The organism is Vibrio sp. D401a (genome assembly GCF_030248515.1).
Taxonomy (GTDB): domain Bacteria; phylum Pseudomonadota; class Gammaproteobacteria; order Enterobacterales; family Vibrionaceae; genus Vibrio; species Vibrio rotiferianus.
Window position 1 is genome coordinate 57,672 of sequence record NZ_JAHGAI010000018.1, and the last position, 44,924, is coordinate 102,595.

Sequence of the window (44,924 nt, forward strand, 5' to 3'; positions counted from 1 at the left end):
CTTAAATTTAAGCAATTGACCTTTTGAGCCTGTAATTTTTTGTAATTCCTTGACCTGTCGTTCAAGTTTACTTTTTGATACATCAGGACCAACAATCACACGAGTAAAGGTTTTCTCTTTTTTCACATGAGCTTGGTAGCCACGCTTCTGTAAATCCTCTACTAGTGCAACTGCATTCTCATGATTTTTCAGAGCCATCAACTGAATGATCCAGGCTGAATCTTCATATTGGTTTTTTTCTTCAATCGGTCGAACTGCGACTTCCACCTGTTCAGGCTGTTTCGTTTCTTCTGACTGCGTCCCAGTCGTTTGATTCGACTCAACTACCGCCGCTTCAACGACTTCTGAATCATTCACTGTCGCCGTCACTGGAGAGTCAGGCAGTGAAATATCATCTTCGACAGGTTTTAAAATTTCGAAGTTTTCCACATCGCTATCAAGTTCAGGCTTAATAGGAATACTGGCAAACTCTTCTTTGTAGTGGAGTTTCTTCCCATCTAGTACGTCTGGAAGGACGATAACCCCTACAGCGACTAGAATGATGGTGCCGACTAAACGACTCTGGAATTTACTTGCCATCAAATTACCTTTGATTACTCATTATTTGATTGCCAATGCTCCAACACTTCACCCACAGTATGGAAGGATCCAACCACCAGAATGACATCGTCTTGAGTCGCGTGTATTTTCGCGTCCTCAAACGCTTCTACTGGCGTTTGGAACTGAACTTGACCTTGAGGTAAGTGTTGGCATAGTTCCTCTGCTGTAGCCGCTCGTGGGCCAGTCAGCGATGACGGATACCATTGTGTAGCAATTGAGCTTAACGCTTCGATTGTTGCCTTGATGTCTTTATCGTGCAGCATCGCCACCACTACGTGGATGTTTTTATCTACGTATTGGCGCTTTACCTTCTCAACTAAGTATTCTGCTGAATGAGGGTTATGTGCAACATCAAGTACGATTTCAGGACTGTTTTGCAGAACCTGCATTCGGCCAGCTAGGCGTGCATTATTCAAGCCATTAACGATGTTAATGTCAGTGATTTGCAATTCTGAAGCACCGAGAGCCATTAAAGCAGTAGCTGCATTTGGTAAAGGCAGAGAAGGAAGCGGAAGATCATCAAGACCGAACGCGCCACTACACCACTTCCAACCATTGTCAGTCTGGTGGTAATCGAATTGAATACCAACCTGATAGAATTCCGCGCGGATATCATCAGCGTGTGCAGCAACCGATGCAGGTGGCGTTGGTTGACCACAAATCGCAGGTTTACCCGCGCGGTAAATGCCAGCTTTTTCAAAACCGATCACATTAATGTCATCACCCAGCCAGTCAACATGGTCAATGGCCAAACTAGTGATAACTGACACGTCATGGTCAACCACGTTGGTCGCGTCCAAGCGACCGCCAAGGCCAACTTCTAGCAGAACCACATCCACCTTCTCTACTTGAAAAATACGAAGAGCAGCTAACGTACCGAATTCAAACAAGCTTAGGCTGATATCGCCGCGCTGTTTTTCGATGTAGTCGAACGCTTCACAGTGTTTGCTGTCATCGGCATCAAGGCCATTGATACGAACACGCTCGTTGTAGCGAATAAGGTGTGGTGAGCTGTACACACCGACTGAGTAGCCAGCGTCCAATAGAATGGCTTCCATCAGCGCACAGGTTGAACCCTTGCCATTGGTGCCGGCAACAGTAATCACAGTAGGAGCTGGTTTAGTGAGGTTGGCTTTTTGTGCTACCGCTTGAACGCGGTCTAAGCCAAGGTCGATTGCTGAAGTGTGGAGTTTTGTTAAATAATCAAGCCACACCGCTAGAGGGGATGTGGCTTGAGGAATAGAGTTTTGGGTCATCTAACTTTAACCATTAATTTCTTTGGTTTTTATGTTAGTTGATACTTTACCCTTTTTCGTCCGCTTCTGGTACAGAATATGGCTCTTCATTTGGAGATTCGTTAACCGAAACCACCATAGGAGATTTGTGGTTAGTTAGCTTAGCCACTAGACCACCCACACGCTGACGCATTTCACGACGGTCAACGATCATATCAATCGCACCGTGCTCCAGAAGGAACTCACTACGCTGGAAGCCTTCAGGAAGATCTTCACGTACAGTCTGCTCGATAACACGACGACCAGCAAAGCCAATCAGCGCTTTAGGTTCACCAATATTGATGTCACCTAGCATCGCCAAACTTGCTGATACGCCACCCATTGTTGGATCTGTAAGTACAGAGATGAATGGCAGACCTTTCTCAGAAAGGCGTTCAAGTGCAGCACTGGTTTTCGCCATTTGCATTAGAGACATAAGCGCCTCCTGCATACGCGCACCACCACTTGCAGAGAAACAAACAAGTGCACAGTTGTTTTCAATTGCAGCATCTACCGCTTTTACAAAGCGAGCACCAACAACTGAACCCATTGAACCACCCATGAAAGAGAATTCAAACGCACACGCCACAAGCGGCATGCCTAGCAGTTCACCCTGCATCACAACCAATGCATCTTTCTCACCACTGTTCTTTTGAGCAGCAGAGATGCGCTCTTTGTAGCGCTTGGAATCTTTAAACTTCAGTTTATCTTGCGGCTCAAACTCTGTACCTAGCTCGACGCGCTCACCTTCGTCTAGGAAAGTCTCCAAACGACGACGCGCTTTCATGCGCATGTGGTGGTTACACTTAGGACAAACTTCTAGGTTACGTTCAAGTTCAGCATGGTATAGCACCTGCTCACAAGATGTACATTTAGTCCACACACCTTCAGGGATAGAAGCTTTGCGTGAACTTACAAGGTTGCTTTTCTCTAAAATCTTTTCAAGCCAACTCATGGAAGACCTTTTCTCTCAACTCTTCCGCTTCATTGCGAAAGATATAAATTCGGAATATTACGGACGGATTAAAACATATCTTGCCGCGACTGTAGATAAAAAACTGGTTGTACCTATTTTTGATACAGGTGACGCAACAATGGTTATCGCGGCGATCTCTTCTAAAGTACCGATATTTTGAATTAAGTTCGTGAATTTAGTTCAAATTATCTGGCAAAAATAAGGGGCCGATCGGCACTCTTGGTAATCCAAACTCTTCTGGATAGTCCACATCTACCAGATACAAACCTTCCGCCTTTGCTGTCGCTCCTGCTAACTTGCGGTCTTTCGCTTCTAAAAGTGACTTAATCCACTCTGGTTTTTCTTCACCGCGGCCTACTTTAATCAAGCTGCCAGTAATATTGCGAACCATATGGTGAACAAAAGCATTGGCTTTAATGTCGATAACAACATAATCACCATGACGGGTTACATTGAGATGCATCATGTTGCGGCAAGGGCTCAATGATTGACAATGCGCAGCACGAAATGAGCTGAAGTCATTTTCACCGAGTAAGTACTGCCCAGCTTCGTGCATTTTTTTCTCGTCCAAATCACCGTGGTAATGACTCACACCCGAATTTAAGATACCTGGACGCAATGCATGATTGAAGATGATGTAGCGGTAACGACGTGCAGTTGCTGAGAATCGAGCATGGAAGTCGTCAGGTACTTCTACCGCCCAACGGACAGCAATATCGCTTGGCATGTTCGCATTTGCACCCATTGTCCAAGCAACCATTTTTCGACTTACGTTGGTGTCGAAGTGAACAACTTGACCTGTGCCGTGCACACCAGCATCTGTACGACCAGCACACTGCACTTCTACAGGGTGGTTCGCGACAACAGAGAGTGCTTTTTCTAGCTCTTCTTGGACACTTTTCACTTCTCTTTGGCGTTGCCAACCAAAGTAATTTGTACCGTTATATTCGATACCTAATGCGATTCTCATTTTAACCTTCGAACTCTAAAATGGGGCGGGAAGTATATACGTAAGTCCTTCCAGATACAAAAATGGGCAGCGTTTGCTACCCATTTTTTGTTTATCGACCGTTGATGGCGTCGATGAGTCCTTTCGCTTCGCGGCGAATATCATCTTCACCGTAAACAATGGCTTCCTCTAGCAGTTTGACCGCACCTTGTGGGTCATTCATCTCTAGGTAGATTTTTGCAAGGTCAAGCTTACCTGCCGCCTCTGCGTTACTATCTACGTCGACATCACCATTATCACCAATCACATCAGGAAACTCGTTCAAACCAACATCAAGTTTGAGATCTTGCTCTTCAAATTCACCACCATCTTTATCCACTTGAGCCATCAATTCGTCAATCGTCATGAACTGATTTTTCTTTGGGTCAAAGTCGGTAAGGTCTTCTTGCTCACCCCAGTTTTCTTCGGTGATTCTTGGCTGCTCAAGTGCCTCTGATGAACTCCAAACCTCACGCTCATCTTCTGGAACTTCCTCCCCACGAGAAGGGTACTCAGTTTCAGGAGAAAGCTTGAAACCATCCCAATCATCACCAACGTCAAGCATAGCCTCAATATCCATGCCTGCGCTTGCTATGGTGTCACTGTCCAAATCAGTATCGAAGGTTTCTGAATCCATACTGTCTTCAGAAAGTAGATTCGCCATTGCAGCTTCATCAAAATCAGACACTTCCGGTTCAGATGGCGCCGAAAACTCTGGAGCTACCGTTTCGCTTGGCTGAGCAAACATGTCAAACAATGCATCCTGTTCAGATTGCTCTTCAACGTCCTGCTCTACTGGCTCTTCAGCCATTGATGCCATTGCGTCTTCTTCACCAAACTCTGGCAACTCTAGCTCATCGAAGTTGAACTCTTCATCTTCAACAACTGGTTGAGCTGCCACTTCCGGCTCTGCTGGCTCTTCAGCCATTGATGCCATCGCATCTTCTTCACCAAACTCTGGTAGCTCTAGCTCATCGAAGTCGAACTCTTCCGCTTCAGCAACTGGCTGCTCTGGTTGAGCTGCGACTTCCGGCTCTGCTGGCTCTTCAGCCATTGATGCCATCGCATCTTCTTCACCAAACTCTGGCAACTCTAGCTCGTCGAAGTTGAACTCTTCATCTTCAACAACTGGTTGCTCTGGTTGAGCTGCGACTTCCGGATCTGCTGACTCTTCAGCCATGGATGCCTTCGCATCTTCTTCACCAAACTCTGGCAACTCTAGATCATCGAAGTTGAACTCTTCCGCTTCAGCAACTGGTTGCTCTGGTTGAGCTGCGACTTCCGGATCTGCTGGCTCTTCAGCCATTGATGCCATCGCGTCTTCTTCACCAAACTCTGGTAACTCTAGCTCATCGAAGTTGAACTCTTCATCTTCAACAACTGGTTGCTCTGGTTGAGCTGCGACTTCCGGCTCTGCTGGCTCTTCAGCCATTGATGCCATCGCATCTTCTTCACTAAACTCTGGTAATTCTAGCTCATCGAAGTTGAACTCTTCATCTTCAACAACTGGTTGCTTTGGTTGAGCTGCGACTTCCGGCTCTGCTGGCTCTTCAGCCATTGATGCCATCGCATCTTCTTCACCAAACTCTGGTAGCTCTAGCTCATCGAAGTTGAACTCTTCATCTTCAACAACTGGCTGCTTTGGTTGAGCTGCCACTTCCGGCTCTGCTGGCTCTTCAGCCACCGATGCCATCGCATCTTCTTCACCAAACTCTGGTAGCTCTAGCTCATCGAAGTTGAACTCTTCATCTTCAACAACTGGCTGCTCTGGTTGAGCTGCGACTTTCGGCTCCGCTGGCTCTTCAGCCATTGATGCCATCGCATCTTCTTCACCAAACTCTGGTAGCTCTAGCTCATCGAAGTCGAACTCTTCCGCTTCAGCAACTGGCTGCTCTGGTTGAGCTGCGACTTCCGGCTCCGCTGGCTCTTCAGCCATTGATGCCATCGCATCTTCTTCACCAAACTCTGGTAATTCTAGCTCATCGAAGTCGAACTCTTCCGCTTCAGCAACTGGCTGCTCTGGTTGAGCTGCGACTTCCGGCTCCGCTGGCTCTTCAGCCATTGATGCCATCGCATCTTCTTCACCAAACTCTGGTAGCTCTAGCTCATCGAAGTTGAACTCTTCATCTTCGACAACTGGCTGCTCTGGTTGAGCTGCGGCTTCCGGCTCTGCTGGCTCTTCAGCCATAGATGCCATCGCATCTTCTTCACCAAACTCTGGCAACTCTAGCTCATCGAAGTTGAACTCTTCCGCTTCAGCAACTGGCTGCTCTGGTTGTGATGACTCTTCATCAAGTAACCAGTCTTCCTCTTGAGGAACGCCAAACTCGTTCGGAGAAGTATTTGGTGTTGGCGTTACTTTTGGCTCTTCAAACTCAGGCTCAATAACCTCCTCTACCACTGGCTCTGGTAGATCTGATGGCTCTGACTCAAGAGCTGATTCAGCTTCAAAGGCAACCACTGCATCTTCCAAAGGCTCATCTTGAGCTTCTGCTTCAGACAGCTCGTTAAGTAAAGCATCGCCTTTAGGTGAAATCTCTTCCAAATCACCAACGAACTGATTCCGGTCAAAACTGCGCTCTTCCTCAGCTTGTACTGACTGCTCATCTTCAGCTTGAGAGCCTTCTACTTGCTGCTCAGAAACTAGCGCATCAATGTCAAAGTCAGTGTCTAAAGAAGAGGAGCTCTCTTCAACCGCTGGCGACTGCTCTGCTAGAAGTTCCTCAAAGCCAAGTGATGACAATAGTTCATCTTCATCGCTCTCTGTATCGTCTTGACCGATAAGTTCATCAAATGCATCTTTATCGGACTCGGAGTCCTCTTCAAGAAATTCATCAGCATCCGAATCTAATAATTCATCGAGCAACTCTGTGCTATTTTCATCTAACTCCAATGCCTCTGAATCATTATCAAAGCCTGACAGTTGCTCTAATTCATTTAGAGGATCGAAGTCTTCACTATCATCCTCATCTAAATCAATCAGTTCATCGAGTAGGTCTGTGCTACTTTCGTCAATGTGCTCTTCATCGTAGCCTGCAAGTTCTTCAAGCTCTTCAAGTGGGTCTAACTCTGACAGTGAACCGCCATCATCTTCTCCGAGCAACTCATCGAGTAAAGCAGATGCATCGCTGTCTTCACTCAAATCAAACTCATCGTTCGCTGTTGATTTAGCCTCTTCAACCTCTTCGGCAGGTTGCTCATACTGTGCTAATAGCTGATCGATGTCATCATCAGATGCCATTCCAGCGCCAAACGCATTTTCGTTTACTTCACTTGGAGAACTGTCTTCAATCGGAGCATCATCTTCTTCTGCAAGTCCAGAGAACAAGTCATCGAGCATTGATTGATCTAATGCACCCGATTCAAGTTCTTCTGTTGGTTCATCAGCAGATAGTAGTTCTGAGAACTCATCTTCTGACATAGACAAACCAGTATCTGCCGGCTCATCAGAGAGATCGAAAGCAGAGTCATCACCTGAAGCGGTATCATCTAAATCTAGTTCTGGTGATACTTCATCTAGTGCGCGTTCCATCTCTTCAAGACCTAACGCTTTCTCTTCACCATTAACGCTGATTCCATTCGCCGACGAATCAAAGTCATCTAAACCAACATCAAGGTCGCCATCGTCACCAATACCAGCGAATGGATCTTCTCCATCTTCCCCTTCAAGATTGAAGTCAAGATCGTCATCGTCCAAACTTGCAAAGACGTCGTCATCCTCTTGACCGCTGTCATCAGAGAACAGCTCGTCATGGTCACTATCATCACCAAAGAGATCATCATCTAGACTCAACTCTTCATCAAGCTCATCAATGGAGTCACCAATAGCAAGCGGTGCAGCTGCCATTTCAGGTGTAGGCGTTTCAGTTTCCGCGGCTTCTTCTTTCGCAGCTGAACGACGTCCCAACAGCATCACGATCAATAAGGCAATCAATGCACCTGGAATCAATGCGGCGAGACCAACTAACCAGCCATTGGACAAAATTTTATCCAATGTGCTCGGCTGCATTCTTTGTTGCTCAGCAACGCGTTGACGTTCTTCAGCTAATAATTTTTCAACTTCTGAGCGAATGCGCTCTTCGTCATTTAATTCAGTTTTTAAAGAATCTACTTCGGTTTGAACTTCAGAAAGCATCAACCTCAAATGGTGATTCTTTTCTTCGAGTGATTCCAACTCGCCTTGAGACACTTGTAGCTTTTCTTTTAATGCCGATACCTGTTGCTCTCCCTGAGGAGAAGTTTCCACTTTAGGAAGCGGTTTCTCTGTAATCTGAACTTCCTCAGGTTGAACCACATTTATCTTCGGCGTAGTAGTTTGAGGCTCAGGCTTTGCTTGGACTGGGCGTACAGGTTCAGGCTTAGGTTCAACAGGTTTTGGCTGTGTCGCTTGATTGAGTTTTGCCTGATGCGCCTTCATTACAGCCGCCGCTTGAGCGGTTGTAGCAATCCGAGTTTGCTCAAGAGATGGCACTCTTAAACGGCTACCAGATTCCAAGAGATGGATATTCTGATTCTCAAACGCTTGAGGGTTGATACGATAAATGGCAAGTAGCGTTTGCTGAACAGAAACTGAGTTTGATGGCCTTAACTTAGTCGCGATAGACCATAACGTTTCATTTTGACCGGTAGGGCCGTAAAAACGTGAAGGCTGTAAATTTTCTGGAGTCGCTGGAAGCGCTCTTTCTATCTGCTCTGCATAACTCGGAGCAGCTTGCACTTCACCAGAGGGGCCGACAAGTCGAATTGCTTCAGCCTGTACCACTGACGATGTCTGAGTCGCGCCCATCAGCATTAGTGCAGCTAATAGACGCTTATAGTTTTGATGCATAAAAAGCTCAGTCTGTGTGCTAAAAATAATTTAAATGGTGATCGGTTAAATATATCGGATATAGCGAGCAAAACTATAGGTTTGAGGATAAAAAATGTGGGGCTCGCGAAATATTCGTACTAATCTCACACAATTTTTTTCAGATAGAACAAAAAAGCCTCGCACTGAGCGAGGCTTTAAGATCCTTAATCAAAGTGACCAAGTACCAATTAATAGTAGTCGCGGATTAGAACTTCTGCGATTTGAACCGCGTTAGTTGCTGCGCCTTTACGAACGTTATCCGCAACGACCCATAAGTTTACGCCGCTGTGGTGGCTGATATCGTTACGGATTCGACCAACCATAACATGGTCTTTACCGCCCGCATCGCGAACCTGTGTTGGGAAGTCTTCACCGTGGAATACTTCAATACCATCCGTTTGCTCAAGAAGGTTGATAACTTCTTGCGCATCAATTGGAGAACGAGTTTCAACGTGAAGTGCTTCTGCATGACCGTAGAACACTGGTACACGAACACACGTTGGGTTTACTGTGATCGATGAATCGTTGAAGATTTTTTGCGTCTCCCACACCATTTTCATTTCTTCTTTGGTGTAGCCGTTTTCCATCATCTGGTCGATTTGCGGAATACAGTTAAACGCGATTTGCTGAGAAAATTGCTTCTTGTCAGCTGGTAGACCGTTTAGCAGTTTCGCTGTTTGACCGGCAAGCTCATCAATACCTGACTTACCTGCACCAGAAACCGATTGGTACGTTGACACGTTAATACGCTCGATACCAACTGCATCGTGAATTGGCTTCAGCGCCACCAGCATTTGAATGGTTGAACAATTCGGGTTTGCGATGATGTTGCGGTTACGGAACTCTGCAATCGCTTCTGGGTTTACTTCTGGAACAACAAGAGGAATGTCGTATTCGTAGCGGAAGTGTGACGTATTGTCGATTACGATAACACCTTCGTCAGCTGCAATTGGTGCCCATTTAGCAGATAGTTCACCGCCAGCAGAGAACAACGCGATGTGCGCTTGAGACCAATCAAACTCTTCTACGTTTTGAACACGTACCGTTTTACCATTGAAGCGGTAAGTCTTACCTTCACTGCGCTCACTCGCTAGTAGGAAGATTTCGCCTACTGGGAATTTGCGCTCTTGAAGCACTTCCAAAATTGTTTCACCGACCGCACCGGTCGCACCTAATACGGCAACATTGTATTGCTGGCTCATTGACTTACCTCAACCTGAAAACCTAGTTCTGCTAATGGTGCAAGATTACATGTTTCATTACCCATTAGCGTGACAGCGCTGTACTCGCGGCGATCCCAGTAGTTCTTACGCATCAGGTCAAAAGAGCCTGGCTTACTGATTTCGCGGCGGAAAAGAGCGTCATCTTTACGCACATCATAGATTAACTGCGTGATGTTGTGCAGCGTCGCTTCATCCCATGCTCTGTCCAATACCATAGTAGGAACAGGCGCGGTTGGCAGTAAATCGCTGGCATGCGCACGTAATTCGTTATTTAAGAACTCACAGTAGCTGTTGAAAATCATCGTCGTACCGCGAGCTTTCCCTTCCAGACCATAGCCTGCAACGTGAGGGGTTGCGAATGCTAGCAGAGGCAGAAGCTCCATATCAACCTCTGGTTCAAATTCAAACACGTCGAGTGCCGCTGTAAAGCCGTCGTTTTTCAGTAAACGTTGCTTAAGCGCTTGGTTGTCCACGACTGGACCGCGTGCCGCATTGATAAGAATTTGATCGCTACGAAGACCATTTAGCACCTTCTCATCAATCAGATGATGCGTTGGGTATGGGCCATCTTTGGTGATTGGCGTGTGCAGCGTAATGATGTCAGAACGTTCGATCAACTCGGCTAGCGGAGTGAAGCTGCGAGAATCACCCTCTTCTTGTTTGAACGGGTCATTAATAAGCACATTAATGCCCATGCCCTTCAAACATTTTTCAAGATAGCTACCGACTTGCCCCGCGCCAATGATGCCAACGGTTTTATCGAAAACCGAGAATCCTTGCTGCTGTGCTAACACCATCATGACACTGAACACGTACTCAGCAACACCAACTTTGTTACAACCTGGTGCTGCGGTGAAGAAAATACCTTTCTCTTGCAATAGTGCTTGGTCTACATGATCCATGCCTGCTGTTGCTGTACCAACGAACTTCAGCTTGTTTGCTTTGCTGATCAGCTCTGCGTTTACTTTGGTGACTGAGCGAATCATTAACGCATCTACATCGACTAAATCATCGGCTGTCAGTGTACGACCAGGTTTTAAAATCACTTCACCGAGTTGGCTGAATAGCTCTTCAGCGTACGGCATATTTTCATCAACAATAATTTTCATAGCGCCAGCGTTTAACATCCATTTGTATGAGTTCGTTTATTCGCAAGATGCGAAGCTAAAGCGATTGTGCCCTTTTCTTGAAAAATCTCAACAATTAGAGTGAGCAAAAACAGGTTTCAGAAAAGAAAAAGCCCGGCTAAATTAGCCGGGCAAAGTTCCAGAACAAAAGGATCCTATCCCGCTCTCCTTGGGATAGAGTCTGCGTCTGTTCGACCAGTTTGACTGATCAAGCTCTGGAAACCGGTTTGTTGGTCCGTTTACGCCGTATGGGAAAGCACAGTGATATTCCGACCAACAAATTCAGTTAGCTTTGGGTCGCTTACGCTTGGTACTTTTTGATTACCAATGTCGCGTTTGTACCACCAAAACCAAAGCTGTTTGACATAACTGTCGTTAGCTCAGCGTCACGAGCTTCCGTTACGATGTCTAGACCTTGTGCTGCTTCATCCAAGTTAGAGATGTTCACACTTGGCGCAATGAAGTTGTTGTCTAGCATTAGCGTTGAGTAAATCGCTTCGTGAACGCCAGCTGCACCTAGTGCGTGACCTGTCATTGCTTTTGTTGCAGAAATAGCAGGGCTGTTGTCGCCGAATAGCTCTTGGATAGCGCCTAGCTCTTTCACGTCACCTACAGGAGTAGAAGTACCGTGTGTGTTGATGTAGTCGATAGCGTCAACATCTTGCATTGCCATCTTCATACAACGAACTGCGCCTTCACCTGATGGTGCTACCATGTCGTAGCCATCAGAAGTCGCGCCGTAACCTACGATTTCGCCGTAGATTTTCGCGCCACGTGCTAGTGCGTGCTCTAGCTCTTCGATAACCAGCATGCCGCCGCCACCAGAGATAACGAAACCGTCACGATCTGCATCGTAAGTACGAGATGCTTTTTCTGGCGTTTCGTTGTACTTAGTAGATAGTGCGCCCATTGCATCAAACATCATAGTTTGAGACCAATCTAGCTCTTCACCACCACCTGCAAAAACGATGTCTTGTTTACCAAGTTGGATAAGCTCCATCGCGTGACCGATACAGTGTGCAGACGTTGCACAAGCTGAGCTCATTGAGTAGTTCACACCACGAATCTTAAATGGTGTTGCAAGACACGCAGATACTGTTGAAGACATAGTACGTGGCACCATGTAAGGACCTACGCGTTTTACGCCTTTCGCACGCATCGTGTCAGTTGCTACTGTTTGGTTTAATGCAGAAGCACCACCAGAACCAGCAACGATACCTGTACGATCGTTTGAAACTTGTTCTTCAGATAGACCAGCGTCTTCAATTGCCTGCTGCATTGATAGGTATGCATAAGCAGCCGCATCACCCATAAAGCGCATCTGCTTACGGTCAATAAACTCTGCAGGGTTGATTTTCAGATCACCCCACACCTGCGAACGCAGACCGTTTTCTTTAAACTGCTCAGACGCAGTGATGCCAGATTTGCCCGCTTTAAGAGACGCTAGAACTTCTTCGACGTTGTTACCGATACTTGAAACAATACCCATACCGGTGATTACGACTCGTTTCATTATGACATTCCTATAATTCAAAAATCCGCTAGATAATAACTAAGATAGTCAACAAAAGTGGTCAGCTTTCCCAGAAATTCGTACAATCGCCGAATTCTAACCGCGCCAAATCACATATTTGCACCATTATGACTTCGATTAAAAACGCAGAACTTGGTTGGAACGAAGCTGGTACACCGGTTTCTGACCAATTTGATGATGTTTATTTCTCCAACGTAAACGGTCTCGAAGAGACGCGTTACGTGTTCCTCAAACAAAATCATCTACCAGAAAGATGGCAGGAATTTGACCAAAGACGTTTTGTTATTGGTGAAACCGGATTTGGCACAGGGTTGAACTTCTTAGCCGTGTGGCAATGGTTTACCGAATTTCGTCGCGAATATCCAGAGGCAACGCTAAAAGAATTGCATTTCGTTAGCTTTGAGAAGTACCCACTGAGCAAAGCTGATCTAGAAAAAGCGCACCAATCATGGCCAGAGTTGGCAGAGTTTGCTGAAAAGCTGCAACAGCACTATCCAGCCGCAGTGCCTGAGTGCCATCGCATTGTTTTAGAAGACGGCGCAATTACGCTCGACCTATGGTTTGGTGATATCAAAGACTGCATGCCGCTTGTTCCTTATGCTGAGCAAGGCTTGATTGATGCTTGGTTCTTAGACGGTTTTGCACCAAGCAAAAACCCAGAAATGTGGAACCAAAACCTATTCAACGGCATGGCAAAATTAGCGAAACAGGACTGCACGGTCGCAACCTTTACGGCAGCGGGCTTTGTGCGTCGCGGCTTAAACGAAGCGGGCTTTGCAATGAAGAAAGTCAAAGGCTTTGGCACCAAACGTGAAATGATCGCAGGTTCGATGGAGCAACGTGAAGCGCATTCAAACCACCTACCTTGGTTTAACCGCACAGCATCGACCAATCATGATTCCATCGCGATTATTGGTGGCGGCATCGCTAGCGCGGCTTTGGCTAAAACGCTGATTCGTCGCGGTCAAAATGTCACGCTTTACTGCAAAGACGCTCAACCCGCAGAAGGCGCATCAGGCAACCGCCAAGGCGCAGTGTACCCATTATTAAATGGTCCCCACAAAGGCGTTTCTCGTGTGTTTGCTCCGGGCTTTTTGTTTGCCCGTCAGTTTGTTGACCAAGCAGCGCAAGATATCCAATTTGATCACGATTGGTGCGGCATCACGCAACTCATGTGGGATAACAAATCTGCAGACAAGTTGGAAAAAATGCTTGCTGGTAATTTCACGCCAGAGTTGATTCACAAACTATCTGCTGAAGAGACGGCTGAAAAAATTGGATTGCCGATCGATATGGCATCGGTTCATTACCCTCTTGGTGGCTGGTTATGCCCTGCTGAACTGACCCGTGGTTTGATTGCTCAACTGGAGAAAACAGAGCTTTTTGCAGCGAAGTTCGAGCATCAAGTCGAGTCACTAGATTGGGATGAAGCGCGTAAGGTTTGGGTATTAAAGGCTAACGGTCAAAGCTTTGAACACTCAACCGTGGTGGTAGCGAACGGCAGTGAATTCCAAACACTAACCCAAACCGCTGCTCTACCGATGGGTCAGGTAAAAGGCCAAGTTAGCCACGCCCCTGCAACTGAAACGCTGTCTAAGCTGAAAACAGTATTGTGTTACGACGGTTACATGACTCCTGTTAACCCGAATAATCAGCACTTATGCATCGGTGCAAGCTACGACCGCAGCCACCTAGACTACGAGTTTGACGAGGAAGCACAAAAAGACAACGCCGAGAAGTTGGTGAAGTGTTTGCCAGACCAAGCTTGGACGAAAGAAGTAGATACCTCTGGTAATTTATCACGCCAAGGCATTCGCTGCGTTAGCCGTGATCACCTGCCGTTTGTAGGTAACGTAGGCGACTTTGAAACCATCAAAACGCAATATGCGGGTCTACAAAATCAACAAGAACAAGACGTTGAAGCGATTCACCAGTTCCCTAACCTATTCTGTTTCCTAGGGTTAGGTTCTCGCGGTTTGAGCTCAGCGCCCCTAATGGCAGAAGTGTTGGCATCACAAATCTGTGGCGACCCGTTACCACTGCCTGTTGATGTACTGACTGAGCTGCACCCAAGCCGTATGTGGGTTAGAAAACTGCGTAAAGGTAAGGCGATTACTGAGCTGTAACGTTTTTCAAGTGCGTAAAGAACCCCTCCTAGCCTCCCCTTAAAAAGGGGAGGAACAAGTTCTTAGCCCCACATTCGTCCTACCCCTTTCCAAGGGGGAGTTAGAGGGGGTTACCAGCTTTTAGTTCAATGCCGCCACGGCCGCTTTCACTTGCTCGGCAATTTCCGCATTACGGAACTGACCCGCTTCCAAATCAAAGTTATCGTAGAAGCTTGGAACAGATTGCGATGCTTTCACTTCAGCACCGAAGTAAGGTGCAGAGCCTGTTGCCGCTGCCAAAACCGTTTGTGCACCACCTGGGCCTGGTGACGTTGCTAAGTACACCGCAGGTTTGTTTTGGAATACATTGCGCTCGATACGTGTCGCCCAATCGAATAAATTTTTGTAAGCCGCTGGGTAAGAGCCATTGTGCTCAGCAAAAGAAACCACCAAAGCATCAGCCGTAGCGATATCTGCAAGGAACGTCTTTGCACCTTCCGCTTGACCAATTTCTTTCTCTTTGTCTTCACTGAACAAAGGAACATCGTAGCTATTGAGGTCTAACACTTGCACGTCTGCACCTTCAACAAGGTTGGCAGCGTAAGTCGCAAGGGTTTTATTGATAGAGGTGGAGCTAGTAGAAGCGCCGAATGCGATAATTTTCATGGTTGTAATCCTTTGTTCACGTTTTGTACTCACTAGGGTAAAAGGTGAGCCTAGGTGCTACAACCACAAAAATTTTAAGGAGAGATTCGAAAATTTCGAAGGAGTTTATTTCAACTCTTTTTTGTTTTGACTAGAAGCTTAGAGCAACTAACCGAGCCCTAAGCTTGCGCTTGAAGCTCTTGCCACAGATCGCTCACTATCACGCGATCCGCAGGCGTCAGTTCTGAGCGCGCTGCTTCGAGGCTATTTTCGATGCGAGATTTCAGCTCAGTCACATCGTTAATGCCTTCTTCTTCACACGCTGCAGCAGACAGAGAAATGTGACCACGCAAATAACCACCAGCAAACAATTCATCATCCGATGCCGTTTCAATGCGAGCATCAATCAGTTCTAGTAGTTTTTCTTCAAATTCAATAATCATGGAGCTTCTCTGAGGTTATTTAATGGACTCGAATCAGTAACATTACCCTGAACCCGTAACTTGAAATTACTTAGCTACAAAGTCAGTCGTTTCCAGCGGCTTGGTTTGGTAAAAGGCACGCAACGCATCCGATAGCATTTTCACGCGAGGCGGAAGACCGTTTTCTAGAATACCCATGACTTCATTGTGCACTTTGTGCATGAAACCAAGACGATCTGGTTCAAAATCGCCGTGTAGATTGTCACAACTGACGTTAAAAGGGAAGTCAGCACTTTTCGCTAGAATCCACTCATACGCTTGAGGGCGAATTTCCACTTTTTCAAACTCAGCTTGAACCTCGGCTGTGCGGCCGTCAGGTTCATACCAGTAACCAAAATCTTCCAGCAAACGACGCTCGGGTCCTGCTACGCACCAATGGGCAATTTCGTGCAGCGCTGACGCATAGAAACCACGAGCAAAAATAATCCGATGATGGGGATGCTCTTGATCTGCTGGTAAGTAAATCGGCTCATCACCACCGAGTTCTAGCTTAGTATTAAAAGACTCGAGAAATGTATTATTGAAAATGGTGATAAGGTCTTGATATTCGTGGTTCATGATCGATTCTGTACTTCAAATTGATATGCGGTGCGCATTGTCGCTGTTTTTGTTACGCAGGTAAAGCCACACAACAAGTTTGGTTATTAGCTGAATTTATCTGAAAGCGGCTTTCTCCATACAATTTCTCATTCGTCACAGATCACATTTCCCACTACACTCACGCCTTATTTTTAAGCTTAATGCTGGCGACTTCAACGCCACTTAAAGCGTGATTCTTTTTGGGTTTGAGCCCCTTCCAAGGCTTAAATCTTGTTGGTAAGTTTTGCTGCTGTTTTCCTTAATCTCAAGGATCATGACAGAGCCCTTTTATTTGAGTGTCCCCTTATGCTGCTAAGTGTGTTGTACATCATTGGTATCACGGCTGAAGCCATGACTGGAGCATTGAGCGCTGGTCGAAGAAAAATGGATTGGTTTGGCGTTATGCTGGTAGCCAGTGCAACGGCAATTGGTGGCGGTACAGTACGCGACATTCTACTAGGTCACTACCCTCTGGGTTGGGTAAAGAACCCAGAATTTCTAGCAATCACGTGCGTTGCGGGTGTACTAACGACGGGCTTAGCAAAATGGGTAATTAAGCTCAAAGGTCTGTTCATCCGTTTGGATGCGCTGGGCTTGATCGTATTTAGCATCATCGGTACCAAAGTGGCGATTGGCATGGGCTTGCACCCTGGAATCTGTATGGTATCTGCATTGGTAACTGGCGTATTTGGTGGCCTGCTACGTGATTTGATTTGTCGCCAAACGCCGCTTGTGCTGCATGAAGAGCTTTACGCCTCAGTGGCACTTATTGCATCTGGTTTATACCTAGCTCTGCTTGAGTTCAACGTACCAGATGTAACCGCGACGATTGTCACTCTGATTACTGGTTACATGCTGCGTATGGCTGCAGTACGCTTCAAATGGCGCTTACCTTCATTCCACTTGGAAACAGAAGGTTCAATTCACTAATTGAATTCGAAACCAATTGAAACACCATTAAAAAGGCAGCTCATTGAGCTGCCTTTTGTGTTTATAAGCTCAAACCTCCATCAATATCGAAAGCAGCACCTCGCAGCCCAATGGATGATTCAGATAGTAGAAACTCTATCGCAGGAACTATGTCCTTTGGCGTTAAAATTCTACCTGCTGGTGTCTCTTTCATCGCCAATTTCAACCCATTAAATGCTTCTTGAGACATTCCTGCTTTCTCTTGAATATCGGTAGCTGTTACTCCTGGCCGTACGCTGTTAATACGAATCCCTCGTTCAGCAAGTTCTAGATTCAATACTCCCACTAGACCTTCTAGCGCCATTTTACTCGACGTATAAAGTGAAGAATTCACAAAGGCCTTTTCAACAACCAAACTGGAGACCATCACGACACTGGCCGGGTTATTCATCACCGGAAGTAACGACTGCAACATAAAAAACGGCGCTTTAAAATTGGTATTTAAAGTAAGCTCAAATTCTTCAAGCGATGTAGTTCCTAATTCGTTAGGGAAGTAAACACCAGCATTAAAAACCACGCCATCCAACTTAATATTCAGCGCTTGAATCTCTTTACCAATAGCTTGTACATCATGGTGGTTTTCATTGTCACACAGTAACGTAGTGATGTTAGCGCCTAATTTTGTTTCAACATCATCTAATTTCACTTTATTTCGACCTGTTATAACAACGTGATAGCCTTCACTTGCTAACTTTCGAGCTAATTCCAACCCTATCCCAGACGTTGCTCCCGTGACCAATATTGCGTTTGACTTCATGTTTTCCTTCCTTTGAATTGAATCCAAAGTCAGGTTAATTGAAAGTATCAATAATTATTAGCTACCAAACCATCATCATTTTGTTTCTATATGAGCACCAATAGCCTCTTTGATATCCATAAATTACTCCCACACTTGGCAACCTTTCGCCTTGTCGTAGAGCGAGGAAGTTTTCAGTCTGCAGCAAATGAACTCAATTTACCGCGCTCTTCTGTAAGCAAGAAAATTCGCCAGTTAGAAGAGATTGTAGAGCAACGCCTGATCCAAAGAACCACTCGAAAGCTAACTTTAACTGAGGCGGGAGAAGCGTTACTCAATACTACTCAAGAACTTCCTTCTCTAATAGACAAGATGGAAACCTTTCTACTCGACCAACAAACGATACCGAGTGGAAAGGTGAAAATCAGTTGCTCGACACTTCTTGGGCAACACTATTTGCTACCACAAATGAAATATCTGGTAGCTTGCTTTCCACAGATCCAATTTCAACTGAGTTTTGATGACAACTGTGTCGACTTAATTGAGAGCAAAATTGATATTGCAATCCGGATAGGTGAGTTACCAGACTCACCAATGCTGGCGAGAAAGATTGGAGAAAAGCGTTGGTGCTTCGTCGCAAGTGATGACTATTTAAAAGTGAATGGCTATCCCACCCACCCGAACCAATTGGTTTTCCATCAGTGTTTAGTTTTTGCCAATCAGACTTCTACACAGAACCATTGGCAATTTGTCGATGAAAATAAAAACATTGAATCCGTATCAGTAGAGGGCGCAATACAAAGTGATGATGCAAGGGCCTTGGTAGAGTTGCTCAAACAAGGAGTAGGTATTGCGAGACTTGATCCTAATGTCATCGCATCAGAATTAGAGAGCGGCGAACTGACAACCATACTCGACAGCTATACTGTGGACTTTACCGCTCCCATTCAACTACTTTGTCTCGGGAAAGCCACTCATTCCAAAGCGAGTAGAGCGGTTTGGGATGAGCTCGCAAGAGTTCTTCCTCCGCGACTCAAAATAAAAAAATAGCGCCCATCGGCGCTATTTTTTTAAATCTTTGGAGTCTCGGTTTGTACACCATGGTTTTGACCACGATGACGTAGCAAGTGATCCATCACGACAATAGCCAGCATCGCTTCTGCGATAGGCACAGCGCGGATCCCCACACAAGGGTCATGACGACCTTTAGTGATCAACTGAGTTGGTTCACCTTCTTTAGTGATAGTCTCACCTGGCACCGTAATGCTTGAGGTTGGCTTAAGCGCGATGTTTGCAACAATCTCTTGACCAGTAGAGATACCGCCAAGAATGCCGCCCGCGTGGTTACTACCAAAGCCTTCTGGTGAAAGCGTATCACGGTGCTCGCTGCCTTTTTGGTTTACCACATCAAAACCGTCACCGATTTCCACGCCTTTCACTGCATTGATGCTCATTAACGCGTGCGCGATGTCTGCATCCAAACGATCAAATACAGGCTCACCAAGACCAACAGGCACGTTGGTTGCCACGACCTGAATTTTAGCGCCGATAGAGTCGCCTTCTTTTTTCAGATCACGGATAAGTTGATCAAACGCTTCCACTTTGTCTGCATCTGGGCAGAAGAACGCATTGTTTTCGATTTCATTCCAATCCACTTTATCGATTGAAACGTCACCCATTTGCGACAAGTAAGCGCGGATTTCTACACCGAACTCGTCTTTTAGGTATTTCTTAGCGATTGCACCAGCCGCCACACGCATTGCCGTTTCACGAGCAGACGAACGGCCGCCACCTCGATAGTCGCGCACACCGTATTTTTGGTGGTAAGTGTAATCAGCGTGTCCTGGACGGAACTTGTCTTTGATGTCTGAGTAGTCTTTAGAACGTTGGTCTGTGTTCTCGATCATCAGACCAATTGAAGTACCTGTGGTTTTACCTTCAAAAACGCCAGAAAGAATTTTTACTTCGTCCGGTTCACGACGTTGGGTAGTGTAACGTGATGTGCCAGGACGGCGACGGTCGAGATCCGTTTGCAGATCTGCCTCAGTGATTTTCAAACCTGGAGGGCATCCGTCTACGATACATCCTAGTGCGATACCGTGACTTTCTCCGAATGTCGTTACTCGGAAATGTTGTCCGATACTGTTTCCTGCCATTACTTCCTCAAGTTCTTGTCGCCACGCTCTCCATGAGCGCAACTGCTTTTCAATTCTTCGTGGAATCATAGTGGCGGTATTACGTTTTGATGTAAAGCCCGATTTGGTGGAAAAAACAAAACAGCCGAAATTTTCCAAGCTCAGTGCGAAGCGGATAAAAAAACACCGAGCACTGGGCTCGGTGTTTTCATTGTTTATTCGAATGGTTTATTTCGACAGACTTAGTCTTTGTACAGTTTGAACTCTTCTGCACACTCAACCAATTGGTCACGCGTTAGCATGAATACGCCGTGACCACCGTTCTCGAACTCAATCCAAGTGAATGGAATTTGTGGGTACTGTTCCATCATGTGAACCATTGAGTTACCTACTTCACACACAAGAATACCGTCGTCTGTTAGGTAGTCAGGTGCGTTAGCAAGAATACGGCGAACCAGTTTTAGACCGTCAGTACCAGCAGCTAGACCTAGCTCAGGCTCGTGCGTGAACTCGTCTGGTAGGCTGTTCATGTCTTCTTCGTCCACGTAAGGTGGGTTAGACACGATCAGGTTGTATTTCTCTTTTGGAAGATCGCGGAACAAGTCAGAGCGGATTGGGAACACTTGTTGCTCCATACCGTGATCTTGTACGTTTTGCTCAGCCACTTGTAGAGCGTCTGTAGAGATGTCGATCGCGTCAACTTCTGCTTCAGGGAAAGCGTGCGCACAAGCAATCGCGATACAACCAGAACCCGTACATAGGTCCATGATGCGCGTAGGCTCTTCCACCAACCAAGGTTGGAATTCCGCTTGAATCAATTCACCGATTGGAGAACGTGGCACAAGTACACGCTCATCAACGAAGAATTCAAGACCGCAGAACCATGCTTTGTTCGTTAGGTATGCAGTTGGTGTACGCTCGTTGATGCGTTTTACTACGCGCTCAACAATACGCAGACGCTCGCTTGTCGTAAGGCGAGAGTTCAATACGTGCGGAGGCACATCAATCGGCAAGTATAATGTTGGCAGGATAAGCTGAACTGCTTCATCCCACGCATTATCAGTGCCATGACCGTAAAACAGGTTAGCTGCGTTAAAGCGGCTTACCGTCCAACGAATCATATCTTGAAGGGTATGGAGCTCCGATACCGCCTCTTCTACAAAAATCTTATCCAAAATTGCCTCCGAAAAGCGCTACAATACTGCCATAAATTGTAAAAATGAAATTGTTTACCTAATGAGCAAAAAAGACACCGAACACGATGACGATTTCGCCTTGTTTAAGGATGCAGTACAGGGCGTAAAAAAGTTGCGACAGGATACCATAATCCAGCAACCAAAAAAAAATTCTAAACAAAAAGAAATCAAACGCTCAAACCGTGAAGCGAGTGATTCTGAGTTTTACTTTTCTGATGAGTTTGTTCCACTTCTTAATGAAGAGGGACCAACTCGTTATGCACGTGACGATGTGTCCACTTATGAAGTGAAACGTCTTCGTCGTGGCGTGTACGTGCCTGACGTCTTCCTAGACATGCACGGCATGACACAGCAAGAAGCCAAGCGAGAACTCGGTGCGATGATCGCGTACTGCGTGAAAAACGAAATCCACTGTGCGTGTGTACAACACGGCATCGGTAAGCACATTCTGAAGCAGAAAGCGCCGCTTTGGTTAGCTCAACATCCAGACGTAATGGCATTCCACCAAGCGCCTCTAGAGTTTGGCGGCGATGGTGCCCTACTGGTGCTACTGTCTATTCCAGAAAAATAACTCACCGACTTCGAGAAGTACTTCTCGGACGAGCAAGAACGACAAAGGCAGGTTAACCCTGCCTTTTTGTTTTTCTCGAGCCATCATCCCGAGAGGTGGTGCTCTATGGCGTGATATGCCAAAGCACTTCACCGCGTTGTGTTTGCGGATCAAATTCGATGCACACCAAGCCAGATGTCGGGAACATTGGCGGCGTCATGTCTTTCACAAATTCCGAGGTAAGGTAGCCCACCAGCGGCAAGTGCGACACAAGCAAAAGAGATTCAAGCTTCTCAACTTCAATCAACGCATTAGCGAAATCAAACACTTGGTCGGATTGACCGTAAGGCGTGATGTCTTCACACGTTTCGATGCTCTTAGCCGAAAAGTGTGCGCTGATTTCTTGCCAAGTTTGCTGCGCTCGAATGTACGGGCTCACCAGTACTTTGTCGAATTGAGCAAAACCTTGCTCTTTACATGCTCGGGCAACTGCTTCCGATTCAGTTCTGCCTCTTGGGGTCAGTTGTCTTTCCGCGTCGGTGTTCGCAAAATGCTCTGCTTCACCGTGACGCAAGATAAATATTTTCATGTTATTTCCTAGGGATAGCTAACGCTACCAAAAGGTTGACTGCTATCTTTATACGGATAGCGGGCTAACTTTAATAATGTCGAAACAAAAATACTGATATAATTATCGGTTCATTATACCAATTCGCTTGCTAAAGATAGCGACTTTCTTAACAATCTATTAAAAAGAATATACTCAGTTCATCACATTCTACGATGAAGTTATGAACTCAGTGCATTCCTTCAAATAGCTCGAACCCCATAGCAATTTGCTGATGGGCTTATGCAGTACTCTTACGAATAACAAAAATGCGGCAAGCAGTATTTGTCGAAGCGCAAACTTTGCGCCTCCCCGCTCGGGGATCATAATTACTGTAATGCGAAATCTGGAGACGCATCGTGCACCTAAGTCCAAACGATTCAAATCAATACCGCTACATTACATTGAGTAATGCCCTGCGCGTGTTGCTGATTCATTCTGACACGGCTCAACAGTCGGCAGCAGCCCTAGCAGTTAACGTTGGACACTTTGATGACCCAATGGATCGTCAAGGTCTGGCACACTACCTAGAACACATGCTTTTTTTGGGTACGGAAAAATACCCTAAAGTTGGCGAGTTTCAAAGTTATATTAGTCAACATGGTGGCACCAACAATGCTTGGACGGGTACTGAGCACACTTGTTTCTTCTTCGATGTGACACCAACTGCATTTGAAACGGCACTCGACCGCTTTAGTCAATTTTTTACCGCGCCACTGTTTAACGAAGAAGCGCTAGACAAAGAGCGCCAAGCAGTCGACTCCGAATACAAGCTCAAACTCAATGATGACTCTCGCCGTCTGTATCAAGTAAACAAAGAAGTCATTAACCCTGAACATCCATTCGCTAAATTCTCCGTCGGCAACGCAGGTACACTAGGCGATCGCGATGGCAAATCCATTCGCGATGAGATTGTTGAGTTTCACCATTCACAGTATTCCGCAGATTTGATGACGCTGACTTTGTTTGGTCCGCAATCTCTGGATGAACAGCAAGCGTGGGTGGAAACCATGTTTGCTGATATTCCAAACCACCAGCTGCGCGGTAAGTCGATCGATGTGCCTATCGGCACTGAAGACAGCACAAGCATTTTGGTCCAAGTCGAACCTATCAAAGAATTCCGCAAACTGATCCTGACTTTCCCAATGCCAGGAATGGATGAGCACTATAGCGTGAAGCCCCTCTCCTACTTTGCCCACCTGTTAGGCTATGAAGGCGAAGGCAGTCTGATGATCCAATTGAAAGAGAAAGGCTGGATCACTTCCCTCTCTGCAGGGGGTGGCGCGAGTGGCAGCAACTATCGAGACTTTACGGTGAGCTGCACACTGACGCCAAGTGGCTTAGATCATGTCGATGACATCGTTCAAGCTGTATTCCAGTACCTTTCCATGATCAAACAAAATGGCATGGATGAGTGGCGCTACTTGGAAAAACAAGCGGTGTTGGAATCGGCTTTCCGCTTCCAAGAGCCATCTCGTCCAATGGATTTGGTCAGCCATCTAGTGATCAACATGCAGCACTATCAACCGGAAGACACGGTTTATGGTGACTACAAAATGGCAGGCTACGATGAAAAGCTTCAACGTTCATTGTTGCAATATCTTTCGGTTGAAAATGTTCGCGTCACGTTGATTGCAAAAGGTTTGGAATACAACCAAACCGCAGAGTGGTACTTCACGCCTTACTCGGTCACCCCATTCAGCGAAGACCAACGTCGTTTCTATAAACAAATCGATCCTAGCTGGCACTTCGTGCTACCAGAAAAGAACCCATACATTTGTTATGACCTAGACCCGAGGCCATTCGAAAATGGAGGGTCGCTACCAGAATTGGTTGAAGATCTCGAAGGCTTCCGACTCTGGCATCTGCAAGATGACGAATTCCGCGTGCCAAAAGGCGTCGTGTATGTCGCTATTGATAGTTCTCACGCGGTAGCATCTCCGAAAAACATCGTGAAAACCCGGCTATGTGTTGAGATGTTCCTCGATTCTCTGGCGCAAGAAACCTACCAAGCGGAAATTGCAGGCATGGGCTACAACATGTACGCTCACCAAGGCGGAGTTACTCTCACGCTGTCGGGCTTTAGCCAAAAACTGCCTCAACTGCTAGAGATGATTCTGCATCGTTTTGCGGCGCGTGAATTTAGTCCTGCTCGATTTGAAACCATCAAACAGCAACTGCTACGTAATTGGCGAAATTCTTCCCAAGATCGTCCTATTTCGCAGCTTTTCAATGCGTTGACAGGATTACTTCAACCAAACAATCCACCATTCGCAACATTGGTTGAAGCACTGGAAGAAATTGAGGTGGATGAGCTGTCTGTGTTTGTGGAGTCGATTCTTGCTGAGCTTCACGTTGAGATGTTTGTGTATGGTGACTGGCAGCGCCAGCAAGCTCACAATATGGCAACTACCTTGAAAGATGCTCTGCGCGTAAAAGAGCAGCGCTACGAGGAGGCGCTCCGTCCATTGGTCATGCTGGGTGAAAACGGCAGCTTCCAACGTGAAGTGCATTGCAACCAGCAAGATTCTGCGGTTGTTATCTACCATCAGTGTGAAGATATAGAGCCTCGCAATATTGCCCTGTACTCACTTGCGAATCATTTGATGTCCGCAACCTTCTTCCATGAAATCCGGACTAAACAGCAGCTTGGTTACATGGTCGGCACTGGCAATATGCCGCTCAATCGTCATCCAGGTATAGTGCTTTACGTGCAATCACCTAACGCAGCTCCCGCCGAACTGGTTACCTCGATTGATGAGTTCTTAAATGCTTTTTACATGGTGCTATTAGAGCTCAATGAGTACCAGTGGCACAGTAGTAAACGGGGGCTGTGGAACCAGATAGCAGCGCCAGACACGACGTTACGTGGCAGAGCGCAGCGCCTTTGGGTTGCCATCGGAAACAAAGATACTGAGTTCAACCAACGAGAAAAAGTACTACAGGAACTAAAAAGCCTTACCCGTACAGATATGATTCGTTTTGTCGTAAATGAACTTAAACCTCGTACTGCCAATCGTTTAGTAATGCACTCTCAAGGAACATCGCATATTGATGCTCCGCGTATTGATTTAGGGTTAGAAATAGGTTCAACAGAGGAATTTCAACTGCGTCCAAAAGACTGTGGTTTAGGGTAAAGCTCGACCACAGGACTGGCGTAAAATGGTAAAAATGAGACTTTCGTTTATGCTGTAATTACCTTGTTCAATAAATACGCAGACACGAGGATTACATGAAAAAGCTACTTTTACTTGCTGCTGTACTAATGCCACTTGCACCCGCTGCTTACGCAGATATCTCAATTAAAGGTGACGGCTTCGAGTTAAGTGAGGACTGTTTGCGCCTTGATGGTGATAACGTATCAATTAAGTCAGACGACTGCTCTGGCAAACACAACAAAGGAAAAGGGAAAGGTAACGCCAGTATCCATGGTGATGATAACCCTGGTAAAGGTCATGGAAATGATAAAGGAAAGGGAAAAAACAAAGGCAAGAATGACGACTAATTGTCTGTAAACGGATCCTCTTTCAGAAATCAAAAAGGCTTGCATCACGCAAGCCTTTCTATTTTTTGCTATGGCAATTAGTCGTAGAAATTACGACCTTCGCCAGCTCGAGTCAACAAACCATCACATGGCGCGTAACGATCGCCGTATTTCGATGCAAACTCGTTCATTTTCTCAACCAGCTCTTTCAAACCGAATTGATCCATGTAGCGGAATGGACCACCTAGGAATGGCGGGAAACCAATACCAAAGATCGCGCCGATATCGCCATCTCGTGGAGAACGAATAATACCGTCGTCTAAACAGCGAACGGCTTCGTTTAGCATTGGCAATACACAGCGTAATGCAATGTCACTGTCGCTCAGTTTTGATTCTGGCGTCAGGTTCAGCAGCTTGTACACAGACTTATCGACTTCTTTCTTCTTACCTTTGTAGGTGTAGAAGCCTTTACCACTCTTACGGCCTTTACGACCGTCGTTCAGTAGTGTATCGAACACGTCTGGACCTTTGAATCGCTCGCCCAACTCATTAACCAAGATCGGCATGATTTTCGCACCGATATCAACGCCGACTTCATCCAACAAAGTAATCGGACCAACTGGGAAACCGAAGTCAAGCAGAGCACCATCAAGTTGTTCAATCGGCTCATTTGCCAGCAAGATGTGCGCAGCTTCGTTCATGTAAGGTGCCAGAATACGGTTTACATAGAAGCCAGCTTTGTCTTTAACAACGATTGGTGTCTTGCCCTGCTTCTTCGCAAGTGCAACAACCGTAGAAATGGTCTCTTCTGAAGTAGTTTCATGAGGAATCACTTCCACCAGCGGCATTTTCTCTACCGGACTGAAGTAGTGCAGACCGACGATGTTTTCTGGGCGCTCTGCTTTTTCCGCAATTTTGTGAATTGGTAACGAAGACGTATTGGTCGCAAAAATGGTTTCCGGTTTAGCGTTCGCTTCGATATCCGCAACCATCTTTTGCTTCAGATCGAGATCTTCAAACACCGCTTCGATAACCACATCAATATGGTTGAAGCTTGTAAAATCAATACCACCAGACAATTGCAGCATCTTCGATTGCAGACCTGCTTTCGAGATAATGCGGCGCTTACGCTGTTTTTCGAACAACTTGTAGTTGTAGTTCAATGCGTTAAGCACACCATCATTGCTGACGTCTTTAATTCGTACTGGCACTTTCGCCTTCGCAACAGAAACGTGGCTGATGCCCGCCCCCATTAAACCGCCACCCAACACGCCAACTTTATTGACTGTAGCTGGGTCTGCTTCCGCGCCGTTTTCTTTCTTCATTTCAGTGGTGGCAAAGAAGATAGAGCGCAATGCTTTAGATTCTGAGCTCATCACCAGTTCGCCAAAACGCTTCGCTTCAAGCTCTTGACCTTGCACAAAGCCCTTTTCAAGGCCATGCTGGATCACTTCTAGAATCGCAACCGTTGCTGGGTAGTTACCACGGGTTTTTTCATTGGTTTTCTTCGCGGCTTGCTCAAACACAAACTTACGACCTAAACCGCTGCCCGACATCAACTTCTCTTTGGTCGATTGCTTCTTCTTACCTTTGCTCTTTCCTTTTTCGATAAGCTGTTTTGCTACATCAAGAAGGATCGTATGTGGCACACACGCATCAACAACGCCCAGTTTTTTCGCTTTCTTAGCACGCAGTTGTTTACCTGTAAGGATTAAATCTAACGAAGGCAGCAAACCAATCAAACGCGGAAGACGTTGAGTACCGCCAGAACCTGGCAGCAGGCCAAGCTGCACTTCTGGCAGGCCTAGACGCGTTTTATCTGAATCGGTACATACACGGTAGTCACACGCGAGAGCAAGCTCTAAACCACCACCAAGACACGGACCATGAATCGCAGCAACAACCGGATAAGGCAGATCGGAAAGCTGTTGGAACAACTCTTGACCTTGCTTAGCCAATGCCTCGGCTTCACTTGCCGTGGTGCACGCTTCAAGCATACGAACATCGGCGCCCGCGACAAAATTATCTGGTTTTAGGGAATGAATGATCATCCCTTTTACGCCACTGGAGTCTTTGAGTAGAGCGAAGATCTCTTTCATCTCATCTGCAAACGCAGCTTGCAGAGTGTTCATTTTTTCGTTTGGCACATCGATGGCTAGCCAAGCAATGTTCTGCTCATCAATCTTTAGACTAAATGCTTTTTGCTCGCTCATTACTCAACCTCCAAAATCATTGCTGCACCAAGACCGCCTGCGGCACATGCTGTATTCAACGCAAGACCACCGCCACGACGTTTAAGCTCACGCAGTGTTTGGGTCATCATACGAGCGCCAGTTGCTGCAAATGGGTGACCGTAGGCAATTGACCCCCCAAGAACGTTGAACTTATCCATGTCGATTTCACCTATCGCTTTCGAACGACCTAGGTTTTCTTGGGCAAATTTATCAGAAGCAAACATCTTCACGTTCGCAAGCGCTTGAGCAGCAAACGCTTCATGCATGTCGATTAACGTCAGGTCTGACAACTCTAGACCCGTATTCTCCAACACTTTTGCTGTTGCGTATGTTGGCCCCATCAGCATGTCCATTTCTACGCCAATAGCCGAAAACGCATAACCGCGAATGTAGCCAAGAATTTCCATGCCAAGTTCTTTCGCTTTGCCTTCACGCATTAGCATCACAGCTGCACCACCATCGGTTAATGGCGTACTGTTCGCTGCTGTTACGCTGCCGTATTGGCGATCAAAGGCCGGACGCAGTTTTGCGTAGCCTTCTAATGTTGAGTCATGACGAATGTTGTTATCTTCAGAGATCCACTTTTTGTAAGGTTCAGGGAAAGCGGTCATCACTTCATCTTGGATCTTTCCGTCTTTCCAAGCTTGCGAAGCTAAAGAATGAGAACGGTGCGCCAAAGCATCTTGCTCTGCACGAGTAATGCCGTGCGATTTCGCCATTTGCTCGGCAGTCTGGCCCATAGAAAGCCCCGTCGAATATTCAGCCACTGCCGGCGGCACTGGCATTAAATCTTTGAAGCTGAGTTTCTTAAGAATGTTGAGCTTTTGACCCAGCGTTTTGGTTTTGCTTAACGCAAGCAAGTTAGCGGCAAGTTTCTTCGAAACACCAATTGGCAGAACAGATGAAGAATCCGCACCACCCGCGATACCAACATCAATGCTGCCCGCCATAATGCTTTCAGCCACGTTGACTGCAGCTTGGAAGCTGGTTGCACACGCACGAGTCACACTGTACGCATCGGTATGGATATGCATACCGGTACCAAGCACGATTTCACGTGCAATGTTTGGCGCTTCTGGCATTTGAACTACTTGCCCAAATACCACTTGTTCGATGAGTTTCGGATCGATGTCTGTACGAGCAAGCATTTCGCTCACTACCATTTTGCCTAAATCGACCGCTGGCACCTGGCTGAACTCAGTGCTTTGACGAGCAAAGGGGGTTCGTAGCCCTGCGACAATAGCAACACGTTCACCGTGGCGTGTTTTCACTTCCTGCTTGCCCATTGTTTCTCCTTAAATACAAGAGGTCTGACCTGATGCATTGTAATCAGTTTGTTAAATTTATCAAACGTGCGTTTAAATAAACGTGAAGCGAGTAGATCTATTGCGCTAGTCCATTGATTCTTCTGCGTTTAAGATAAACGAACTATATAAGCTCTAGTAGGAAGAGAGGGGAAGTGGAAAAATTGGCAAAAAAAAACCACACAAAACTGTGTGGTCGGAATATCTATAAAACAATTAACATACGCCAATTGTAAAATTAATCAGTTTCCTGATTAGGAGAAAGTAAAGTCAGCCTTCAAAAGGAAGTGTCATCTTGCTCAACATGTTAGTCGCAATGACTAACTAGATGACAAGATGTACTATAGCCCCTTCAGTGTATGAGATTTTGAAATAGATCAATTTTTATGGTGTTTTTATATATTCCTGTTCACTCAAAGATCAAAAAGAGTATTTGAACGGTATCGAGCTGATAAGCGACATCATAAAAAACAATAAAGACAAATCGTCATCGCTCTCGGTAAGCAACTGACTATAAGATTAGTAATTTATGCTGCTAAGCTACATTGATATGTAGTCACTTTGGTATTTAAGACCTCACAGAGCAAGACGGAGGCTCCTGTGGCAATATTTAAAATGTTTGGAAAGAAAAATTCCAACAGTCCGGTCAACTCTGATATGGACAGACAAAGAAAATACGAAGCTCTTGTTCGGGGCTATCACAGAGACTTGTATCGCTACGCTTACTGGTTGTGCAAGGATAAGGCGGTTGCAGAAGATTTGGTTCAAGAGACCTGTCTGCGTGCATGGAAGTCGCTGGATAGTCTTCAAGATGAAAAGGCTGCAAAATCTTGGCTTATTACCATATTAAGACGAGAAAACGCACGCCGCTTCGAGCGTAAACAATTTGATTTGGTTGATATCGATGACTACGGCAATGATGCTAAAGTCAGCGATGACCCACATCATCAACAGGAATGGCTGCAAGCTCAGATCATGAAGCTCGACGTCGAATACCGTGAACCTTTATTTCTTCAAGTTGTAGGCGGTTTCAGTGGAGAAGAAATCGGTGACATTCTTGATTTAAACAAGAACACAGTAATGACGCGCCTATTCCGTGCCCGAAATCAATTAAAAGAGATGTTGGATTCTCAAGATACTCAGAGAGGACAAAAAAATGGATGATTTAGAATTTCGTCGTCGTATTTTGTCGGATCCAAAACAGAAGGATGAAGAGATTCTGCGAGCTTTAGCTGAGAACGATGCTAACAGCAAGTTTGTTGATGACGTTTTGGATCTCGACCTTAAAATCAAGCAAGCCATGAATGTGGATGTGCCTGAAGACCTTGCCGACAAAATTCTGTTTAGCCAAACGTCAAACGCGCTAGATGACGACAAAGTGGTAAGACCGAATTTTGCTCGCAAAGCGATGGCACTGGCGGCATCGGTTGCGTTTACTGCTGGTCTACTTGTAGGTCAAATCAACTGGGGTAATGTCATTGTTTCTCCAGCGCAAGCGAGCCTAGCTGATACCGCCATGAAACACGTCGTGGCTGAGAAAGAGTTCGTTAACCAATTAGACGAGAATGTTTCTAATAGGCAAGTAAACGCCAAGATGATGCCTTTCCATTATCAAATCAATGGCGACTTTCCTTACCACGTCTACTACCTGAATCATTGTGGCTTTGGTGAGTCGAACAATGCCCTTCATATGGTCTTCCAAGGAAAAGAAGGCAAAGTAACCATGTTTGTTACTGACGTGAAGAGTGATCAGAAAGTCGACTTTGATAAAGATGGTATGAGTGGCGTTGTGAAACCCGTAGGTAAAGCAAGTATGATTCTTGTTGGTAACAGCGGTGAAGACGTTGAAGCCATCGCAGCGAAACTCGCTCCTATGATGGAACCAATGTAAGAACATCATCGAAACCACAATACTAAACAGTAAAAAGCCGCTAAATTTCGAAATTTGGTGGCTTTTTGTTTATAAATTCAAAGCAAAACATTCACCCCACCTATTGAGTTTAGAGTCAAAACTCTAAATTATGCACTTTAGGTGCAATTTCCCGACATTTAGACATCATTTCTGCAATTTTTATTCAAATTTATCCAATGGTCGGATTTGTATGGTCCACTCTTAATACTACTATCTGCGCCACTGAGCAAAAGCTCAACTTATCGTCCAAAGAGACGAAACTAATAAGGAATAAAAAATGACTCAGAACACGCGTCTGTTTAAAAAGACTCTCCTAGCAGTAACGGTTGCAATGGCATCAGGCCAAGCAATGGCAGCTGGTTTCCAGCTAAACGCACAATCAGCGACAGGTATCGGTCGTGCATTCGCAGGTGATGCGGTAATTGCAGATAACGCATCTGTAATGGCTCGTAACCCTGCAGCAATGGCTCTATTTGACACAATGGAACTGTCGGTAGGTTTTGAAAGCATTACTTCAATGATTGAAGTAAAAGATGCAACTTACCGCGGTTTAACTGCCCCACTAGGTACATCTTCAAACTACGACGATGCAGGTGACACTTCTATTGCACCCAATATCCACCTAATCGTTCCTGTAAATGACAAATTTGCTTGGGGTGTAAATGCTTACTCTAACTTTGGTACCAAGACTGAGTTTGATGACAGCTTTGTAGCAAAAGAGTACGGCGGCCTGACTGACGTTAAAAGTGCAAACCTCGGCGTTGCAGGCTCTTACCGTCTAAATGATCAATGGAGCTTTGGTGCTGGTCTAGACCTTATCTATGGCCAAGGTACAATGAAGCGCGAACATGGCATGCTAGGTACTCTAGTGGATGTTGATAAAGCTGATGGTTGGGCAGTAGGCTTTAACGTAGGTACGGTTTACGAGTTAGACGAAGACAACCGTTTTGGTTTGTCTTACCGCTACAGCCCAGAGATGGAAGCAAAAGACGACAAAGGTCAGAAAATCACACTTCCTCTACCAGATATGGCAGAGTTCTCTGGCTACCATAAAATTACCGACACTAAGTTTGCCGTACACTATTCTGTTCAGTACATCGGCTGGAGCGCCTTTGATCAGATCGAATTCCGCAACCTTCAGGGCTCACCACTTGGTTCAAGCTACGATAAGCAATACCAATGGCAAGATGGTTGGCACTACGCAATTGGTGGTACTTACTACCTAAACAGCGATTGGACGCTTCGTACAGGTTACATGTACGACACAAGCGCACAAGATTCCCTAACTTCTGTATCGGTTCCTGATTCAGACCGTCAATGGTTCTCAGCAGGCTTCACATACCACATCGATAATAAGTCAAACGTAGACTTTGGCTTTACTTACCTAATGGGTAAAGATGTAGATGTAAACGAGTCAACACCGAATCCAATGCATGTTCCAGGAAACCCATTAACAGGACCTGCAAACATCTCATCGCTATCAGCGACAACCCATGCGGACGCGATTCTATTCGGCTTACAATACAGCCGCAGCTTCTAAGCAGTAAGCGACGAACTAATATAATCACTCTCTATGTAAAAGGCTGGAATTCCAGCCTTTTTTCTTATCTATTCCAGATAACTCCCCGTATTTAAGCGCACAACTGTACCCCTAAGACACCATTATAACTCACAGTTGTTCGCTGAGTTTTATTCACACAGCAGTTACAGTCAGATAAAGATGCTACAAAATGGTTATTTTTTAGAAATTTAGCCCAAAAACACTGTTTTATTGGATTTTCGTTTTTAAAGTAATAACTCTAGTCGTAAACTTTCGCCCCACGTTATAAATAACTCAGCGAACATTACAATGAAAACCAACAAGACTCTCCTTTCAGCAGCAGTGGCATTTGGCCTATTGAGCACATCAGGTGTTGCAAACGCAGCAGGCTTCCAGCTTGCAGAGTACTCAGCAACAGGCCTGGGCCGTGCATACGCTGGCGAAGCAGCAATGGCTGATAACGCAAGTTCACAATGGCGTAACCCAGCAATGCTAACTTACCTAGAAGGTACCCAAGTGTCTGTTGGCGCTATCTATGTAAACCCAAACATTGATGTTAATGGCACGACAACTGCTAAGAGCCCAATTACTGGCCAGCCAATCTATCACTCTGCATCTTCAAAAGACTTTGCTCATGATGCCATCATTCCGAACTTCTACCTGTCTCACCAATACAATGAAAAGTTTGCTATTGGTCTTGCGTTCGGTACGAACTACGGCATGGAAACTAACTTAGGTAAAGACTTTGCTGCAGCGAACTTCGGTAACGAAGCGAGCGTAACGTCAATGGAAGCGAACCTAAACGCGGCATACAAGCTAAGCGAAGCATTTAGCATTGGTGGTGGTGTTCGTTACGTTATCGCTGACGGCAGTATTGGTGCGGTAATGCCTCCTCATATGGGTCCATATGCCGGCAAAACACTTAAATACATGGAAGGTGATGACAAAGCTTGGGGTTGGCAAGTTGGTGCTGCATGGCAAATCAACGAAGATAACCGCATTGGCTTTGCTTACAAATCTGAAGTTGAGCTAAACCTTGAAGGGCATGCAGAAGGTTTAGGGTTCGACCTTGTGGCTCCTGTCGCTAAACCGCGTTACAACGGTTCTATGGAGTTAGCGCTTCCTGCAACTGCAGAACTAGCAAGTTTCCACCAATTAAATGACCAACTAGCAGTACACGCAAGCATTAACTGGACAGATTGGAGCAGCTTTAAAGAACTAGTTGCAAATATTCCTGAGTTTGGTGGTAATGCCGATCAACTAGTAAAAACTGAAAAATGGGAAGATAACTACCGCTTTGCTGTAGGTACAACTTACAAACTAGATCAAAAATGGACACTGCGTTCAGGTGTTGCGTACGACATGTCAGCTGTTGATGACAAGTACCGTACGACGACAATTCCAGAGACTGACCGTCTATGGCTAAGTGTTGGTGCTGGTTATGAGTGGTCTAAGAACCTGACATTAGATGCTGGCTTCACATACATTTTCGCAAAAGACGCACCTATCAGTGAGCCTCGTGATGCTTCTGACAATGCTGCTGCAGCTTTCGGTGGAACATTTGAAGGTGAAGTAACTGGTAACGTTTGGCTAATTGGTGTTCAAGCGAACTACAAGTTCTAATTTGAACGCTATTTATCGATAAACGAAAGTTACCGATAAAAAAGAAAGGCTTGGTGAAAACCAAGCCTTTTTGCTTTGCGACTTACTGAAGCGTTTAGAAGTCTTCTTCCAAATACTCATCCAAGTATGCCTCTTCGTCTTCGTCCACTTCATCAGTGTTGTGGATTTCTGCTTTGAAATCTAGACGCTGTAGGTAGACATCTCGTGTTAACACGTATGGATCAGGTGACGTTTCCAGTTGTGCTTCTTGCGGAACCAATAGTGCACGTTTTTCCATGCCCTCAAGTGCCCACTTGCCTAAACCTGCCCAGAAGTTCAAGTAAGAAAGTGGCACATATAGACCATCGACGGTATCTGTAACTTCGCGTAGAGTATAAGGACCATATCCAGGAACCATAAAATATGGGCCATTGCCGAGCCCATAGTGCCCTAACGCACTGCTAAACTCTTTGTTATCATGCTTAGTGATCCCAGCAGCTGTCGCAATATCAAATAATCCGAAAATACCAAATGTCGAGTTAATCCAAAAACGATTAAAATGTTCCACCGCTTTTGTACTGTTACCCATAATAAGGTTGTTTACTACACTTGATGGCTCATCTAAGTTAGCCAACACATTCGCGATACCAGAACGAATAGGTACCGGCGTGTAATCGACATACGCAATTGATATTGGGCGGACCAAGTAAGGATCTAGGTAGTCATAGTTAATCTCCCACATCGAACGGTTAAACCCTTCGAGTGGGTCATAGACATTTGATACTGAGCTATTCGTGTCAATTTTCTCTCTTGCATTCTCTTCTGGAGCAGAAGAACAACCAACTAGGCTAGTGGTAAAGAGCAGCAAGAAGAAAGATTTACCCTTGTTATACATTATTTGTTCCATACGAACTATTGCTATACCAAAATAACCTTAAGTGAATCATACAAGAAGAAATGTGTATAAAAAGTTGCTTTGGTATATAAACAATAAAGGCCAGCAATTGCTGGCCTTTATAATTCTACTCGATAGTTGCTAGTCATACCACAAAACTGAGATGGCAATCACTAAGTGTCAAATATCAAAGACGATTATGCTTATTGATACTGCTTATCAATTATCACTTCAACTGGCTGACCGAAATCAACAACAGCGCTCTCACCGTGCCAATCTTGGTCACGTGTTGCTACATTACCGTCAGAGTCAACGCGAACACGTACGATCAATTTATCCAGTGAAGAAAGCTTTTGACCGTCCATCATTGCATTGCCATCGTCCAATACAACGGTGCGAGGGAATGTACCCAATGGGTAACGAGCCGCAGCAACTGGCATTGGAGAGCCATCTGCACGATGAACCGATACAATCAATACCGCATTTGGATCCAGCTGTACGTCAGGTGCAACATTGATGGTAACGGCCACACTCTTATCTGGTGACACCGCTTCGCCCATTTGCTTACGCGCACTTTCAATGCTGCGTCCCAGCATTTCATAACGGCTGTCTTCTGGACCAATCATTTGTTGCATGATACCCCAGTACTTAATTGCCGCTGGGAAATCTTGACGTTCGAATGCATCAAATGCAAGTAGCGAGAATACACGTAGATCGACGTAATCTTGCTGCATCAACTTACCTAGCAGCGAACGCGCTGTCGCCTGATCCATGTCGTCTTGAGAAAGCATTAGAGCTTGTGCGTAACCAAGTTGGACATCAGGATCATTTGGCTCTAGCTTGTACGCTTTTTCCATTGCATCAATTGAAGTTGTTACATCGCGATTAGCCAGCGCGATACGGCCTAATAGCAACCAACCTGTTGAGTCTTCTGGCTGGTAGTGTAGACGAGTACGAAGCGCCAAAGATAAATCAGCCATTTCATCATCACTTAATGGCTCAGATGAAGCAGACATCAACTTTTTAGAAAGTTCAGGAAGGTTAGATGTCACCTCTTGCCACTGCACCACATCTTGAGAAGCACCAAACTTGTAGTACAAACCATAACTCAGAGCTACAGTCAGAATCACAGATGGAATCAGGACGGCAATCGGGGAAACCTTGGTTTCTTTCTGCGTTTTTTCTCCTGGAATGTCATCCAGAAGAGATTGTTTTAGATCTGAAATCAGATCATCTTGACTCTCAACCAGACCTTCATCTGTTTCTTCAGCAAGTTCAGAAAGGCGGTCTTTATAGAACGCCTTGTTGAGTTCATCACGTAACACTTCATCGTTGTTGGCTTTTTGCTTAAGCAATGGTAGTGCAACTAACGCACACGCTATCAGCGTTAGAACAACGGTAGAAATCCAAAATAGTGTCATTACTTCTTATCTCCGTTGTTCTCGTCATCAAGCAGTGATTTAAGGCGCGCTTCTTTATCCGCGTTCCATTGCTCATCATTAGCTTGTACGGCTTTCGCTTTTGATTTTCGGCTACGTAGCACGATCAAACCAAAGCCACCTAGTACCACTGCTAGCGGCCCTAGCCACAGAATTGCAGTCGCAAAAGTAAACGGAGGATTGTAAGTCACGAAATTACCATAACGAGCAATCATGTAATCCACAATCTCATCTTTCGACTTACCTTCTTTGGTCATTTCGTACACTTTGTGGCGTAGGTCTTGAGCCAATTCCGCATTCGAATCAGAGATTGTGTTGTTCTGACATTTTGGACAACGCAGAGTATGACCAAGTTCTTTGAACTGTTGTTCCTGATCTAGGTTATCAAACTCATACACTTCAATCGCTGCATGGGCAGCAAGAGAAAACGTCAAGGCAGCGAAAGCGGCTAGAATTAACTTTCTCATTGCTTCGCCTCCTCTACCAACTTGGTGTAAAGCGGTTCTAATGTCTCCGCCCAGTTACGTGGGTTTACATCACCGACATGGCGGTAACGAATCACACCATTTGCATCGATAATGAACGTTTCAGGAGCGCCGTATACACCTAGGTCTAGACCTAGCATACCACTACCATCAAACAAGCTGATCAGGTATGGGTTACCAAGGTCATTCAACCAACCGATGGCTTTGTTACGATCATCTTTGTAGTTCATACCGATGATCTTAACGCCTTTACCAGCCAATTCGTTTAGGTATTTGTGCTCAGCATAACAAGTCGGACACCACGTCGCCCAAACGTTCAGCAGCAAAGGTTCGCCTTTGAAAATAGACTGATCGTATTGCTTGCCTGGTTCCGCGAGATCTTCTAAGTGAAACTCAGGAACAGGTTTACCCACTAATACAGATTCGAGCTTAGTTGGATCGTCACCTTCTTGGTTGCGAACTAACTGAGTTGCAAAGATACCCGCCAACACCATGAAAGCGACCAACGGGATAAATAAGACTTTCTTATTCATTTTATGCCTCCTTCTCCGCTAGCTTTGACTTTTCGTCTTTCTTAGCCGTTTTTCGGAAGCGGTAACGTCTATCAGAGATAGCCAGTGCACCACCCAAAGACATGATCAATGAACCAGCCCAGATCCAACGAACGAATGGTTTGTAGTAAATACGTACTGCCCAAGAACGGTTGTCGTCTAGGCGCTCACCCATTGCGATGTATAGATCGCGAGTGATACCACGGTCGATTGCCGCTTCTGTCATCATTGACTTCGCCGTGCGGTAGAAACGTTTCTCAGCGTGTAGTGTGTTCACATACTTACCATCATTGGTGATTTCGAAGTCCGCGATGTAACCATCGTAGTTTGGACCATCTTTGTCACGTAGGCCTGAGAAGTAGAAATCGTAACCGTAAATCTTAAAGTGCTCACCAGGTGCCAAGCGTACATCACGTTCGATGCTGTAGTTTTGCACCATTGCAATACCAATCACGGTAACCGCAAGACCAATGTGACCCAGCATCATTGCCCAGTGGCTACGTTGAAGTTTACGAACACCTTCGCCGAAGCTATGACGGTGCGTAGCACGCTCGTACAACTCAAAGCCATGCATTGCGATGATCCAGATTGCCATCACCCAACCGACGTAAGCCATCACTGAGAAGAAGTCAGCGAACAGGAACACGCACACGGCAGCCAATGCGAAAGCAAGCACACCAGAAACAATCATTGGCTTAATAAGCTTAGATAGATTGTCGCGCTTCCAACGAATCATAGGACCAATGCCTAATAGGAAGGCAAACGGCATCATCAACCATGCGAACAGCATGTCGAAGAATGGTGCACCGATAGATACTGAACCAAGACCAATTTGTTTGTGAACCAATGGCAACAAGGTACCAACCAATACTACGACTAGCGCAGCAATCAGAAGAACGTTGTTAGCAAGTAGCGCGTTCTCACGCGACACCAAATCAAAATTACCACGTACGCGAACCGCTGCCCCTTTCACAGCGAATAGCAGGAGTGAGCCACCGATTACAAAGACTAGGAAACCTAGGATAAACATGCCGCGAGATGGATCAGACGCGAACGCGTGTACCGATACCAAGATACCGGAACGAACCAAGAAAGTGCCTAGCAAACTTAATGAGAATGCTGAGATCGCTAGAAGTACTGTCCACGCTTTAAATGTACCGCGTTTTTCCGTTACCGCTAGAGAGTGCATTAATGCTGTACCCGCCAGCCAAGGCATGAATGATGCGTTTTCTACTGGATCCCAGAACCACCAGCCGCCCCAGCCAAGCTCGTAGTAAGCCCACCAAGAGCCTAGTGCAATACCTAGTGTTAGGAATACCCAAGCTGCCGTTGTCCAAGGACGAGACCAACGAGCCCAAGCCGTATCAAGACGACCTGTCATTAAAGACGCAATCGCAAACGAGAATGCAACCGAGAAACCTACGTAACCCATGTAAAGCATTGGTGGGTGAACGATCAAACCCGGGTCTTGAAGAAGTGGGTTCAAATCACGACCATCTACCGGGAAGAATGGCAGTGTACGTAGGAATGGGTTTGAAGTAAGAATGATAAACAGTAAGAAGCCTACTGAGATCATACCCATTACAGCAAGTACACGTGCCACAGATTCTTGTGGCATGCCACGGCTAAAAGTCGCCACAGCAACTGTCCATGCGGCTTGGATAAGCACCCAAAGCAATAATGAACCTTCGTGCGCCCCCCAAACTGCCGTCAAACGGTAGTACCAAGGTAATTGGCTGTTTGAGTTACTTGCTACGTATTGCAGCGTGAAGTCGTTGGTATAAAAACCCCAACACAAAATCGCAAATGAGAAAAACAACATGATAAACATCGACCATGAAAGCGGTCGTGCTGTGTTCATCAGCATAGTGTTGTTATTTGATGCGCCCCATAATGGCAACACACTTAGGAGCACCGCCATCGCAAGCGAGAGTATGAGGGCAAAGTGACCGATTTCTGCAATCATTGGTCGCTTCCTTGTTTTTGTTCAGTGGTGTACTGCAAAGGTTCATGTGTTTTCTTCATTGCTTCCGCAATTTCAGGTGGCATGTACTCTTCATCGTGTTTCGCTAGAACCTCGAAAGCTTTCACGGTAGTCGCATCTTCAAGTACGCCTTGAGCAACAATACCTTGCCCTTCTCGGAACAAATCCGGAAGAATACCTTCATAAACGATGGTTACTTTAGGGCCAACGTCATGTAGGTCAAAACGTACTTTTAGCGATTCAGGATCTCGGCGTACCGAACCTTCAACGACCATACCGCCAATTCGAAGGCGCTGACCAACTTCTGGCTTCGTACCATCAGGTTTACCGTTCACCAATTCCGTCGGCGTGTAGAATAGATCCATATTTTGGTTGAGCGCATAAAGCATCAAACCGATGGTGGCACTAATACCGATAAAGATCGCTAAAACGATGCCTAGCCTCTTTTTACGTCTCGGGTTCATAACGTGTTCTCCATATTCTTCGCCGCGTCGATACGCGATTGACGATCAATTTTCGCTTTCACCTCTTTCAACAGTGCATCCCCACGGCGGATGCTTGAAATCAGAAGAATAAGCATAGATAAAAATGTAATACCAAACGCGCTCCATACATAAGCTGCGTAACCACCCATGGCAAATAGTTCGCTCAGAGATTCAAAATGCATAATCAATTACCTCACTGAGTTTTTTCAGTCGCGAGCTTGCGCACCCAAGGGCGGTGACTCTCTTTGCTGATAATTTCGTTACGGAAGCGCACCATCGTGACGGCGCCAAAGAAGAACGCAAAACCACAGATGTTTAGCAATAATGGCCAAAGCATGTTGGATGAGATGGATGGTTTTTCAAATTTAGTAATAGTCGCGCCTTGGTGTAACGTGTTCCACCATTCTACTGAGAAGTGAATGATTGGTAGGTTAACAACACCCACGATAGCCAAAATGCCGGCTGCTTTCGCTGCTGTTTTCTGATCGTCAAACGCGTGGTACAACGCTATAACGCCAAGGTAAAGGAATAGAAGAATAAGCTCTGAAGTTAGGCGTGCATCCCATACCCACCAAGTGCCCCACATTGGTTTACCCCAAACGGCCCCTGTTAGTAGGGCAATAAAGGTAAATACTGCACCAATTGGAGCCATTGCAAGTGCAGCCATATCTGAAAGGCGAACCTGCCACACTAAACCGATAAATGCGGCGATAGCCATAGACATGTACACACCCATCGACCAAATAGCCGAAGGTACGTGGATGTAGATGATTCGGAAACTATCACCTTGTTGGTAGTCCGAAGGCGCAAAGGCAAGGCCCCAAACGGTACCAACCGATAAGCATACGAGGGCCAATGCTGCAAACCAAGGGAGCAGTTTACCACTAAGGTGATAGGCTGCTTCTGGCTTGGCGTAAGGATGTAGCCATTTCCACATGTTAAGTTCTCACTCTTACTTCAGGGACACTGTCGAGACGGCCGAGACCGTAGCAGTGCTTTAATAATAATTCTTTGATCAAACGTCGCTTAAAATGCTTTTATTGAGTTAGTTAACACTAACTCGCAATGCTGCGCTGATGGCGAATGGCGTAAGAGTCAACGCTCCCATCAGCATTGCGCCTAAAATTGCCAGTTGTCCGTTATACGACATACCTAATGCCGCAGCATCAATTGCGGACGTTGCGAAAATCAGAATCGGGATGTAGAGCGGAAGAATGAGCAAACTCAAAAGAACGCCGCCTTTTTGCAACCCAACCGTCAGTGCTACGCCAATAGCACCAATAAAACTCAGCGTCGGAGTACCGATAATTAATGTCAGAACAATCGATAGCCAAGTATTAAAATCAAGAGAAAGCAGAACCGCCAATAAAGGGCTGATTAAAATCAGAGGCAATCCCGTCAGTAACCAGTGAGCTATGACCTTTGAAATCACAACAAGTTGCAATGGAATTGGCATCAGCATCATTTGCTCAAGCGCGCCATCTTGATAATCATCACGGAATAAACGCTCTAATGATAATAAGGCAGACAGCAGTGCAGCAACCCAAACAATGCCAGCTGCAATACGTGCTAACAAATTAGGCTCAGGACCAATGCTGAGAGGGAAAAGTGTGATCACGATGATGAAGAACCACAACGGGTTCAAGATGTCCGCTTGACGGCGAAATGCAATCAAAAGCTCGCGGCGGATAATGGTAGTCATGGCCGAAATCATATCAATCACCCAGTTTTATTTTTCTAAGTTTCGGGCTGTCTGCAAACATGTCTTGGTGCGTGGTTAAGATCACGATCCCGCCGTTGTCTGCATGACTTGCGAATAGAGACTCGAGCACTTTAACGCCTTGCTTATCGATTGCAGTAAGAGGCTCGTCCAGAATCCATAAGATTTGATTACTTAACCACAGCCGTGCCAACGCAACACGACGCTGCTGTCCAGCAGAAAGCTGTGCAACAGGCACGTCTTCTCTGCCCGCGAGCCCCACTTGAGTGAGCGCAGCAAAGATATCTTCGTTAGAGGAACGATTGTTATGGATAGATTGGTAAAAGCGCAGGTTTTCAAACGCGGTCAGTTCACGTTTAACACCTGTTTGATGCCCTAAGAAAAGTAAATCTTGATGGAAAACATCACGAGATTTCTCAACCTCTTCTCCCTTCCATTTAATGATACCTTCGTCTCTATCACCTAACCCAGTGACAATACGTAGCAATGTCGTTTTTCCGGTGCCGTTACGTCCTTCAATTTGGACCAATTCACCAGGTCTAATTTCGAATTGCAGGTTTTCAAACAGGACCCTTTCATCACGGATCGCAGTTAGGTTAGAGACTTCTAACATAGGGCTTCAACTAAAAAATGAACGAGCCGCTATATTAACACAGCTTAGTTGTGACAAAACAGGATAAGAAAGCGATGATGTATGTAAGTTCGTGAGTTTTTGTTAACTTACTGTCACATTTTAATAAAATTAACTATAACTGGTTATAAGCTTTTATTTTAAAAATAAAAAAGGAGCCGAAGCTCCTAAGTTTTGTTTATCGACGTCTTCCTCGCGAGGGGTGTCGATGCTCATCAGAAGGGTGCCCACTTAAAGGTGGAATTTTTTCCTTACCTGCAAGCTTCTTCTGTAAAGAGAGCATCAATTCCGCCTCTGCTTTTGGTAGTTCGCACTCTTCGATCAGCTCATTGATATCAGCACCCAATTGAACCATTTTTGTTGCTCGGCTATACAAACGTCCGTCTGTATCCGCATGCTCAAGTTCATGTATGCGCTCGCTTAAATGCTGGATGATATCTTGCTGCTCGGAAACTTTTTGCCCTAATCCAATGACAACCGAACGAACTTCCAATAGCTGTTTATTGAGTTTTTGAGTCTCTTTCTCTGCATGGCGATACTGAGCACGCTGCTTATCCAATTGCTTTTGCAATCCAGAGCGTATCCGTGCAACCGATAACAGCAAGACTAAGACAATAAAGACAACCCCACCAATAATAAGCGGGGCTGAAAGGAAGGAGTCTTCAATCATTATAGGTGAGCCATCTCATCCCATTCGTCTTCGCTTAGTAGCTTGTTCAAATCAACTAGGATTAGCAACTTACCATCACGGTTGCTCACACCTTGGATGAACTTAGCACTTTCATCAGTACCTACTGAAGGCGTAGTGTCGATCTCTGACGAACGTAGGTAAACAACTTCTGCTACGCTATCTACAAGAATACCAATAACTTGACGTTCTGATTCAATCACGATGATACGAGTGTTATCTGTTACTTCGCCTTCCATTAGGCCAAAGCGCGAACGCGTATCAATAACGGTAACCACATTACCACGTAGGTTGATAATACCTAGAACGTAATCTGGCGCACCTGGAACTGGTGCAATTTCAGTGTAGCGAAGCACTTCACGAACTTGCATTACATTGATGCCGTAAGTTTCTTCTTCTAGTTGGAACGTCACCCACTGAAGAACTTCGTCATTCGATGTATCTTTCTTCACTTCTACTTCAAAAGCTTGAGACATAGTAAATCCTCGTTTATGTCGTTCCCGACCACAATTCTATTTTAGTGATTTTACATCTAAACCAGCGTTTAGCATGCCAATTAGTGCATGGACATGAATTAAAGCACACATTTTTTCTTTAACCATGCCAGCAAGCCAAGGTCTCTTGCCTGCTTGTTCACGCCAGCGCACTTTGTCCACATTTAGTGTTTCGGTGCCAAGTAATTGATTACTTGCCAGCCCCCACATACTTTCACCAAGCATCACTACATATTCGTAGCTATCTTTGTATTCGTCGCTCGAAAGCTTATCGGGCATCACCCATTTAGCGGTATCGACAACGTCGTATTGATTCTCTCTGCTGGTTTGAAGGCCCAAATACCAATCCGGGCGACCAATCAAATGGTTCAATTCAGCAATTCTGTGTATTCCACCGAGCTCATCCAGAGGAACCGCAAAAGTGACACCATTGACATCAAAGTACAGAACCTGAAAATCTTCACTTCGCTGCGTACTCTCCCACTCTCTTGATGGCTCAGGGCCAGCTTGAGTATCGAGCTCGACTTCCACCTCTAAGTCTGTATCAACAATCGGTTCAACAATCTCTTCTACAGGCTCAATGGCGACCGTTTCAAGAACACTGTCTGATACAGAAGGCTCTTCGATGGTCCATTCTTGAATTTCTTCTTCAACCACGACTTGTTCTGCAACCTCAACTTCAACCTCTTGGTGCTTAGTCTCAGATGCAATATCAATCGTGTTCTGTTCCAGAATATCGTCAATATCCAGCTCTGCGACCACATTCGTCGACTCAAGCTGACTAAGAAGTCTTTGTACATCCTCAAGATTTGGTGCTTCTAGCTCTGGAGAATATACCTCATGGTATTGATAAGATTCTGGTTGTGAATATTCAAGCTTCAGCTCTGGCTCTGGCTCTGGC

Annotated in this window: 40 protein-coding genes (1 of these 40 only partly in view); 10 read left to right on the top strand and 30 right to left on the bottom strand. The window is 45.6% G+C overall.

From position 1 onward, the window contains the following. From KIV41_RS08655 to fabB, 8 genes are all read right to left on the bottom strand, one after another. Nucleotides 1-579: the 5' portion of an SPOR domain-containing protein gene (locus KIV41_RS08655; RefSeq protein WP_010449519.1), read on the bottom strand. The gene continues 15 nt to the left of window position 1, outside the view; only the first 579 of its 594 coding nucleotides appear in the window; the start codon lies at nt 577-579; its stop codon lies beyond the left edge, outside the window. Nucleotides 580-593: 14 nt separating this feature from the next. Then, complete coding sequence (folC, locus tag KIV41_RS08660; protein WP_285336088.1) at nt 594-1,856, bottom strand: bifunctional tetrahydrofolate synthase/dihydrofolate synthase; 1,263 nt, start codon at nt 1,854-1,856, stop codon at nt 594-596. A gap of 46 nt (nt 1,857-1,902) precedes the next feature. Beyond that, nucleotides 1,903-2,829 carry an acetyl-CoA carboxylase, carboxyltransferase subunit beta gene (gene accD / locus KIV41_RS08665; RefSeq protein ID WP_038887054.1) on the bottom strand — a complete coding sequence of 309 codons (927 nt, stop codon included), beginning with the start codon at nt 2,827-2,829 and terminating at the stop codon, nt 1,903-1,905. Nucleotides 2,830-3,025: 196 nt separating this feature from the next. Then, on the bottom strand, nt 3,026-3,820 hold the full coding sequence (gene truA, locus KIV41_RS08670; RefSeq protein WP_010449526.1) for a tRNA pseudouridine(38-40) synthase TruA: 795 nt from the start codon (nt 3,818-3,820) through the stop codon (nt 3,026-3,028). A gap of 91 nt (nt 3,821-3,911) precedes the next feature. Further along, entirely contained in the window at nt 3,912-8,666 is a 4,755-nt protein-coding gene (locus tag KIV41_RS08675) for a FimV/HubP family polar landmark protein (protein ID WP_285336089.1), read from the bottom strand. Nucleotides 8,667-8,875: 209 nt separating this feature from the next. Beyond that, the gene (locus KIV41_RS08680; RefSeq protein ID WP_010449535.1) at nt 8,876-9,889 is read right to left on the bottom strand and encodes an aspartate-semialdehyde dehydrogenase; all 1,014 of its coding nucleotides are present in this window, start codon (nt 9,887-9,889) and stop codon (nt 8,876-8,878) included. Beyond that, nucleotides 9,886-11,019 carry a 4-phosphoerythronate dehydrogenase gene (locus tag KIV41_RS08685; RefSeq protein WP_285336090.1) on the bottom strand — a complete coding sequence of 378 codons (1,134 nt, stop codon included), beginning with the start codon at nt 11,017-11,019 and terminating at the stop codon, nt 9,886-9,888. The genes KIV41_RS08680 and KIV41_RS08685 overlap by 4 nt, the downstream gene beginning before the upstream one ends. Nucleotides 11,020-11,338: 319 nt before the next feature. After that, nucleotides 11,339-12,550, bottom strand: a complete 1,212-nt coding sequence (fabB, locus tag KIV41_RS08690) for a beta-ketoacyl-ACP synthase I (RefSeq protein ID WP_005433116.1) — start codon at nt 12,548-12,550, stop codon at nt 11,339-11,341. Nucleotides 12,551-12,678: 128 nt separating this feature from the next. Here fabB and mnmC point away from each other — a divergent pair, with 128 nt between their 5' ends. Next, nucleotides 12,679-14,697, top strand: coding sequence for a bifunctional tRNA (5-methylaminomethyl-2-thiouridine)(34)-methyltransferase MnmD/FAD-dependent 5-carboxymethylaminomethyl-2-thiouridine(34) oxidoreductase MnmC (mnmC, locus tag KIV41_RS08695; RefSeq protein WP_285336091.1), 2,019 nt, complete (start codon nt 12,679-12,681; stop codon nt 14,695-14,697). A gap of 120 nt (nt 14,698-14,817) precedes the next feature. On the opposite strand, the gene KIV41_RS08700 is transcribed toward mnmC, so the two are convergent. The 3 genes from KIV41_RS08700 to KIV41_RS08710 form a co-directional block, all read right to left on the bottom strand. Further along, nucleotides 14,818-15,342, bottom strand: coding sequence for an NADPH-dependent FMN reductase (locus tag KIV41_RS08700; protein ID WP_285336092.1), 525 nt, complete (start codon nt 15,340-15,342; stop codon nt 14,818-14,820). Between the two features lie 158 nt (nt 15,343-15,500). Beyond that, nucleotides 15,501-15,764 (bottom strand): YfcL family protein, encoded by a 264-nt coding sequence (locus tag KIV41_RS08705; protein WP_010449546.1) that lies wholly within the window; start codon nt 15,762-15,764, stop codon nt 15,501-15,503. A 66-nt stretch (nt 15,765-15,830) separates the two neighbouring features. Further along, nucleotides 15,831-16,361, bottom strand: a complete 531-nt coding sequence (locus KIV41_RS08710) for an elongation factor P hydroxylase (RefSeq protein WP_285336093.1) — start codon at nt 16,359-16,361, stop codon at nt 15,831-15,833. A gap of 327 nt (nt 16,362-16,688) precedes the next feature. Here KIV41_RS08710 and KIV41_RS08715 point away from each other — a divergent pair, with 327 nt between their 5' ends. Beyond that, nucleotides 16,689-17,312, top strand: coding sequence for a trimeric intracellular cation channel family protein (locus tag KIV41_RS08715; RefSeq protein ID WP_005433103.1), 624 nt, complete (start codon nt 16,689-16,691; stop codon nt 17,310-17,312). Between the two features lie 61 nt (nt 17,313-17,373). On the opposite strand, the gene KIV41_RS08720 is transcribed toward KIV41_RS08715, so the two are convergent. Next, the gene (locus KIV41_RS08720; RefSeq protein WP_285336094.1) at nt 17,374-18,108 is read right to left on the bottom strand and encodes an SDR family NAD(P)-dependent oxidoreductase; all 735 of its coding nucleotides are present in this window, start codon (nt 18,106-18,108) and stop codon (nt 17,374-17,376) included. A gap of 90 nt (nt 18,109-18,198) precedes the next feature. Between KIV41_RS08720 and KIV41_RS08725 the strand changes: the two genes are divergently transcribed. Continuing rightward, nucleotides 18,199-19,137 carry a LysR family transcriptional regulator gene (locus KIV41_RS08725; RefSeq protein ID WP_285336095.1) on the top strand — a complete coding sequence of 313 codons (939 nt, stop codon included), beginning with the start codon at nt 18,199-18,201 and terminating at the stop codon, nt 19,135-19,137. 20 nt (nt 19,138-19,157) lie between these two features. Here the strand turns inward: KIV41_RS08725 and aroC are convergent, their stop codons facing one another. Both aroC and prmB read right to left on the bottom strand, forming a co-directional pair. Then, on the bottom strand, nt 19,158-20,243 hold the full coding sequence (gene aroC, locus KIV41_RS08730) for a chorismate synthase (RefSeq protein ID WP_188052939.1): 1,086 nt from the start codon (nt 20,241-20,243) through the stop codon (nt 19,158-19,160). A gap of 221 nt (nt 20,244-20,464) precedes the next feature. Beyond that, a complete protein-coding gene (gene prmB / locus KIV41_RS08735; protein WP_005433096.1) occupies nt 20,465-21,397 on the bottom strand; it encodes a 50S ribosomal protein L3 N(5)-glutamine methyltransferase in 933 nt (310 codons plus the stop codon). A 61-nt stretch (nt 21,398-21,458) separates the two neighbouring features. On the opposite strand from prmB, the gene smrB reads away from it, so the two are divergent. Next, nucleotides 21,459-21,989 (top strand): endonuclease SmrB, encoded by a 531-nt coding sequence (gene smrB, locus KIV41_RS08740; protein WP_017817810.1) that lies wholly within the window; start codon nt 21,459-21,461, stop codon nt 21,987-21,989. Nucleotides 21,990-22,092: 103 nt separating this feature from the next. Here the strand turns inward: smrB and sixA are convergent, their stop codons facing one another. Continuing rightward, complete coding sequence (gene sixA, locus KIV41_RS08745) at nt 22,093-22,557, bottom strand: phosphohistidine phosphatase SixA (RefSeq protein WP_038898829.1); 465 nt, start codon at nt 22,555-22,557, stop codon at nt 22,093-22,095. Nucleotides 22,558-22,934: 377 nt separating this feature from the next. Between sixA and KIV41_RS08750 the strand changes: the two genes are divergently transcribed. Both KIV41_RS08750 and KIV41_RS08755 read left to right on the top strand, forming a co-directional pair. Next, on the top strand, nt 22,935-25,712 hold the full coding sequence (locus KIV41_RS08750) for an insulinase family protein (protein WP_252040966.1): 2,778 nt from the start codon (nt 22,935-22,937) through the stop codon (nt 25,710-25,712). Nucleotides 25,713-25,807: 95 nt separating this feature from the next. Next, a complete protein-coding gene (locus tag KIV41_RS08755) occupies nt 25,808-26,080 on the top strand; it encodes a CG2 omega domain protein (protein WP_252040968.1) in 273 nt (90 codons plus the stop codon). A gap of 77 nt (nt 26,081-26,157) precedes the next feature. On the opposite strand, the gene fadJ is transcribed toward KIV41_RS08755, so the two are convergent. Together fadJ and fadI are read right to left on the bottom strand one after the other, a co-directional pair. Then, a complete protein-coding gene (gene fadJ, locus KIV41_RS08760; protein WP_285336096.1) occupies nt 26,158-28,272 on the bottom strand; it encodes a fatty acid oxidation complex subunit alpha FadJ in 2,115 nt (704 codons plus the stop codon). Beyond that, nucleotides 28,272-29,579, bottom strand: a complete 1,308-nt coding sequence (gene fadI, locus KIV41_RS08765; protein WP_005433092.1) for an acetyl-CoA C-acyltransferase FadI — start codon at nt 29,577-29,579, stop codon at nt 28,272-28,274. The genes fadJ and fadI overlap by 1 nt, the downstream gene beginning before the upstream one ends. Before the next feature lie 633 nt (nt 29,580-30,212). Here fadI and KIV41_RS08770 point away from each other — a divergent pair. From KIV41_RS08770 to KIV41_RS08785, 4 genes are all read left to right on the top strand, one after another. Beyond that, nucleotides 30,213-30,761, top strand: coding sequence for a sigma-70 family RNA polymerase sigma factor (locus tag KIV41_RS08770; RefSeq protein ID WP_020197092.1), 549 nt, complete (start codon nt 30,213-30,215; stop codon nt 30,759-30,761). After that, nucleotides 30,754-31,488, top strand: coding sequence for a DUF3379 domain-containing protein (locus KIV41_RS08775; RefSeq protein WP_285336097.1), 735 nt, complete (start codon nt 30,754-30,756; stop codon nt 31,486-31,488). Before KIV41_RS08770 ends, KIV41_RS08775 begins: the two co-directional genes overlap by 8 nt. A 298-nt stretch (nt 31,489-31,786) precedes the next feature. Beyond that, on the top strand, nt 31,787-33,049 hold the full coding sequence (locus KIV41_RS08780; RefSeq protein ID WP_045390063.1) for an outer membrane protein transport protein: 1,263 nt from the start codon (nt 31,787-31,789) through the stop codon (nt 33,047-33,049). 309 nt (nt 33,050-33,358) lie between these two features. After that, nucleotides 33,359-34,672 (top strand): outer membrane protein transport protein, encoded by a 1,314-nt coding sequence (locus KIV41_RS08785; protein WP_285336098.1) that lies wholly within the window; start codon nt 33,359-33,361, stop codon nt 34,670-34,672. Nucleotides 34,673-34,766: 94 nt separating this feature from the next. On the opposite strand, the gene KIV41_RS08790 is transcribed toward KIV41_RS08785, so the two are convergent. The 13 genes from KIV41_RS08790 to KIV41_RS08850 all read right to left on the bottom strand — a co-directional run. Then, on the bottom strand, nt 34,767-35,546 hold the full coding sequence (locus tag KIV41_RS08790) for a VacJ family lipoprotein (RefSeq protein WP_285336099.1): 780 nt from the start codon (nt 35,544-35,546) through the stop codon (nt 34,767-34,769). Nucleotides 35,547-35,749: 203 nt separating this feature from the next. After that, nucleotides 35,750-36,967, bottom strand: coding sequence for a c-type cytochrome biogenesis protein CcmI (gene ccmI / locus KIV41_RS08795; protein WP_045390054.1), 1,218 nt, complete (start codon nt 36,965-36,967; stop codon nt 35,750-35,752). Then, nucleotides 36,967-37,452, bottom strand: coding sequence for a cytochrome c-type biogenesis protein (locus tag KIV41_RS08800; protein ID WP_285336100.1), 486 nt, complete (start codon nt 37,450-37,452; stop codon nt 36,967-36,969). The genes ccmI and KIV41_RS08800 overlap by 1 nt, the downstream gene beginning before the upstream one ends. After that, complete coding sequence (locus KIV41_RS08805) at nt 37,449-38,003, bottom strand: DsbE family thiol:disulfide interchange protein (RefSeq protein ID WP_045390048.1); 555 nt, start codon at nt 38,001-38,003, stop codon at nt 37,449-37,451. Before KIV41_RS08805 ends, KIV41_RS08800 begins: the two co-directional genes overlap by 4 nt. 1 nt (nt 38,004) lies before the next feature. Continuing rightward, nucleotides 38,005-39,987 carry a heme lyase CcmF/NrfE family subunit gene (locus KIV41_RS08810; RefSeq protein ID WP_143692788.1) on the bottom strand — a complete coding sequence of 661 codons (1,983 nt, stop codon included), beginning with the start codon at nt 39,985-39,987 and terminating at the stop codon, nt 38,005-38,007. After that, on the bottom strand, nt 39,984-40,469 hold the full coding sequence (gene ccmE / locus KIV41_RS08815; RefSeq protein WP_010449578.1) for a cytochrome c maturation protein CcmE: 486 nt from the start codon (nt 40,467-40,469) through the stop codon (nt 39,984-39,986). Before ccmE ends, KIV41_RS08810 begins: the two co-directional genes overlap by 4 nt. After that, on the bottom strand, nt 40,466-40,672 hold the full coding sequence (ccmD, locus tag KIV41_RS08820; protein ID WP_010449579.1) for a heme exporter protein CcmD: 207 nt from the start codon (nt 40,670-40,672) through the stop codon (nt 40,466-40,468). Before ccmD ends, ccmE begins: the two co-directional genes overlap by 4 nt. Before the next feature lie 11 nt (nt 40,673-40,683). Beyond that, the gene (locus tag KIV41_RS08825; protein ID WP_285336101.1) at nt 40,684-41,427 is read right to left on the bottom strand and encodes a heme ABC transporter permease; all 744 of its coding nucleotides are present in this window, start codon (nt 41,425-41,427) and stop codon (nt 40,684-40,686) included. 108 nt (nt 41,428-41,535) lie between these two features. Further along, nucleotides 41,536-42,204 carry a heme exporter protein CcmB gene (gene ccmB, locus KIV41_RS08830; RefSeq protein WP_285336102.1) on the bottom strand — a complete coding sequence of 223 codons (669 nt, stop codon included), beginning with the start codon at nt 42,202-42,204 and terminating at the stop codon, nt 41,536-41,538. 1 nt (nt 42,205) lies between these two features. Beyond that, complete coding sequence (gene ccmA, locus KIV41_RS08835; RefSeq protein WP_010449583.1) at nt 42,206-42,823, bottom strand: cytochrome c biogenesis heme-transporting ATPase CcmA; 618 nt, start codon at nt 42,821-42,823, stop codon at nt 42,206-42,208. 196 nt (nt 42,824-43,019) lie between these two features. Then, nucleotides 43,020-43,511, bottom strand: coding sequence for a DUF2802 domain-containing protein (locus tag KIV41_RS08840; protein WP_285336103.1), 492 nt, complete (start codon nt 43,509-43,511; stop codon nt 43,020-43,022). Next, nucleotides 43,511-44,005, bottom strand: coding sequence for a chemotaxis protein CheW (locus tag KIV41_RS08845; RefSeq protein WP_010449585.1), 495 nt, complete (start codon nt 44,003-44,005; stop codon nt 43,511-43,513). Before KIV41_RS08845 ends, KIV41_RS08840 begins: the two co-directional genes overlap by 1 nt. A 36-nt stretch (nt 44,006-44,041) precedes the next feature. Further along, nucleotides 44,042-44,924 (bottom strand): chemotaxis protein CheW (locus KIV41_RS08850; protein ID WP_285336104.1); only part of this gene is annotated, 883 nt, incomplete at its 5' end.

Bases quoted from the DNA above. Each gene is read 5' to 3' on its own strand.
- KIV41_RS08770 (WP_020197092.1), top strand. From the start codon at position 30,213: ATGTTTGGAAAGAAAAATTCCAACAGTCCGGTCAACTCTGATATGGAC.
- ccmA (WP_010449583.1), bottom strand. From the start codon at position 42,823: ATGTTAGAAGTCTCTAACCTAACTGCGATCCGTGATGAAAGGGTCCTG.
- KIV41_RS08755 (WP_252040968.1), top strand. From the start codon at position 25,808: ATGAAAAAGCTACTTTTACTTGCTGCTGTACTAATGCCACTTGCACCC.
- KIV41_RS08715 (WP_005433103.1), top strand. From the start codon at position 16,689: ATGCTGCTAAGTGTGTTGTACATCATTGGTATCACGGCTGAAGCCATG.
- smrB (WP_017817810.1), top strand. From the start codon at position 21,459: ATGAGCAAAAAAGACACCGAACACGATGACGATTTCGCCTTGTTTAAG.
- KIV41_RS08825 (WP_285336101.1), bottom strand. From the start codon at position 41,427: ATGTGGAAATGGCTACATCCTTACGCCAAGCCAGAAGCAGCCTATCAC.
- KIV41_RS08700 (WP_285336092.1), bottom strand. From the start codon at position 15,342: ATGAAAATTATCGCATTCGGCGCTTCTACTAGCTCCACCTCTATCAAT.
- KIV41_RS08790 (WP_285336099.1), bottom strand. From the start codon at position 35,546: ATGTATAACAAGGGTAAATCTTTCTTCTTGCTGCTCTTTACCACTAGC.
- KIV41_RS08785 (WP_285336098.1), top strand. From the start codon at position 33,359: ATGAAAACCAACAAGACTCTCCTTTCAGCAGCAGTGGCATTTGGCCTA.
- fadJ (WP_285336096.1), bottom strand. From the start codon at position 28,272: ATGAGCGAGCAAAAAGCATTTAGTCTAAAGATTGATGAGCAGAACATT.
- KIV41_RS08720 (WP_285336094.1), bottom strand. From the start codon at position 18,108: ATGAAGTCAAACGCAATATTGGTCACGGGAGCAACGTCTGGGATAGGG.
- ccmI (WP_045390054.1), bottom strand. From the start codon at position 36,967: ATGACACTATTTTGGATTTCTACCGTTGTTCTAACGCTGATAGCGTGT.
- fadI (WP_005433092.1), bottom strand. From the start codon at position 29,579: ATGGGCAAGCAGGAAGTGAAAACACGCCACGGTGAACGTGTTGCTATT.
- fabB (WP_005433116.1), bottom strand. From the start codon at position 12,550: ATGAAACGAGTCGTAATCACCGGTATGGGTATTGTTTCAAGTATCGGT.
- ccmD (WP_010449579.1), bottom strand. From the start codon at position 40,672: ATGCATTTTGAATCTCTGAGCGAACTATTTGCCATGGGTGGTTACGCA.
- truA (WP_010449526.1), bottom strand. From the start codon at position 3,820: ATGAGAATCGCATTAGGTATCGAATATAACGGTACAAATTACTTTGGT.
- KIV41_RS08775 (WP_285336097.1), top strand. From the start codon at position 30,754: ATGGATGATTTAGAATTTCGTCGTCGTATTTTGTCGGATCCAAAACAG.
- KIV41_RS08845 (WP_010449585.1), bottom strand. From the start codon at position 44,005: ATGTCTCAAGCTTTTGAAGTAGAAGTGAAGAAAGATACATCGAATGAC.
- accD (WP_038887054.1), bottom strand. From the start codon at position 2,829: ATGAGTTGGCTTGAAAAGATTTTAGAGAAAAGCAACCTTGTAAGTTCA.
- KIV41_RS08675 (WP_285336089.1), bottom strand. From the start codon at position 8,666: ATGCATCAAAACTATAAGCGTCTATTAGCTGCACTAATGCTGATGGGC.
- KIV41_RS08710 (WP_285336093.1), bottom strand. From the start codon at position 16,361: ATGAACCACGAATATCAAGACCTTATCACCATTTTCAATAATACATTT.
- KIV41_RS08810 (WP_143692788.1), bottom strand. From the start codon at position 39,987: ATGATTGCAGAAATCGGTCACTTTGCCCTCATACTCTCGCTTGCGATG.
- KIV41_RS08685 (WP_285336090.1), bottom strand. From the start codon at position 11,019: ATGAAAATTATTGTTGATGAAAATATGCCGTACGCTGAAGAGCTATTC.
- KIV41_RS08780 (WP_045390063.1), top strand. From the start codon at position 31,787: ATGACTCAGAACACGCGTCTGTTTAAAAAGACTCTCCTAGCAGTAACG.
- ccmE (WP_010449578.1), bottom strand. From the start codon at position 40,469: ATGAACCCGAGACGTAAAAAGAGGCTAGGCATCGTTTTAGCGATCTTT.
- ccmB (WP_285336102.1), bottom strand. From the start codon at position 42,204: ATGATTTCGGCCATGACTACCATTATCCGCCGCGAGCTTTTGATTGCA.
- KIV41_RS08705 (WP_010449546.1), bottom strand. From the start codon at position 15,764: ATGATTATTGAATTTGAAGAAAAACTACTAGAACTGATTGATGCTCGC.
- KIV41_RS08680 (WP_010449535.1), bottom strand. From the start codon at position 9,889: ATGAGCCAGCAATACAATGTTGCCGTATTAGGTGCGACCGGTGCGGTC.
- KIV41_RS08725 (WP_285336095.1), top strand. From the start codon at position 18,199: ATGAGCACCAATAGCCTCTTTGATATCCATAAATTACTCCCACACTTG.
- folC (WP_285336088.1), bottom strand. From the start codon at position 1,856: ATGACCCAAAACTCTATTCCTCAAGCCACATCCCCTCTAGCGGTGTGG.
- KIV41_RS08800 (WP_285336100.1), bottom strand. From the start codon at position 37,452: ATGAGAAAGTTAATTCTAGCCGCTTTCGCTGCCTTGACGTTTTCTCTT.
- mnmC (WP_285336091.1), top strand. From the start codon at position 12,679: ATGACTTCGATTAAAAACGCAGAACTTGGTTGGAACGAAGCTGGTACA.
- aroC (WP_188052939.1), bottom strand. From the start codon at position 20,243: ATGGCAGGAAACAGTATCGGACAACATTTCCGAGTAACGACATTCGGA.
- KIV41_RS08805 (WP_045390048.1), bottom strand. From the start codon at position 38,003: ATGAATAAGAAAGTCTTATTTATCCCGTTGGTCGCTTTCATGGTGTTG.
- sixA (WP_038898829.1), bottom strand. From the start codon at position 22,557: ATGAAAATATTTATCTTGCGTCACGGTGAAGCAGAGCATTTTGCGAAC.
- KIV41_RS08840 (WP_285336103.1), bottom strand. From the start codon at position 43,511: ATGATTGAAGACTCCTTCCTTTCAGCCCCGCTTATTATTGGTGGGGTT.